Below are 57,671 nucleotides of genomic sequence, written 5' to 3'. Positions count from 1 at the left end.
AAAGTTATCAACTGGCTGACGGTCAGGACCAACTGGTTGTCGACCTGAAGTTCAGCAAGGACGGCGTCAATTACATCAAGCGCTTCACTTTGAAACGCGGCCTGTATGACGTGACCGTGACCTACCTTGTGGATAACCAGAGCGCTCAGCCTTGGTCGGGTTCGATGTTCGCCCAGCTGAAGCGCGATGCCAGTGCCGACCCTTCGTCGACCACTGCCACCGGCACCGCGACTTACCTGGGCGCTGCCCTGTGGACAAGTTCCGAGCCGTACAAGAAAGTGTCCATGAAAGACATGGACAAAGGTCAGCTCAAGGAAACCGTCACCGGTGGCTGGGTAGCCTGGCTGCAACACTACTTCGTGACTGCGTGGGTTGCGCCGAAAGGCGAAAACAACATCGTTCAGACGCGTAAAGACAGCAAAGGCAACTACATCATCGGTTACACCGGTCCTTCGCTGACCGCTGCACCGGGTGCGAAAGTTGAAACCAGCGCCATTCTGTACGCCGGTCCGAAAAGCCAGGCCGTGCTGAAACAGTTGTCCCCAGGTCTGGAACTGACGGTCGACTACGGCATTCTGTGGTTCATCGCTCAACCGATCTTCTGGCTGCTGCAACACATTCACGCGATTGTGGGTAACTGGGGCTGGTCGATTATCTTCCTGACCATGCTGATCAAAGGGATCTTCTTCCCATTGTCGGCCGCCAGCTACAAATCGATGGCGCGCATGCGTGCCGTTGCGCCGAAACTGGCTGCATTGAAAGAGCAACATGGCGATGACCGGCAGAAAATGTCGCAAGCCATGATGGAGCTGTACAAGAAAGAGAAGATCAATCCGCTGGGCGGCTGCTTGCCGATCCTCGTGCAGATGCCGGTTTTCCTTTCGCTGTACTGGGTTCTGCTGGAAAGCGTGGAAATGCGCCAGGCGCCATTCATGCTGTGGATCACTGACCTGTCGATCAAGGATCCGTTCTTCATCCTGCCGATCATCATGGGCGCGACCATGTTCATTCAGCAGCGTCTGAACCCGACTCCACCGGATCCGATGCAGGCGAAGGTGATGAAAATGATGCCAATCATCTTCACCTTCTTCTTCCTGTGGTTCCCGGCTGGTCTGGTGCTGTACTGGGTTGTGAACAACTGCCTGTCGATTGCCCAACAGTGGTACATCACGCGTAAGATCGAAGCGGCGACGAAAAAAGCCGAGGCGTAACTTACTCTGTGGATAACACCACTCAAAACGCCCCCTAGTGGGGCGTTTTGCTATCTGCCACTTTTGTCTGGATTCCGGTTTATGAGCGCACCTCGTGAAACCATCGCCGCTGTCGCCACCGCTCAAGGTCGCGGCGGTGTCGGCATCGTCCGTATTTCCGGGCCGTTGGCCAGCGTCGCAGCCAAAGCCATCAGCGGCCGTGAATTGAAACCGCGTTACGCGCATTACGGTCCGTTTTTCAGTGATGATCAGCAAGTGCTGGACGAAGGACTGGCCCTGTATTTCCCGGGGCCGAACTCGTTCACCGGCGAAGATGTGCTGGAACTGCAGGGCCACGGCGGCCCGATTGTTCTGGACATGTTGCTCAAGCGTTGCCTGGATCTGGGTTGCCGTCTGGCCCGCCCCGGTGAATTCAGCGAGCGCGCGTTCCTCAACGACAAACTCGACCTGGCGCAGGCCGAGGCGATTGCCGATCTGATCGAAGCCAGTTCTGCACAGGCTGCACGCAATGCCTTGCGCTCGCTGCAGGGAGCGTTTTCCCAGCGTGTGCATAACCTCACCGAACAACTGATCGGCCTGCGCATCTACGTGGAAGCTGCCATCGACTTTCCAGAAGAGGAAATCGACTTTCTTGCCGATGGCCATGTGTTAAGCATGCTCGACAAGGTACGCGAAGAGTTATCCACTGTGCTGCGAGAAGCCGGACAGGGTGCCTTGTTGCGCGACGGTATGACCGTGGTGATTGCCGGTCGTCCGAATGCCGGCAAGTCCAGCCTGTTGAATGCCCTGGCTGGCCGCGAAGCCGCGATCGTGACTGAGATCGCCGGTACCACGCGGGACATTCTGCGCGAACATATCCACATTGATGGCATGCCGTTGCACGTGGTGGACACCGCCGGTCTGCGCGATACCGATGATCAGGTGGAAAAGATTGGTGTTGAACGAGCGCTGAAGGCGATCACCGAAGCCGACCGGGTGCTGCTGGTGGTCGATGCCACTGCGCCGGAAGCGGCGGATCCGTTTGCCCTGTGGCCGGAATTCCTCGAAACCCGGCCAGATCCGGCCAAAGTCACCTTGATCCGCAACAAGGCTGACCTGACGGGTGAGACGATTGCCCTGGAAGTCAGTGACGATGGCCACGTGACCATCAGCCTCAGCGCCAAATCCGCCGGCGAAGGTCTGGAATTGCTGCGCGACCACCTCAAGGCCTGCATGGGCTATGAGCAAACCTCGGAAAGCAGCTTCAGTGCCCGTCGCCGCCATCTGGAGGCCCTGCGCCACGCCAGTGCAGCGCTGGAACATGGTCGTGCACAGCTGACGCTGGCAGGCGCCGGTGAACTGCTGGCCGAAGATTTGCGTCAGGCACAGCACTCACTGGGCGAAATCACCGGGGCATTCAGCTCCGATGACCTGCTCGGCCGGATCTTTTCCAGCTTCTGCATCGGTAAATAAGCTCTCTGCTGTAACCAGACAGGCCCATTCGCGGCCTGTCTGCACCCTCATTTCCAATTCCTTTCTCCAGTGCCGGGCAGATTCCCTCTCCCTCAGCGGATTTCCGTCGGCCGTCGTACAGTCGCTCAGCCGATTTCTGTGGATTAAGCCCTGTGAATAACTGCCACTGAGGGCAGTTGATAACAGGGCTCCAAAACTGGATATAACTGCCTCTGTGGATAAAAACCCCATTCATCCACAGGCTTAAACCGGTTATCCAAGGGCCTCATTGGCACCTGGTCACAGGGTTTTGAAACGCTGTACATACTGAAATATAAGGCTTGTAGCGATCTATCCACAGAAAGGATGGTCAGTAAGAATAAACATAAAAACAAAGGTTTTATAAATTTCTCTCTTTTTTATTCTTTTGATCTCGAGTTCTCCACAGCTGGTTAAATTTTGTGCAAAGGGTTCTTTAGGAAGGGCGAAGTCCCTATACTTGTCGACCAGGTTCAGAAACCTGATCTCAAACTATTCCTGAATGACCTACTTAAGCAGGCACGAGGTGCGTGGTGAATTTCCCTTCCCGTTTTGAAGTGATCGTCATCGGCGGCGGTCATGCCGGTACCGAGGCAGCACTGGCCTCAGCACGTATGGGGGCAAAAACCCTGTTGCTGACGCATAACGTGGAAACCCTCGGTGCCATGAGCTGCAACCCGGCCATCGGTGGCATTGGCAAAAGCCATCTGGTCAAGGAAATCGATGCCCTCGGCGGCGCGATGGCCGTGGCTACCGACCTGGGTGGCATCCAGTTTCGCGTGTTGAACAGCCGTAAAGGCCCGGCCGTGCGTGCGACCCGTGCCCAGGCGGACCGGATTCTGTATAAGGCCGCTGTCCGCGAAATCCTGGAAAACCAGCCTAACCTGTGGATATTTCAACAGGCTGCTGACGACTTGATCGTCGAGCAGGAACAAGTGCGTGGTGTGGTCACACAAATGGGTCTGCGCTTCTTCGCCGATTCCGTGGTACTGACCACCGGAACGTTCCTCGGTGGACTTATCCACATCGGTTTGCAGAACTTCTCCGGCGGTCGTGCCGGTGATCCGCCATCGATTGCCCTCGCACATCGTCTGCGTGAACTGCCGCTGCGTGTCGGTCGCCTGAAAACCGGTACGCCACCGCGCATCGATGGCAAGTCTGTGGATTTCTCGGTGATGACCGAGCAACCAGGCGATACGCCGATCCCGGTGATGTCGTTCATGGGCAACAAGGAACAGCATCCACGCCAGGTCAGTTGCTGGATTACTCACACCAACGCCCGCACCCACGAAATCATTGCGGCGAACCTCGACCGTTCGCCGATGTATTCCGCTGCCGGCGAGATCGAGGGCATCGGCCCGCGTTACTGCCCATCGATCGAAGACAAGATTCATCGCTTTGCCGACAAGGAAAGCCATCAGGTGTTCATCGAGCCGGAAGGCCTGACCACCCATGAGCTGTACCCGAACGGGATATCCACAAGCTTGCCGTTCGACGTGCAATTGCAGATCGTGCAATCGATTCGCGGCATGGAAAACGCGCACATCGTGCGTCCGGGTTATGCGATCGAGTACGACTACTTCGATCCGCGCGACCTGAAGTACAGCCTGGAAACCAAAGTCATCGGCGGTCTGTTCTTCGCCGGGCAAATCAACGGCACCACCGGTTACGAAGAAGCCGGTGCGCAAGGTTTGCTCGCCGGGGCCAACGCTGCGCTGCGCGCCAAGGGCAAAGAAGCCTGGTGCCCGCGCCGCGATGAGGCGTACATCGGCGTACTGGTCGACGACCTGATCACCCTCGGTACCCAAGAGCCGTACCGCATGTTCACTTCCCGTGCCGAGTACCGCCTGATCCTGCGTGAAGACAACGCCGACCTGCGTCTGACCGAAAAAGGCCGCGAACTGGGTCTGGTCGATGACGCGCGTTGGGCGGCGTTCTGCAAGAAGCGCGAAAACATCGAACTGGAAGAGCAGCGCCTGAAAAGCACCTGGGTTCGCCCGGGCACGCAGCAGGGCGATGCGATTGCGGAAAAATTCGGCACACCGCTGACTCACGAATACAACTTGCTCAACCTCTTGAGCCGTCCGGAAATCGACTACGCTGGTCTGGTCGAAGTGACCGGGCAGGGCGCCGAAGATCCACAGGTCGCCGAACAGGTTGAAATCAAGACCAAATACGCCGGTTACATCGACCGTCAACAGGACGAAATCGCCCGTCTGCGCGCCAGTGAAGACACGAAACTGCCTGTGGATATCGATTACACCAACATTTCCGGTCTCTCCAAGGAGATCCAGAGCAAGCTCGGTGCGACGCGTCCGGAGACGCTCGGCCAGGCTTCGCGGATTCCGGGCGTGACCCCGGCAGCGATTTCGCTGTTGATGATTCATTTGAAAAAACGCGGCGCGGGCCGTCAGTTGGAGCAAAGCGCTTGAGTTCTAAGGTCACTTCGCAACACGCCGAAGAGTTATCCACAGGAGCCCGCGCGCTCGGTGTCGATCTCAGCGCAGCCCAGCAAGAATTGCTGCTGGGTTACCTGGCCCTGTTGATCAAATGGAACCAGGCCTACAACCTGACTGCAGTGCGCGACCCGGACGAGATGGTCTCGCGGCATCTGCTCGACAGTCTGAGCGTGATGTCGTTTATCGAAGACGGTCGCTGGCTCGACGTCGGCAGCGGCGGCGGCATGCCGGGGATCCCGTTGGCGATCCTGTATCCGGACTCGCAAGTGACTTGTCTGGACAGTAACGGCAAGAAAACCCGCTTCCTGACTCAGGTCAAACTCGAACTCAAACTGGATAACCTGCAAGTTATCCACAGTCGTGTCGAAGCTTTCCAGCCTGCTCAGCCATTTAACGGGATCATCTCCCGGGCGTTCAGCAGCATGGAGAACTTCACCAACTGGACTCGCCATCTGGGCGATGCCGACACGCGCTGGCTGGCAATGAAGGGCGTTCATCCGGCCGATGAGCTGGTAGCATTGCCGGCAGACTTCAAACTCGATAGCGAACACGCCCTGGCCGTCCCCGGTTGCCAAGGCCAACGCCATCTGCTGATACTGCGCCGCACGGCATGATTGGGAACACAAGCAAGAATGGCTAAGGTATTCGCGATAGCGAACCAGAAGGGTGGTGTGGGCAAAACCACCACCTGCATCAACCTCGCAGCATCCCTGGTCGCGACCAAGCGCCGGGTGTTGTTGATCGATCTCGATCCACAGGGCAACGCCACCATGGGTAGCGGTGTGGATAAACATGGCCTGGAAAACTCGGTCTACGACCTGCTGATCGGCGAATGCGATCTGGCCCAGGCCATGCACTTCTCGGAACATGGCGGTTATCAACTGCTGCCGGCCAACCGGGATCTGACGGCGGCCGAAGTGGTGCTGCTGGAGATGCAGATGAAGGAAAGCCGTCTGCGCAGCGCGCTGGCGCCGATCCGTGAAAACTACGATTACATTTTGATCGACTGCCCGCCGTCGCTGTCGATGCTCACCCTGAACGCACTGGTCGCTGCTGACGGGGTGATTATCCCCATGCAGTGCGAATATTTTGCGCTCGAAGGCTTGAGCGACCTTGTGGATAACATCAAGCGCATCGCCGAACTGCTGAACCCCAACCTCAAGGTCGAAGGTTTGCTGCGCACCATGTACGACCCGCGGCTGAGTCTGATGAACGATGTTTCGGCGCAGCTCAAGGAACACTTTGGCGAACAGCTGTACGACACAGTGATCCCGCGCAACATCCGTCTGGCCGAAGCGCCGAGCTACGGTATGCCGGCACTGGCCTACGACAAGCAATCGCGCGGCGCGCTGGCCTATCTGGCCCTGGCGGGCGAAATGGTTCGCCGTCAGCGCAAAAATTCACGCATCGCCGCTGCCCAGCCAACTTAAGGAATCCCCATGGCCGTCAAGAAACGAGGTCTCGGACGTGGACTGGATGCACTGCTGAGTGGTCCGACCGTCAGCGCGCTGGAAGAACAGGCGGCGCAGGCCGATACCCGTGAACTGCAACACCTGCCTCTGGATCTGCTGCAGCGCGGCAAATACCAGCCACGCCGCGACATGGACCCGCAGGCACTGGAAGAGCTGGCGTCGTCGATCAAGGCGCAAGGCGTGATGCAGCCGATCGTGGTGCGCCCGATTGGCGGCGGCCGCTTCGAAATCATCGCCGGTGAACGCCGCTGGCGCGCCAGCCAGCAGGCCGGCCAGGAAACCATCCCGGCGATGGTCCGTGATGTGCCGGATGAAACCGCGATCGCCATTGCGCTGATCGAGAACATCCAGCGTGAAGACCTGAACCCGATCGAAGAAGCCGTCGCCTTGCAGCGTCTGCAGCAGGAATTCCAGCTCACACAACAACAGGTGGCCGAGGCTGTGGGTAAGTCCCGCGTGACTGTGGCTAACCTGTTGCGACTTATTGCACTGCCGGAAGTCATCAAGACCATGCTGTCCCACGGTGACCTGGAAATGGGTCATGCCCGTGCTTTGCTCGGTCTGCCGGACAATCAGCAGGTGGAAGGGGCGCGACATGTTGTCGCACGCGGCCTGACTGTGCGCCAAACTGAGGCACTGGTTCGCCAGTGGCTGAGTGGCAAACCGGAGCCTGTGGAAGCGGCCAAACCCGACCCGGATATCGCCCGGCTCGAACAGCGTCTGGCCGAGCGCCTAGGCTCTGCGGTGCAGATCCGCCACGGGAAGAAGGGAAAAGGTCAGTTGGTGATCGGTTACAACTCCCTCGATGAGCTTCAAGGTGTGCTCGCACACATCCGCTGAAACATTTCCTCATGTAGCGCGCAGTCGGAAATCACTACCTGACAGTTGAATAGGGGCAGAACCGCCCCTATACTCTGCGCGCATTTTGTCGGCACAAATTATGCCAAGTTATTGAATTTCGGCAGCCGGCCATTGGAGAGCAAACGTGATGGAAACCCGCAAGCCAAACCGCCTGCCGTTCCATCGCCTGGCGGTTTTTCCGGTGTTGATGGCTCAATTTGTCATTTTGCTCATTGCCGCTTTGGCGCTCTGGCAATGGCATGGAGTCGTTGCCGGATACTCGGGACTTTGCGGAGGCCTGATAGCCTTGCTGCCCAATGTTTATTTCGCTCACAAGGCATTTCGGTTTTCCGGCGCCCGAGCAGCCCAGTCCATCGTCCGGTCATTTTATGCCGGCGAGGCAGGCAAACTGATTTTGACGGCAGTGCTGTTTGCACTGGTGTTTGCAGGTGTGAAGCCATTGGCGCCGATCGCAGTATTCGGCGCTTTCGTGCTGACTCAGTCGGTCAGCTGGTTCGCTCCCCTGCTGATGAGAACAAGACTTTCGAGACCTTAGGGCGTTTGAGGCAACCATGGCAGAAACAACCGCTTCGGGCTATATCCAGCACCACTTGCAGAACCTGACCTTCGGTCAGCTACCTAACGGCGGCTGGGGCTTTGCCCATTCCGCAGCAGAAGCCAAGGAAATGGGCTTCTGGGCTTTCCACGTCGATACCCTCGGCTGGTCGGTCGCGCTGGGTCTGATCTTCGTTTTTCTTTTCCGCATGGCGGCAAAGAAAGCGACTTCGGGTCAGCCGGGTGCTTTGCAGAACTTCGTTGAAGTATTGGTCGAATTCGTCGATGGCAGCGTGAAAGACAGCTTCCATGGCCGGAGCCCGGTGATTGCACCGCTGGCACTGACCATCTTCGTCTGGGTGTTCCTGATGAACGCCGTCGACCTGGTACCGGTCGACTGGATTCCTCAGCTGGCCATCCTGATCTCCGGTGACCACCACATCCCGTTCCGCGCCGTGTCGACCACTGACCCGAACGCGACCCTGGGCATGGCGTTCTCGGTTTTCGCACTGATCATTTTCTACAGCATCAAGGTCAAGGGCATCGGCGGTTTCATCGGCGAACTCACCCTGCACCCGTTCGGCAGCAAGAACATCTTCGTTCAGGCCCTGCTGATCCCGGTGAACTTCCTGCTGGAATTCGTGACCCTGATCGCCAAGCCGATCTCTCTGGCCCTGCGTCTGTTCGGCAACATGTATGCCGGCGAGCTGGTGTTCATTCTGATCGCTGTGATGTTCGGCAGCGGCCTGCTCTGGCTGAGCGGCCTGGGCGTTGTTCTGCAGTGGGCGTGGGCTGTGTTCCACATCCTGATCATCACCCTGCAGGCGTTCATCTTCATGATGCTGACCATCGTCTACCTGTCGATGGCGCACGAAGAAAACCATTAAGAGCAGCCTCGGCTGATCTGATGTCCCTCCCGGTCAAACGGGAGGGGGCTCTTAACCGGGCCTCTGAAACGATTTGTTTTACCGCTTTAATCTAAAAAACCTAAACCATACGACGTAAAAGTCGGGAGGAAAGATGGAAACTGTAGTTGGTCTAACCGCTATCGCTGTTGCACTGTTGATCGGCCTGGGCGCACTGGGTACCGCAATTGGTTTCGGCCTGCTGGGCGGCAAGTTCCTGGAAGGCGCAGCGCGTCAGCCAGAAATGGTTCCAATGCTGCAAGTTAAAATGTTCATCGTTGCCGGTCTGCTCGACGCCGTAACCATGATCGGTGTTGGTATCGCTCTGTTCTTCACCTTTGCGAACCCGTTCGTTGGTCAGATCGCTGGCTAATTACCCGGATTCTTCCGAGTAATTTGATGTGATGGACAACGTAACTGCGAGGTGTTGGCGTGAACATTAATGCGACCCTGATTGGCCAGTCCGTTGCGTTCCTGATTTTTGTACTGTTCTGCATGAAGTTCGTATGGCCTCCGGTCATTGCGGCACTGCACGAACGTCAAAAGAAGATCGCTGATGGTCTGGACGCTGCCAGCCGAGCAGCTCGCGACCTGGAGTTGGCCCAAGAGAAAGCGGGTCAGCAACTGCGCGAAGCGAAAGCTCAGGCAGCTGAAATCATCGAGCAAGCCAAGAAACGCGGTAACCAGATCGTTGAAGAGGCTGTTGAAAAAGCCCGTATCGACGCTGACCGTGTGAAGGTTCAGGCTCAAGCCGAGATCGAACAGGAACTGAACAGTGTCAAAGACAAGCTGCGCGCCCAAGTGGGCTTGCTGGCTGTCGGCGGCGCCGAGAAGATCCTGGGTGCCACAATCGATCAAAACGCGCACGCAGAGCTGGTTAACCAACTGGCTGCTGAAATCTAAGCGAGGGCGATCATGGCAGAACTGACCACGTTGGCCCGACCTTACGCTAAGGCGGCCTTCGAGCACGCTCAGGCCCACCAGCAACTGGCCAATTGGTCAGCCATGCTCGGCCTGGCAGCAGCGGTGTCGCAAGACGACACCATGCAGCGCGTGCTCAAGGCCCCGCGACTGACGAGCGCAGAAAAGGCCGCCACGTTCATTGACGTGTGCGGCGACAAGTTCGATGCCAAGGCACAGAATTTCATCAATGTCGTTGCCGAAAACGACCGTCTCCCGCTTCTGCCGGAGATCGCCGCTCTTTTCGACCTGTACAAGGCCGAACAAGAGAAATCGGTAGACGTTGAAGTGACCAGTGCTTTTGCATTGAACCAAGAACAGCAAGACAAACTCGCCAAGGTTCTCAGTGCACGACTCAACCGGGAAGTGCGCCTGCAAGTTGCGGAGGATGCTGCCCTTATAGGTGGTGTCGTTATCCGCGCCGGCGACCTGGTTATCGATGGCTCGATTCGCGGCAAAATCGCGAAACTTGCCGAAGCATTGAAATCTTGAGTTTGAAGGGGCAGCAGAGCAATGCAGCAACTCAATCCTTCCGAAATAAGTGAAATTATCAAGGGCCGCATCGAAAAGCTCGATGTGACCTCCCAAGCCCGTAACGAAGGCACTGTCGTCAGCGTATCTGACGGCATCGTGCGGATTCACGGTCTGGCCGACGTCATGTACGGCGAGATGATCGAGTTTCCGGGCGGCGTCTACGGTATGGCTCTCAACCTGGAGCAAGACTCCGTAGGTGCCGTTGTACTGGGCGCATACACCAGTCTGGCTGAAGGCATGAGCGCCAAGTGCACCGGCCGCATCCTCGAAGTTCCGGTAGGTAAGGAACTGCTGGGTCGCGTAGTCGACGCACTGGGTAACCCTGTTGACGGCAAAGGTCCACTGGGCAACACCGAGACCGACGCGGTCGAGAAAGTTGCACCGGGCGTGATCTGGCGTAAGTCGGTAGACCAGCCTGTACAGACTGGCTACAAGGCTGTCGATGCCATGATCCCTGTCGGCCGTGGCCAGCGTGAGCTGATCATCGGTGACCGTCAGATCGGTAAAACCGCTCTGGCGATCGACGCGATCATCAACCAGAAAGACAGCGGCATTTTCTGCGTCTACGTGGCAATCGGTCAGAAGCAATCGACCATCGCCAACGTGGTTCGCAAGCTGGAAGAAAACGGTGCTCTGGCTAACACCATCATCGTTGCAGCGAGCGCTTCGGAATCTGCAGCACTGCAATTCCTGGCTCCGTACTCCGGTTGCACCATGGGTGAATTCTTCCGCGACCGCGGTGAAGACGCGCTGATCGTTTATGACGATCTGTCCAAGCAAGCAGTGGCTTACCGCCAGATTTCCCTGCTGCTGCGCCGTCCACCAGGCCGTGAAGCTTACCCAGGCGACGTGTTCTATCTCCACTCCCGTCTGCTGGAGCGCGCATCCCGCGTTTCGGAAGAGTACGTAGAGAAGTTCACCAACGGCGCAGTGACCGGCAAAACCGGTTCCCTGACCGCACTGCCGATCATCGAAACCCAGGCTGGCGACGTTTCCGCGTTCGTTCCGACCAACGTGATTTCCATCACCGACGGTCAGATCTTCCTGGAATCGGCCATGTTCAACTCGGGCATCCGCCCTGCAGTGAACGCCGGTGTTTCGGTATCCCGTGTGGGTGGTGCCGCTCAGACCAAGATCATCAAGAAGCTGTCCGGTGGTATCCGTACCGCTCTGGCTCAGTACCGTGAACTGGCGGCATTCGCCCAGTTCGCTTCTGACCTGGACGAAGCGACCCGCAAGCAACTTGAGCATGGTCAGCGCGTTACCGAGCTGATGAAGCAGAAGCAATACGCACCGATGTCGATCGCTGACATGGCGCTGTCGCTGTATGCCGCTGAGCGTGGGTTCCTGACTGACATTGAAATCGCCAAGATCGGCAGCTTCGAACAAGCGCTGATTGCTTTCTTCAACCGCGATCACGCCGATTTGATGGCCAAGATCAACGTTAAAGGTGACTTCAATGACGAAATCGACGCTGGCCTCAAAGCCGGTATCGAGAAGTTCAAGGCCACCCAAACCTGGTAAGCCGCAGCGGGAGCCGCAAGGCTCCCGCTTGCTAACCTGATAGGTGTTACATGGCAGGCGCAAAAGAGATTCGCAGTAAGATTGCGAGCATCAAAAGCACGCAAAAAATTACCAGCGCCATGGAAAAAGTGGCGGTCAGCAAAATGCGCAAGGCACAAATGCGCATGGCTGCTAGCCGTCCTTATGCGGAACGTATCCGCCAGGTAATTGGGCATCTGGCCAACGCCAACCCGGAATACCGCCACCCGTTCATGATCGACCGTGAAGTAAAGCGCGTCGGTTATGTCGTAGTGAGCAGTGACCGTGGTCTGTGCGGCGGCTTGAACACCAACCTGTTCAAGGCCCTGGTCAAGGACATGGCGGTAAACCGCGAAAACGGCGTCGAGATTGATCTGTGTGTTGTTGGTAGCAAGGGTGCGGCCTTTTTCCGCAACTTCGGCGGTAACGTCGTTGCAGCTATCAGCCACCTGGGTGAAGAGCCGTCGATCAATGATCTGATCGGCAGCGTCAAGGTGATGCTGGATGCCTACCTGGACGGCCGTATTGACCGCCTGTCCGTGGTATCCAACAAGTTCATCAACACCATGACGCAACAGCCTACCGTGGAGCAGTTGATTCCACTGGTGGCGACCCCGGATCAAGAACTCAAGCACCACTGGGACTACCTCTACGAACCAGACGCCAAAGAGCTGCTAGACGGCTTGATGGTGCGCTACGTGGAGTCGCAGGTGTACCAGGCGGTGGTCGAGAACAACGCGGCCGAACAAGCTGCGCGGATGATCGCGATGAAGAACGCTACCGACAACGCCGGTGATTTGATCAGCGATTTGCAGCTGATCTACAACAAGGCGCGTCAGGCTGCGATCACCCAAGAGATCTCGGAAATCGTCGGCGGCGCTGCCGCGGTTTAACGGTTCAAATATTCAGAGGATCCAGCTATGAGTAGCGGACGTATCGTTCAAATCATCGGCGCCGTTATCGACGTGGAATTCCCACGCGACAGCGTACCGAGCATCTACGACGCCTTGAAGGTTCAAGGCGCCGAAACCACTCTGGAAGTTCAGCAGCAGCTGGGCGACGGCGTGGTACGTACCATTGCGATGGGCTCGACCGAAGGCTTGAAGCGCGGTCTGGACGTCAACAACACTGGCGCAGCCATCTCCGTACCGGTCGGTAAAGCGACTCTGGGCCGGATCATGGACGTACTGGGCAACCCGATCGACGAAGCTGGCCCGATCGGCGAAGAAGAGCGCTGGGGTATCCACCGCGCCGCTCCTTCCTTCGCTGAACAAGCTGGCGGCAATGAGCTGCTGGAAACCGGCATCAAGGTTATCGACCTGGTTTGCCCGTTCGCCAAGGGCGGTAAAGTCGGTCTGTTCGGTGGTGCCGGTGTAGGCAAAACCGTAAACATGATGGAACTGATCCGTAACATCGCCATCGAGCACAGCGGTTATTCCGTGTTCGCTGGTGTGGGTGAGCGTACTCGTGAGGGTAACGACTTCTACCACGAGATGAAGGACTCCAACGTTCTGGACAAAGTGGCCCTGGTTTACGGTCAGATGAACGAGCCGCCGGGAAACCGTCTGCGCGTAGCACTGACCGGCCTGACCATGGCCGAGAAGTTCCGTGACGAAGGTAACGACGTTCTGCTGTTCGTCGACAACATCTATCGTTACACCCTGGCCGGTACTGAAGTATCCGCACTGCTGGGCCGTATGCCTTCGGCAGTAGGTTACCAGCCGACTCTGGCTGAAGAGATGGGCGTGCTGCAAGAGCGCATCACTTCGACCAAGCAAGGTTCGATTACTTCGATCCAGGCGGTATACGTACCTGCGGACGACTTGACTGACCCGTCGCCAGCGACCACCTTCGCCCACTTGGACGCCACCGTCGTTCTGTCCCGTGACATCGCTTCCCTGGGTATCTACCCAGCGGTAGACCCACTGGACTCGACTTCGCGTCAGCTGGATCCGAACGTGATCGGCAACGACCACTACGAAACCGCTCGCGGTGTTCAGTACGTGCTGCAGCGCTACAAAGAGCTGAAGGACATCATTGCGATCCTGGGTATGGACGAGCTGTCGGAAGCCGACAAGCAGTTGGTAAACCGTGCTCGTAAGATCCAGCGCTTCTTGTCGCAGCCGTTCTTCGTGGCTGAAGTCTTCACCGGTGCTTCGGGTAAATACGTTTCCCTGAAAGACACCATTGCTGGCTTCAAAGGCATCCTCAACGGTGACTACGACCACCTGCCAGAACAAGCGTTCTACATGGTTGGCGGCATCGAAGAAGCGATCGAGAAAGCCAAGAAACTGTAATCCCGGCGCCCGGCAACGGGCGCTAATTTAGGTTGAGGCAATCAGATGGCTATGACAGTCCATTGCGATATCGTCAGCGCGGAAGGGGAAATCTTTTCCGGCCTGGTCGAGATGGTGATTGCGCACGGTGCACTGGGTGATCTTGGTATCGCTCTGGGTCACGCGCCGCTGATCACTAATCTGAAGCCAGGTCCGATCCGCCTGATCAAGCAAGGCGGGGAAGCCGAGGTGTTCTACATCTCCGGTGGTTTCCTCGAGGTTCAGCCGAACATGGTCAAGGTGCTTGCCGATACCGTGCAACGTGCCGCCGACCTGGATGAAGCTCAGGCTCAAGCAGCCCTCAAGGCTGCCGAAGCTGCTCTGCACGAGAAGAGCGCAGATTTCGATTACGGAGCTGCGTCCGCACGTCTGGCCGAGGCTGCAGCTCAGCTGCGCACCGTCCAGCAGATCCGCAAGAAGTTTGGCGGTTAATCCGTCAGCCACTTGTTGTGCGATTGATAAAAAAGGGTAGCCTCGGCTACCCTTTTTTCTTTTCCGATTTTTACAACCCGGTCGCAGTTGCTGACCGCCCAGGATTGGTAGCCAGTATGTCTCTCGAAATCGTTATTCTCGCGGCCGGTCAAGGCACCCGTATGCGTTCGGCGTTGCCCAAAGTGCTGCACCCGGTTGCCGGCAACTCCATGCTTGGGCATGTTATCCACAGTGCACGGCAGCTCGATCCACAGCGTATTCATGTGGTGATCGGCCACGGTGCCGACGTGGTGCGCGAGCGTCTGGCGGCTGACGACCTGAATTTCGTCCTGCAGGACAAACAATTGGGCACTGGACATGCCACCGCTCAAGCGGTCCCGTTCATCAGTGCTGAAACCGTACTGATTCTTTACGGTGACGTGCCGTTGATCGAAGTCGAAACCCTGCAGCGTCTGCTCAAGCACGTCGTACCGGGGCAGATGGGCCTGCTGACCGTTGAGCTGGAAGACCCGACCGGTTACGGCCGCATCGTGCGCGGGGCTGACGGCAAGGTCGCTGCCATCGTCGAACACAAAGATGCCAGCGAAGCCCAGCGCGCGATCACTGAAGGCAACACCGGCATCCTCGCTGTCCCGGCCAATCGCCTGGCCGACTGGATGAGCCGCCTGTCAAACAACAACGCGCAAGGCGAGTACTACCTGACCGACGTGATCGAAATGGCGGTCAACGATGGTCTGGTGGTGGCCACCGAGCAGCCGCACGACCCGATGGAAGTGCAAGGCGCCAATGATCGCAAGCAACTGTCGGAACTGGAGCGGCATTACCAGTTGCGCGCCGGCCGCCGCCTGATGGCGCAAGGCGTGACCCTGCGAGATCCTGCGCGTTTCGATGTGCGGGGCGAAGTCACCGTCGGTCGCGATGTGCTGATCGACGTCAACGTGATTCTCGAAGGCAAGGTTGTCATCGAGGACGACGTGGTAATCGGCCCGAATTGCGTGATCAAGGACAGCACCCTGCGCAAAGGCGTGGTGATCAAAGCCAACAGCCACATCGAAGGTGCGGTGCTGGGTGAAGGCAGCGATGCCGGTCCGTTCGCCCGTCTGCGTCCAGGCACGGTTCTGGAAGCGCGCGCGCATGTGGGTAACTTCGTTGAACTGAAAAACGCGCGCATGGGCGAGGGCGCCAAGGCCGGGCACCTGACCTACCTGGGCGACGCGGAAATCGGTGCACGCACCAACATTGGCGCCGGCACCATCACCTGTAACTACGATGGCGCCAACAAATGGAAAACCGTGTTGGGCGAGGATGTATTCATCGGCTCCAACAACTCGTTGGTCGCGCCTGTGGATATCTCGTCCGGGGCAACCACTGCGGCAGGCTCGACCATTACCCAGAATGTGGATAGCGCGCAGTTGGCGGTGGGTCGGGCGCGGCAGAAGAATATCGATGGCTGGAAGCGGCCGGAGAAGATCAAGAAGAGCTGAGTTATCCACAGCTGCTTTTAGATCAAAAGATCGCAGCCTTCGGCAGCTCCTATAGAGGGTGCCGGGGGCTGCGATTTTTTTATGGCCTGAGCTTGACGATTGAAGGGCAATAGGTTTTTATTGCTTCCGTTATCTTTCGAATCGAAACTTTAGCCGCCATGTCGAAACGCAACACGCCCCAACGCCGCCACAACATTCTCGCCTTGCTCAACGAGCAGGGCGAGGTCAGTGTGGATGAACTGGCCAAGCGCTTCGAAACCTCGGAAGTTACGATCCGCAAGGATCTGGCTGCGCTGGAAAGCCATGGTCTGTTGCTGCGCCGTTACGGCGGGGCGATCACGATGCCGCAGGAGCTGGTGGCGGAACCCGGCCAAAGCGTTTCGAAGTACAAACAGGCGATTGCCCGCGCTGCCGTCAAACGCATTCGCGAGCACGCCCGCATCATCATCGACAGCGGCAGTACCACCGCCGCCATGATCCCCGAGCTGGGCCAGCAGCCGGGTCTGGTCGTCATGACCAACTCGCTGCATGTCGCCAACGCCTTGAGCGAACTCGAGCACGAGCCGGTGCTGCTGATGACCGGCGGTACCTGGGATCCGCATTCGGAGTCCTTCCAGGGCCAGGTGGCTGAGCAGGTACTACGCTCTTACGACTTCGACCAGCTGTTTATCGGCGCCGATGGCATCGATCTGGTGCGCGGTACCACCACATTCAACGAGTTGCTCGGTTTGAGCCGGGTGATGGCGGAAGTGGCGCGGGAAGTGATCGTGATGGTCGAGGCCGACAAGATCGGCCGCAAGATCCCCAACCTGGAGCTGCCGTGGAGCAGCGTCCATACCCTCATTACCGATGATCGCCTGCCACAAGAGGCCCGCGATCAGATTCAGGCCCGCGGTATCACCGTGATTTGCGCGGCTGTCAGTCAGGAGAAATAAGCATGTGTGGAATTGTCGGCGCAGTTGCTGAACGTAATATCACCGCCATCCTGCTCGAAGGCCTCAAGCGCCTTGAATACCGCGGCTATGACAGCGCCGGTGTAGCGGTTTTCACCAACGACGCAAAGCTCGAGCGCATGCGTCGTCCGGGCAAGGTCAGCGAACTGGAAACCGCGCTGGCCGAACAGCCGCTGGCCGGCCGTCTCGGTATCGCCCACACCCGTTGGGCCACCCACGGTGCCCCTTGCGAACGTAACGCGCACCCGCATTTCTCCGGTGACATCGCCGTGGTGCACAACGGCATCATCGAAAACCACGAAGCCCTGCGTGAGCAACTGAAAGCGCTGGGTTACGTGTTCACTTCGGACACCGATACCGAAGTCATCGCGCACCTGCTGAGCCACAAACTCAAGGATCAGCCTGACCTGACCGTTGCGTTGAAAGCCACCGTCAAAGAGCTGCACGGCGCCTACGGTCTGGCCGTGATCAACGCACAGCAGCCGGATCGTCTGGTCGCCGCGCGCAGTGGCAGCCCGTTGGTGATTGGTCTGGGCCTGGGTGAGAACTTCCTCGCGTCCGACCAGTTGGCCTTGCGCCAGGTCACTGACCGCTTCATGTACCTGGAAGAAGGCGATATCGCCGAAATTCGCCGCGATACCGTGCAGATCTGGGACGTCAACGGCAACGCCGTCGAGCGCCAGACCGTGCAGTACAGCGATGGCGCCGAAGCCGCCGACAAGGGCGAATTCCGTCATTACATGCTCAAGGAAATCCACGAGCAACCGTCCGTAGTTCAGCGCACCCTCGAAGGTCGCCTGAGCAACAATCAGGTGCTGGTGCAGGCCTTCGGTCCACAGGCTGCCGAATTGTTCGCCAAAGTGCGCAATGTGCAGATCGTCGCCTGCGGTACCAGTTACCACGCCGGCATGGTCGCGCGTTACTGGCTCGAAGAACTGGCGGGTATCCCGTGCCAGGTCGAAGTCGCCAGCGAATTCCGCTACCGCAAGGTGGTGGTGCAGCCGGATACCCTGTTCGTCACCATCTCGCAGTCCGGCGAAACTGCCGACACCCTGGCCGCGCTGCGTAATGCCAAAGAGCTGGGCTTCCTGGCCAGCCTGGCAATCTGCAATGTGGGCATCAGTTCGCTGGTGCGTGAGTCCGACCTGACTTTGCTGACCCAGGCCGGTCGCGAAATCGGTGTGGCTTCGACCAAGGCGTTCACCACGCAACTGGTCGGCCTGTTGCTGCTGACCCTTTCGCTGGGTCAGGTACGCGGCACGCTGGGTAAAGACATCGAGGCCACGCTGGTGGAAGAGTTGCGTCGCCTGCCAACCCGTCTGGGCGAAGCGCTGGCCATGGACAGCTCGGTGGAAAAAATCGCCGAACTGTTTGCCGAGAAGAACCACACCCTGTTCCTCGGCCGTGGTGCGCAGTTCCCGGTGGCGATGGAAGGTGCCTTGAAGCTCAAGGAAATCTCCTACATCCACGCCGAAGCCTACCCGGCCGGTGAACTGAAGCACGGCCCGCTGGCGCTTGTGGATAACGACATGCCGGTGGTCACCGTGGCGCCGAATAACGAACTGCTGGAGAAGCTCAAGTCCAACCTGCAGGAAGTCCGTGCCCGTGGCGGTGAACTGATCGTATTCGCTGACGAGAAGGCCGGGATGACCAACGGCGAAGGCACCCATGTGGTGCAGATGCCGCATATTCACGACATCCTCTCGCCGATCCTCTACACCGTCCCGCTGCAGTTGCTGTCGTACTACGTCGCCGTGCTCAAGGGCACCGACGTCGATCAGCCGCGCAACCTGGCGAAGTCGGTGACGGTGGAATAAGTTATCCACAGCTGACATTGACCCGTGGCTTTGAACAATAAAGATTGACACAAAACAATAAAGTTTGACACTCATGAACATAGATTGACACAAGGCTCAAACCCCCGTATCTACGGGGGTTTTTCCTTTCCAGGCTTTCCCTTTGGTCTGGATTCATCGCTTCAACTCTCTGCGGGTGTAGTCTAGAAAATGCTTTGAATATGGCCGCTACGGCGGTCGTGTTCTTCTACGACTTTTCTCGGCGTGAGGTGAAGCGGTCCGCATCGACTGAGGAGGCGTGGGTTGCGAGGTCGTAAGTTTGCATCACAGCAGGACATTGAACGGCACATTGCAAATGGATTTGGCGAAGGCGCCGGGGCAAGCTACGTGCCTTGGCTGCGGGTACAAGATGTCCCGTCGATAGGTCGTTCGCACAAAATCCAAGGTGTGAAGATCGAGAGGATTCATCACCTACTGTCAGATCTCGAGCGTTCGTACTTCCTTGTGTGTGAATTTTCTGAAGACGTCGTGGATATCCGTGAGCAATATCCGTTACTACCCACAGAGCGCGCGCAAGCGATAGCGTCGGCAATAGATGTACGTTATCCCAGATACCCTAGAACGACACTGCCCTATGTAATGACAACAGATTTCCTGCTAACCGTTAAGGACTTGAGCGGAAACTTTAAGTCGGTAGCTAGAACGGTGAAGTATCGATCCGACCTAGTTGGCAAAGGAAGTAACCGCACGCTTGAAAAACTTGAGATTGAAAAGCGCTTTTGGCAAAGCCAAGGTGTTGATTGGAAAATCGTCACAGATGAATTTTTTACACGAGATTTGATAAAAAATCTTGGACTAATCAGAAAATACTCGAAGCTCCCTCGCGATTTAATGAAAGTCCCTTTGCATTCGAGTTTTATCGAGTGCCTAGCAAACAGCCGGGAATATTCGTGGACTTTGGCCACCTGTCTAAGAAAAATAGCGTCCCTTCTGTCCATCTCTTATCTAGACGCTCAGGCAATTTTCTTCCATCTGGTTTGGAACAAGGTACTGAAAATAGATTTGATTAACACTCCTCTCCACCTTACTAGTCTAGTTCCTGAATTCGAAGTTTTCCAGATCCCTGTCCAAGGATCGTTGAAGGAGAAAATGTCATGACTGTCCTCGTTAATGAGGTTTTTGAGCCTGTTACCGATCTGTCGGTCATCGCTACGATAGCTAGGCTCATTTACCAAGATGAAACGCATGACTTGGCTGTGGTGATAGATCTAGCAGACCCACCCCGGCAGCCCTACGCCATTGGTCTCGAAGAGTTGCGTCGTTCGTTAGCGTCTGGTCACACGAAACCAGCAGCCATTACCACACCCGAGTTTATGCTTGTGCTTGAGGACCAGCTGGATGAGAGAGCCAAGCAAGGCCGGGACGAAAAGTGGGCGGTCATAGCCCCGCTGCTAGATCCTGAATATCCAGGACAAATATTTGTACGGGGAGAGTTAGGCCGGCTTGTTACCAAACGGGCGTCAGAGCTCGGAATTCAGCGAAAAACGATCTATCGGCTTCTTTACCGATATTGGTTTTATGGTCAAGTTCGAAACTCATTACTTAATAATTACTCGGCGGTAGGAGTTGCCGATAGAAAATATGATCCGAGTAGGCCTCCAGGGCGAAAACCTACGTTTCAAGGCGTTCTCACTGCGCCTTCCAAGATGCTCAGTGCGGTTGATAAACGATGCATACGAGTTGGATATGCCCTTTATGTAAAAGATAAGAAATCTTCTATTTCGAGCGCATATGACGAAATGTTGAGAAGATTCTACTCGGTTCGAGACATCTCTAAAAACAGTGAAGAAGAGCTTCGTTTGCTACCTAGCTTAGAGCTGCCCAGCCTGAGGCAATTCAGATATTGGGGACAGATTTTTTTCGACGAAATTGAAACCGAGCGTGGCCGTAAAGGGTTGAGGAAGTGGTTAAAGGACTGCCGTCCGCTTTCAGGTACCGTTCGCGATTGGCTGCGTGGACCGTGTCATCAGTTTGAAATCGACGCAACTATTGCCGATATTTATTTGGTCAATAGCTACTCTAGACGGATGCTTATTGGCCGGCCCGTAGTTTATATCGTTGTGGATAGTTTCTCCGGAATGATTGTTGGCCTCTATGTAGGATTGGAAGGTCCCAGTTGGAACGGGGCGAGGCAAGCGCTGTTCAACGCGTTTACCCCCAAAGTCGAGTTCTGCGCTCAGAACGGCGTTGAAATCAATTCAGATGATTGGAATTGTCACCACCTGCCCCACCAGATTTACGCCGACAGGGGAGAGATGTTGTCACTGGCAGCAGAGGGGCTATCGTCAGGCTTGGGAATTGAGATGGGCACGGCTCCGCCTTATCGGCCTGATTGGAAGCCTATGGTAGAAAGTCGGTTTGGCATTTTGAATGATTTGACGGGTATCAGATGGCTACCTGGCGGGGTAGCTGCGCGAGACAAAGAGCGAGGCGAGCGAGATTACCGGCTCGATGCCACGCTAAACCTCAAAGAGTTCACCCAGATCCTCATCAATTGCGTGCTCCACTATAACCGGCACCATCGACAGCCTGACCGACTGACTCAGGCGATGATGAATGACGGTGTTGAACCTACGCCCAACGGGATATGGAATTGGGCCTGCGAAAACGACCTGATCGAATCCAACAAACGTCCCGACGAGCTGGTTTACCTCCATCTCTTGCCGCGCGAGCGCGCGACCGTTCAAAAGGGCGGCGTGATGTTTCGCGGCATGCACTACGTTTGTGATATGGCCATAGAGAAAGATTGGTTTGCCAAGGCTCGCAAAGGGGGCGTTTGGTCAATAGAGTGTTGGTTCGATCCGAACTCTGCGGCGCACATCTGGATCCAGGGAGAGGCCAAGCAGTTTATCCGCTGTGATCTTCGACGATCGGATGCCGGTTACGCGAATTACCGCTCGGACGAGATTTTTGATCTGCTCGAAGCCTATCGCCAAAAACCGCCTACTCACCGGCGAGCCGAGCTGGAAAGCCGTGTGCAGCTTAGCGATCAGGTCCACCAGATCATCAGCCATGCGCTCGCAGAACGAAAATTGGAACCTGCTCCGCCCACCAAGGCGGAGGCCACTGGAAACATCCGCGAGAACCGCGCAGAAGAACGTCTCCGTGAGCGTGAAAATGCGGCTGTTCCTGAAGGCGTCAGGGCGGAGCCAGCTTCACTTCAATCTGAATCGACACCGAAAGCGCATGACTCATATGCCGGCGAGCGCACTGCGCAAGTTATCGATTTGCTCAAAAGAATTCGGCCAGGACAGGCAAAATGAAAGGTGCGCAGACGTTTGCCAATTACGTCAAACAGGACATAAGTGAGTATGCGGGCAATCCGCTTATCGAAGCTTTGCCTCCTATATTGTCGGAGGCGGCGGCTATTGAGCTGATCTCGAATTTTCCTCAGCCGGTGGATCCGAAAGAGCTGACCCTCGAAGGATCCACTCGAATTCACTGTATCGACCGATTAAGAACCGTGGTACAGCCGTTTTTGTTACACCTGGAACTGGAGGCCCTGTTTTCACTGCTCATCCGTCGAGGGTATGTTGGGCGTAACCCGATGTCGCCCGCTACCGTCCGGCATTTGCATTCTTTATCGGGGGCTCAGCGTTACCACGATGCGTTCAAGTCCACTGCTGAAACGTTTACCGTCGTCGGCCTGAGCGGTATTGGCAAGTCGACGGCACTCCACGCCATTTTGAGCCTTTATCCACAGACAATCCGTCATGAGCGCTATGAGGGAAAGCAGTTTGTTCATACCCAAATCACTTGGCTGAAGCTTGACTGCCCTCGGGATGGATCGCTGGCTGGATTTTGCCAGCAGTTTTTTTATGCGGTTGGTGACGCTCTAGGAGACAAGGACTATCACAAGCGCTACAGGCATCGAAATATCAATGATGCGCTGCAACAGATGGAGCAGGTGGCCAGCACGTTTTTCATCGGCGCCTTGTTAATCGACGAGCTGCAAAACCTCCACCTGGCGAAAACCGGTGGTAAGGAGAGCATGCTGAATTTCTTTCTGCACTTGGTTAACAACATTGGTATCCCGGTCGTTTTCAGTGGCACGAACTCTACGATTAGCCTGTTCTCAGAAGCCATGCGGACTGCCCGCCGAGTCTGTGGTGCCGGTACGCTGGAATTCAAACGATTCGAAAAAGAGGATGAGGAGTGGCGGTTGTTAGTCGAAAATCTCTGGAGCTATCAGTGGTGCAAGCAGACTGCTGAGCTGACTGACGAGATTTTCGACACGCTGTATGAGCACACTCAAGGCGTCACAGATTTCCTGGTCAAGCTGCTGGTATTGAGTCAGCGTTATGCGGTCCAGAGTGGCTCGGAGTGTTTGACTGCCGAGGTCCTGGTGAAGGTAAGCAACTCAAAAATGCAGATTCTAAAGCCAGCCCTTTCAGCTCTGCGTAGCCGAGATCCGAAGCGGATGCGGCAGTTCGACGATTTGCTGCCGATTGAGGATCAACTGAGCGAAATGATGGTCTTCGACGGTTTGGCACGAGAGGATCGCCTCGCCTTGCTTCGAAGCGTTGTGTCCCGTGAGAAGCCGGCAGACCAATCTCCAACCATTCTTGCGAAGGATCACCCATCGCCTATTGCAACTGGTGTGGAAAACTCAGAGGCTAAAGCCCTAAGCGAACAGGACGCTCCCCTCGATGCTCTGCGAGCTGCGGGCTGGCTCAACGAGGACTTGTTTGAGTTCTCACCGATGTATCACAAAGCGTGAGTCGGGGGGTGGCGAAGTGCACCTTAAACTCCATTTCTTCCCCACCGCGTTCCCCGATGAGACGCTGCACAGCGTGATATCTCGCTATGCCCGTCTTTGCGGTGTTCGTAATTGCCAAGCAGCATTTGCCGGCCTGAAATCGGCGGCAGCATTTTCGCAAAATGTGGCATTCCCAAGTCATTTAGGGGAGTTTGTCGACGCGCTACCCAGCGGTACCGAGCTATCGATAGCCGAGGTCCTTATGCGTCACACGCTATTACCCTACTATGCGCCGTTTTTGACTATGAGCCAGGTAGAACACGCTCGGACGCTGATGACTGCCGATGGGAAGGGTTTGATGTTGAAGCTGGGCGTCAACGCGAGCCGTATTGGATTCGCCTCCCGAGTGCGGTTATGCCCAGAATGTATCGCCCAAGATCAGGCCCAACGGGGAGTTGCTTACTGGCACAGGGTTCACATGCTTCCAGGCGTGCTGGTATGTCCGCATCACGGGACGTCACTTAGTATCCTTGATCCTCGCTGGTCCAGCCGCAGCTCTCGACAACTCAATCTGCCGAGTGATGAGAATGTGCAAGCTCACACGTTACGTCTCGATACCCCGTCGCTGAGCATGCCGCCGCTTCACGAAATAGCGTTGCGCTCACTTCAGGTCATCGAGTCTGAAGTCAGTGCTTTGTCAGCGGAGGCGGTGCGCTACACGTTTTTACAAAGGGCAACGCAGCTTAACCTTGCCTCTGATAACCATCGCTTGCACATGCACATGCTGGCGCAGCACATGGCCGATTTTTTTGCCGCACTCCCGCAAGAATGGGAATTTTCCATACTCGGAGAAGTTCGTGCAGGTACACCCGCCTCGTGGGTCACGAAGCTGCTTCGTACGCCAATAACCTCCCACCACCCGCTCAAATACATTTTATTGGCCGGTGCTCTGGGCATTGACATGGTGAACTTGCTGCATGGTCAACGCCCGGTGAAACAGGCGGTGGCGTGTGGTCCGATAGCTCACATTCAACTTCACACGCGCCTTTCTCCGGTGATGCCCGGTGAAGGCATGGACTGTTCGTCAGCCGCTGTGTGGAAACATGCTCTTGAGGGCGCTGATGCCAAAAAGATCGCTGCCGTTCTAGGCGTTTCATTGGCGTATGTCTATCGTCACATCCGAAATGTAGCCGGCGGGCAAGGTGCTTGGAGTGAGGCAAGATTTCACATTGAGCTATGCGCAAGACGCACGGCTTTCGAGGCTGATTATCGTTTTTACAAAGCACATGCATGCAGGGGGTATGCGTGGCTGTATCGCCACGATAGGCGGTGGCTTTCGGAGTCAACTGTAAACCCAAGCCCCCATCGTACGCCCCGTCTAAATAGCGCCGAAATGTTCGCTGCCCTCGATGCGAGACTGGCCGGCGAAGTCCGTCAGTGTGCTGAAGCGCTTTATGCTCTTGCGGGTAAGCCTGTCCGCATCTCGCGTACCAGAATTGGCCGGGAGCTTCATGTTCTGTCTCGCTTCGAAAAGCAGCTCTGCAAGCTTCCTCTCTGTGCAGCAATGCTCGACAAAGTATGTGAATCAATCGAAGGCTTCCACGATAGGCGTCTGCGATGGGCTAGAAGCAAATTGCTCTCGGAGGGCAAGCCTATATCACGTTCTTCGCTTTACAGGGTCGCGAGCATTCGGCCCACGCTGTAATCCAGCCAGCCATTCCCTCGATCTAAAAAAGTTCTGAATTTAATTCAACGTAAACACATTATTTTTCTGTTAATGAATATTTGCACCTTCCAGAATAGCTACGGCATACGCTGGATGACCACGATCAGCAAGTAAAACGTACTAACCCGCGATCAACAGAAATAGTTTTGCAATTGCCATGGGCTGACCTGCGCAGGTTATCGATACGTGTTTTGTATTCAAGAGTACGATCGCGGCAGGGCTTAGATGAATTCACTACGGTTAAAAGTTGAGCGGCTGGGTATCATTTCCAAATCGATACCGGATACAGAATTTGACGGGTTGCATATATACTGCCCCCGGATGCATATTCTCTTCGAGCCCTACCTTTAATCGGTAAATGATGTCTGATCTATTGTTTTTCCCCGTGTCGATGCCGGATGAAATGCTGCACTCTCGTGTCACCCGATATCACTATCTGTCAGGCAACAGAACCGCGACAGAAACCTACCGCGATTTGTTCGCATCGAAACCCTTTTGCATTGGTGGCATCGTACCCAATCAGATCGAGAGGCTCGCCCACAGACTGCCGGGGCAATCGGAGAGCAATCTCGCAGAGCTGATCAGTAGCAATACCACTTTTCCTGCTTACCGGCCTTTTCTTGGGGTTAAGCAGGGTCCGGAGAACAACGTAGGTCCGCTGGGTTATGACGGGGTGGTACGGGTGCCCCGCAGAGAGGAGTCCACCCATGGCAAGGCTAAGCTTTGTCCTACCTGCGTTCAGGAGGATTTGATTGATCGGGGTTCTGCCTACTGGCATCGATCTCACCAAATACCCGGTGTTGCCGTCTGTTGGCGTCATGGCGACACATTGATCCATGCCTGCCCCGAGTGCTCTCGCCCGTTCTACCGAAAATTGAAGCTACTTCCCAATCTGACTGAGCCATGCGCATGCGGTTGGAGCCCCTTAAACAGCGCAGCGACTCACAAGGGCTCAAAACTGGAACAGAAAGTCGCCCTGTTCGCACACGATATCTTGCAACGCAATATTCCTCCGATAGGCAGTACGGTATTAAGTTCTTGCTACGTCCGCCAATGCAAGAAACGCGGATATATTTTCGGAAAAAATGCAGGTATCGCAAAACTATTCGACAGCATCCAAAGCGCTTACGGTGATGAGCTTTTGTCGCAGATTGATCCAGCCTATAACACCGGGAAACATGAGCAATGGATCCGGCTCAAATCAGACAAAGGTCAGCTAAATATGCCGCTCGCGAGGCATTTGATCATTGCTCTTCATTTGTTTTCCAGTGCAGATGACTTTGAAGAGGCTCTGAAGAATGAGTCTATTCTGCTGAGTGCCTCTGTTTCTCCGCGAGCGTCCAAAGTTGAAGAATCGCATCCTAGCCAAAAAACTAGGTATCGCCAAAAAATTGAGTTGCTTTTAGCGCTACGTAACGACGCCGATGTCGAGTACCTCTGGAAGAAGGCGTACAAACCTACGCAATGGATTCTAGAACATGATAACGCATGGTTAATGGCAAAACTCCGTGCACCTAAAAAAATTGCAGTTACGGTCGAAAAGTCTGTCGACTCAAGAGACGGCGCGTATGCGGCCCTTATCGAAGCGGGCGTAGATGAGCTATATAAAGTTACGAAAGATCCGAAGAGAGTGAATATTCGGAATTTGCAATCGCTACTCCCAGGTTCGTTACCTCATGAGCTGGATCTACGCAAGCAGAGGTTTCCCCTTACTTATCAACAGATAAAGATTCATCAAGAGTCAGTATGGCATTTCCGTCTAAGAACTTTGATATGGACTGTCTCTGAACTCATCCGGATGAAGCTCCCGGTGAATTACTCGACGGTAAGATTGACTTCAGCGGTAGCAAGCAAGGTTTTCCTGGTATTTTCCAGTTTCTTCGAGTGGGATCTGACAAGCCTGGAAAAAACCGGAGTCGACGCGGAGGCCTTGCTCAGATCTACCGGCGTATCGAGGAATTGGGAGGGGCCACCGGTTCCAATAAGCTTTTGAGGTCATCTGTGTTCCGTCAGCGTCTGCCAACCTTTGGTGATAACAAAAATGCCATCTGGCTTGAAAGCGTAAACGCGGAGTAGGGTTCACCTTTCACATTAGTAACCTTCGCGGCAGCTTTCTGAAAGCTTTCACTTGTTACTCTTTAACTCAGAAAATTGAGCTTAGGAGAAAATCATGAAAGCAATGACAGCAGTGAAAGCGTTTTGCGCCGCTTCGGTTTTGACCTTATCTTCATTAGCCATGGCTGAAGGAGGCGGTGACCGCGTGTATGGTCGGATGATGCAAGAAAACCAACAGGCGATGGAGCAATATGCCTTAAGAAATGGTAAGGCCGTCCCTGAAGTTGTTCATTATGAATATGGTATGAACCTCGATATTCAGAAGGTGATCAGTGTCACACAGGCCAACAAAAACTGTAGTGTTGCGCCTTCGCGCATGACCTATGAAGATTCGGCGGGCAAGCTTAATACCGTGGAATACAAGATTATGGGTACCGACTGCCCACATGGGAGTTAGCCCCTTAAGGTCATGTCTACATCAAATCATTCATTTACGCTTTTTAAGCATGCTTGCTGGTCGCTGACATAGAAGTAATTTTCAGGTCACGCTGAAGTTATCTTTTGTATGAAATTATGTCTGTCGGCACGTAGAGGGAATCCCTATGTGCCGGTGGCTTTTTATAATGATAAAAATATTTCATAAAGAAACTCTGCCAAGCAAAAGCCTGGAGTGTTAAATGAACAATAAAAGCTTTTATGGTCTTTCTCTCATTGCCCTTGGCATGAGCATGGGGCAAGTTGCAGTGGCCGTTGAGCAAAAACCTGAGGGGTTCATTGAAGGGAGCTCCCTTAGTCTTCTCAATCGTAATCTCTACTTCAATCGTGACAATCGAAAGGGCCAGTCAAGTCCCACAGGCAATGGTTACGCTGAAGAATGGGCTCATGGGATTATCGGGCGATTTGAGTCTGGCTTCACCCAAGGCACCGTCGGGTTCGGCATAGATGCATTTGCAATGGTAGGACTCAAGCTTGATTCGGGTGATGGGCGCTCGGGGGCTCGAAGCTCAGTGGATGTCATGCCCTACAACAGCAAAGGCCAACCTGAAGACTCTTACTCAAAAGTAGGCGGAGCCGCGAAGGCTCGCTTTATGGATACGGTGGTCAAAGTAGGAGATGTCTTTCCATCCACGCCTGTCGTGGCATATGGCGATTCTCGACTGCTGCCAGAGAGCTTTAAGGGGGCAACGTTCACCAACACCACCATTAAAGACCTGACCATTCAGGGGGGGCGGCTGCATGCGATGAGCCAACCCAACTCCAGCAGCATGCGTGACGGCTTTTCGACTTTCTATGCCGGTGCTGTTGATGCTCCATGGATTGCTTACCTTGGGGGCGATTACACCGTTAATGAGCATGTTGGTGTGAGTCTTTACGCCAGCCAATTTAAGGATGTTTGGAATCAGTATTACGCAGGCACTTCCCTGAGCTACCCGCTCTCAGAGAGCGTCGCGTTGATCGGTGGATTTAATTACTACCGCGCGGTCGACGAGGGTAAAAAACTCCTGGACAGCTTTGATAACAATATCTGGAGTGGCAAAGCCGGGGTTAAATTCGGCGTCCACACGGTGACCGTTGGCTATCAGCGCAGCAACGGCAATGACGACTTTGATTACCTGCGCCAATCGGACTCGATTTTTCTGGATAACTCCATCCAGTACAGCGACTTCAACTCACCGAAAGAGCAATCCTTGCAGCTTCGCTACGACCTGGATATGCAAGCGTTCGGCATCCCAGGCCTTAGCTTCATGACCCGCTACGCGAAGGGGTGGGACGCTGATTATTCCAACGCGAACAGCGTGTATATGCGTCGCGGAGCAGATGGAGCGCCATTGCAAGACCAAAAGCGTTGGGAGCGAGACATTGAGGCTAAGTACATCATCCAGTCAGGCTCTCTGAAGGACATGTCGCTGCGTGTTCGCCAAGCAACCACGCGTGCTACCGATTTCGAATCTGATTTGGATGAGGTCCGACTGATTGTCGAGTACCCACTGCAACTGCTTTAACGAGCGCTAACCTGCGGCACCAATTGTTCGACTACCAGGTACACCCCGTCTCCTTGTTTCTCCTTTGGTTTGGGAGGCGGCTTAGGCGCCCTAGTGGCGCCTTTTTTTGTGTGGATTGACATAAGTGCGGGACGTCCTGTTGTCAGTACCTGTGTTCGCCCCGCTTGGCAAACCTGCTGTCTAGGAGCTTTTGATCCGTTGACAGGCAATCTCCATTCATAACTGAGACTGAAGGTGCAGAGTCATCGTCGATATTCACTTCGACTGCGTGCGCATCGTTTAGCTGAGGGCGTTATAGAGTGGGGCTGGGGGGAACAGCAGGAGAGACGGCCAACAGTAGCTCATTGTCTTTGCGTGTTACTTGAGCGCGGAATGGACAGTATGTGTCCCGCTGCATGGCTATGTCGCTAACCACGCAGGGACAGGATTGAGGGGCCAGATTAGTTTCCGGGGTATTCAGCAATGACCTGGTCTGCGCCTGCTTTGGACAAACCGATTACCTGGTAAGCATCATGTTTTCCGTTGACTTCCATGCCCGGGGATCCAGCCGGCATGCCAGGAACGGCGATCCCGAGAAGGTCGTCACGTTTGCTCATCGCAATGATTTGCTCGGCGGGCACGTGACCTTCAACAAACTTTCCATTGATCATTGCTGTGTGGCAGGACGAGAGTCGTGGAGCAACACCGAGATCCTGCTTGACCGCGCTCATGTTGGTTTCTACATGATCAACGACGGTGAAGCCGTTAGCTTCAAGGTGCTGGATCCACTTCTTGCAGCATCCACAGTTAGCGTCACGATGGACGTCGATCGTCAGCGACTCTGCTGCATGACCAGCTGAACTGATAAACAGAGCCGCAAATGCAGCGAGGCGAAGTGCCCGACCGGGACGAAGAAAGTTATTTCGCATGGGTATGTTCCTTCCCATCAGCGTGGGTATGAGTTTTTGGCTGAGTGGCCGGAGTTGCAGGGGCGTCATGTGAAGCCTCCACAACCTGAGGATGGGCGTGTTCGGTACTTTCATCCTGAGAAGGCGCTTCGGCCGCCTCATGGGCATGAGCGCTGTTTCTCTCGCCATGATGGTCGCCTGCTTCGGCTATTTCTTCGCCTGTACCCGCATCATGATGCCCCGCGACAGCGCCTTTTTGGCCCTCATGCTGGCCTTCATGGTTATGCATTTTGCTCTCGCCGCCACCGTGTTGATGACCACCGCTGCTGGTTGCGAGAGCTTTGTATTGCTCTGCATCCATTGAAGGCAGCTGCTGGAGAAATGCGACCATTCCCCATATGTAGGGATCGGCCATGCTTTTACCCCAAGCGGGCATGCCTGTGGATTTGATTCCATGCTTGATGATCCAGAAAGCTGCGGCAGGGTTTCCATCAACGCCCAGTTTTGAAAGATTCGGAGGTGCGGGGTAAAGGCTATTACTTAACTCGGTTCCTTCAATACCCGGAGCGAGATGGCAACCGATGCACATAGAGTTGTAGTTGCCAGCACCTGCGCGGATTAGAGCTTCTTCGCTCAGGTCGGGGACTTTAATGTCGCGTGAGCGCACTTCGATCGAGCGATCCCGAGCGGTGGAAAGTAGCGCGTAAACGGGATCGGAGTGTGGTTCATCCGCCCCAACATTGATCACACCAAAATAAACCACGCCGGCACCTGTTATTGCGGCAACCACCCCGGCAGCAGTCAATGTTTTCAACGTTCTTTTCATGTCAGGCTCTTAAAACCACATCCGAATACCGGCGACAAATCGCGCCTCGTTCGCATGCTCTCCTTCATCGCTGGCCAGGTCTGCCGTATTGCCGTAGGAGCGGCTCCAGCTAACCCCAATGTAAGGGGCAAATTGGCGAACAATCTCATAACGCAATCGGAGCCCTACTTCGGTGTTTGCCAATCCAGACCCAATGCCGCGTTGAGGATCATTTTTTCCGTAAAAATTGGCTTCGGCCGTTGGCTGCAAGATCAGGCGATTGGTCAGCAGAATGTCGTAGTCGCCTTCCAATCTAGCAGCGGTTTGACCGTTCTCACCGATATAGGCAGTCGCTTCGGCTTCAAAGTTATAGAGGGCCATGCCCTGAATACCGAGCGCTCCCCAAGTTTGTGGTGATCCGGGCTTGAAGTCTTGTCGTACGCCGGTGACGACATCCCACCATGGACCGATGGAGTGCCCCCAAAGGGCTGAGAGTTCAGCGTTTTCCGTTACGCCATTGGTACGTTCGCCTTCCGAACGCAACCACAGTCGGTCAACGTCACCGCCGATCCATCCTTTTGCATCCCAGGCCAACGCACTACCGTTGTCAGCATCCTGGTACTCAAACTTATCCAGCAGCATGAAGGAGTTGACCTTCTTGTCGTGAACGCCATGACCAGCCACATCAGGGAACGCGGCTGCACGGTCAGCGTCGGTCAGTACAGGGATTGGAGTTCGGCTGGTGGTGGTAGCCCCTCCATCCATACTTTCCATACCGTCCATTGCTCCATTGTCCATGCTCATCTTGCTGTGATCCATTGCCCCCATCTTGCTATGGTCCATAGCTCCCATCGAGCCGCGATCCATCTTGGAGTGATCCATCTCTTCTGCCGCCTGGGCCATGAAAGAGAAAGCAGGACTGGTAGAGACTGCCAGTGCCATCAACGTTGGACGTAAAAACTTACTGGTCATGATCTCAATCTGCCTTTTTGGTTTTTTGGTCATGACCCATCGACTCATGGCTCATCTTGCTGTGATCCATTGATCCGTGATCGGGCTTTGATTCTTTTGTCGCAGTTGCAGGCTTGCTCGTTGGCTCCGCAGGAGTAGCAGGTGAATGAACACTACTATCCTCGACTGCCAGCGCCACGGACGAGAGTCCACCCATCAAGCCGACGGCAAAGAGGCAACCGACCAGCGATTTACGATTTAGGTATGTGCTCACAGATCGTCTCCTTTACTCATCAACCCGTACTTCACGGAACATGCCCATTTCCATATGGAAAAGCAGGTGGCAGTGATAGGCCCAGCGACCTAAGGCATCGGCGGTGACTCGATAGCTGCGCTTGGTACCTGGTGGCATGTCGATTGTGTGCTTGCGCACCATGAACTTGCCGTTTTCATCTTCAAGGTCGCTCCACATTCCGTGAAGGTGAATGGGGTGCGTCATCATGGTGTCGTTTACCAAGGTGATGCGAAGACGCTCCCCATACTTGAGACGAAGGGGCTCAGCGTCAGAAAATTTGATGCCGTTGAAGGACCAGGAAAACTTTTCCATGTGACCGGTCAGATGTAGCTCAATGGTGCGATTGGGCTCGCGGCCATCAGGGTCCTCGAAAGTGCTTTTCAGGTCTGAATAGGTGAGGACTCGACGACCATTGTTCCGCAAACCGATGCCTGGATCGTTTAGCTTTGGCGTCGGGGTCATGGCTTGCATATCAACCAAGGGGTTGTTGGTTTCGGAGGCTGGGTGAGTCTGCATTTCTCCACCCATACCGCCCATGCCAGCCATCTTGCTGTGGTCCATACCGGCCATGTTGGACATATCGCCTTTGTCCATGCCCGCCATCTTGCTATGGTCCATGCCAGCCATGTTGGCCATGTCGCCTTTGTCCATACCAGCCATCTTGCTGTGATCCATACCAGCCATGCTAGTCATATCACCGCCGTCCATGCCGGTCATCCCGGTCATGTCACTTTGGTCCATGCCCGCCATCTTGCTGTGATCCATGCCAGCCATGCCGGACATGTCGCCGCTGCCCATACCAGCCATGCTGCCATGGTCCATACCAGCCATACCGCCCATTCCCATGTCATCCATGGACAAAAGAGGCCTAGGGTCGATCGCAGGCACTTGTGCCTTTAATCCTTCGCGAACTGCGAGGGTTCCGCGTGCATACCCGGTTCTGTCCATAGACTGGGCGAAGATGGTGTAAGCCTCTTCACTGGCGGGCTCAACTATCACGTCATACGTTTCAGCTACGGCGATGCGGAATTCGTCGACGCTGACCGGTTTGACGTGTTGGCCGTCGGCGGCCACAACGGTCATTTTCAAGCCAGGAATTCGAACGTCGAAATAGCTCATCGCCGAGCCGTTAATAAAACGAAGGCGCAGCTTCTCACCTGGTTTGAAAATACCGGTCCAGTTACCGTTGGGCGCCTGGCCATTCATGAGGTAGGTGTAAGTATCTCCACTGACGTCTGCGAGGTCAGTGGGGTTCATTTTCATTTCTGCCCACATCTTTCGGTCGGCTACGGTAGATGACCAGCCTTGCTTGCTGACATCGTCGATGAAATCGCCAACGGTACGTTTGTGGTGGTTGTAGTAGTCAGATTGCTTCTTAAGCTTCGCCATGACGCGACTAGGATCTTCATCGGTCCAGTCAGTCAACATCACCACGTAGTCGCGGTTGTATTGAAAAGGTTCAGGTTCTTTCGAGTCGATAACGATTGGCCCGTAAACGCCTGCCTGCTCCTGTAAGCCCGAGTGGCTGTGATACCAATACGTACCGTTCTGATGGATCTTGAATTTGTACTCGTACATACCGTCGGGTGCGATGCCATGGAAGCTTAATCCGGGTACGCCGTCCATATTGGCCGGCAGGATGATCCCGTGCCAATGGATGGAAGTGTCCTGGTCCAAACGATTTTTCACACGCAGTGTGACTGTCTCTCCTTCGCGCCAACGCAGCAAGGGTCCTGGCAATGATCCATTGATGGTCATGGCCGTGCGCGGCGAGCCGGTGATGTTTACAGGGGTTTCACCAATAAACAGATCAAATTCGTTGCCGGTGAGGACGCTCGGCAAGCCTGGACTGGTCACTGCCCATACAGGAGTGCGCCACAGACCAAGGCCGCCAAGGATGCCACCGGCGGCCAGGCCTTTAACGAATGTCCGTCTAGAGGTTTTGGAATGCATGCCGTTTATTTCCAATCAGTCAAAAGGGAGCCGTTCAAAACAACCCGTGAGTTGGCAAGATGAGCTTCGCTTACCGTTAAAAAGACGAATTTTTACAGCAAGCGAGCTCAGAAATTGCCACATCTAAACCACCTTAGTGATTACATTTCTGTCAGGTTGGCCGCGTGCCTAATCGTTCAGCAGTTTTTATGATCCATCGCTTTCGCTTTGCTCTCAGCGACAGGCGGTTGAGAGCTCTGCGTTTGAGCTACCTGGTACGATTCCATCGAATTATTTTTGGCCAATTCCATACGTGCGAAAGTCCGATCACCACCGCCCTCAGCCATAGCCAAAGATGAAATGCTCAGAGCAGCGATGACGAACAAGGATTTGATAGTGTTCATTTGGGGTTTCCTCAGATCAGTACTGGCCGCCCCTGAATCCAATCGTGCATTGATTCGTAGCGGGTGAGCATTAGGCTCAATAGGACTATAAGGGTCATCCGCTGTCGGGAAGCTTAGGCCAATATTACAGTTGCGTCAGGTTGTGATATTTCTCTTGAAGAACATCGTATTTAGTCCTTAAGGTCTCGGTCTTCCAGCGCGCATCGATATTACTCACCAATAATATCAACGGGCGAACCTTTGTAGGTTTTCGTTACTCAAGGTGACTATGTCTTTGAACCTCTATTGGTCGGAGATGTGAATCCGGAGGTATCGCGTAGTAAATAAGTGAGCTTGTTGAGGATTATTGCTTGAGTATTAGTTTCGAAAAAGCGGTCGGCGTAGCGGAAAGAGCTTTGAATCTTCGTAGCCAAAGAGCCGAAATCCTGAGTAACAACATCGCAAATGCTGATACGCCGAACTACAAGGCTCGAGATTTAGATTTTTCTACTGTGCTCGCCCGCGAAATAGAAAAAACACCTGCCACTCTATTTTCTTTGGAAACAACAAATGTAAAACACATTGCCGGAATAGAATCCGTAAGCGATATTTATGGAATTAGTTTGCTTTACAGTACACCGGCTCAACCTGCCATTGACCAAAATACTGTCGATCAGCAGGTTGAGGTCGCAAAGTACACAGAAAATGGAATACGTTTCGACGCCGCTTTTACTCGGTTGAATGGAGCATTCAAAGGTTTGCTCAAAGCTCTGCGAGGTGATTAGTAGCGCAGGGGCTTGCGAGCGGTAATTGTGGTCGACGCTGCTATGGTATCCCTGAATGTTCACCAAGTGGATCCCCCCTGCAACGGGCGTCTGACCAGGGGCAGCTGTCAGCGCTTCAAGCGCTGATCTGGCAAGGAAAACCTACCGCCTCGACAGCTTTACGAATCTGCTCTGGGCTTTCGCTGCTTTCAACTCTCACCTTACCGGCTGACCGATCCACGGAAACCGTAGCTTCGTTATCCATTGACTGAATCGCCTTGGTGATTTTGCTGACGCAACTGCCGCAACCAATGCCGGAAACATTTAAAACGAACATGGTTTTTTACCTCTCAAGCTGAGCGGTTTCTTTTCGCCGCACCAACAGCATCGACGTTGACACGATGGCAAGGTCAACAGTTATCTGTTTCGGGTTGTGACCGTCATTGTGATGGGTAGTTGGGCAGACTTGACCACTCGTTTGCATTTGACCTGACCAACCATTTGCAGCGTATTCGACTTTGGCCATCGCCGGCAGAGAACGGTTAGAGGCGGACATTACAGCTCCTCTCGCTCCTCGCTCGCACTTGAGGCCTCTTTTCTGCCAGGGACTGTAGATGCTCTCTCCGCTCTATGATCTTGCATAGGCATAGGGGGTATGCCTATCATGCGCAATACATAGGTAGGGGGGGTATCCCATGGGCCATATTGCAGCAAACAAAGAAAATCTTCTCAAACGCGTAAAACGCATAGCCGGACAAATCCAAGCCGTTGAACGAGCATTGGAATCGGATCTCGATTGCGCAAAAACATTACACCTTGTTGCTGCCACTCGCGGAGCAATCAACGGCTTAATGGAGGAAATCATCGAGGACCACGCGCGGGAGCATGTCGCGAACCCTGCGCTCAGCGAAGAAGAGCGTAACAGGGGCGTCGAAGAGCTTCTTGAAGCCATTCGCCGTTACGCTAAGTGAACGCATCTAGGTACACACTCATGAGCAACACCAACATCAATTACACACACGACCACGTGTTCCTTGGCTCAGCGCACGACGAAAATGCCAAGCGTACGCTTTGGGTTGTGGCACTGACGGTGCTGATGATGGTCGGCGAGATCACCGCCGGCTATATTACGGGTTCGATGGCGTTACTGGCCGATGGCTTCCACATGGCAACCCATGCCGGCGCATTAGGCATCGCGGCGGCCGCTTACGGATATGCAAAACGCCATGCTTCCAGCGAGCGCTACAGTTTCGGTACCGGAAAGGTTGGAGACTTGGGCGGATTCGCCTCGGCACTGGTTCTCGGTATGGTCTCCCTGGGAATTGGCATTGAGTCTGTCATGCGCCTCTTGCAGCCAACGGAAGTTCAGTTCGGCACCGCTACGCTCATCGCGATTACCGGTTTGATTGTCAACATTGTCAGTGCGTTGTTGCTGGGCCACGGGCACAGTCATGAGCACGACCATGATGATCATGCCCATGCCCATGCCCATGCCCGTCACGGGAACGACAACAACCTGAAATCTGCGTACGTCCACGTTATCGCGGACGCGCTCACTTCAGTTCTGGCCATTGCGGCACTGCTCGCCGGGCGTTATCTCGGTTGGGTTTGGCTGGATCCGGTCATGGGTATCATCGGCGCCATTGTTATCGCGCGTTGGGCCTGGACCTTGATGGGGGGCACCGCAGGTGTGCTGCTGGATCAGACAGATGCGCACGTTGCCGAGGAAATCCGCGAACTGGTTGAGAAGCCGGGGGATGCCATCATCACTGACTTGCATGTCTGGCGGATTGGGCCGCAAGCCCATGCGGCCATCGTCAGCGTCGTTGGTAAGGCCACTGCGAACGCCGACAGCATTCGTGAACGTCTCAAGCCGGTTCACGAAGTCAGCCATCTGACGGTCGAGTTTCGACCGGCCTGATTCAGAGCCTGCCCTCCATTGTCTCCAAAGGAACCCGCAATGCCACCAGGGAAACGCGAACTGGCGCGGATAGAACGCCGGTTGATTACCAGGCTCACCGAAGCGTGTGAAACAGCAAAAGGTGAAATCAAAGGCTTTATCTGGCTCACCCATACCGCTGACCTCAACGCGCTGGCTGAAACCCTGAAGGTCATCTGGGTATTCGAAACCTTGGCGGATAGAAAGCTCGCCTTGTTTGACGCGAAGGCGCGCATCTTTGAGCTGACGGCTATCGCGTTGAAGGAGGCCGACATCGTCCTGACCCCTTCAGACCACAGCGTCCACTTCGACTCTGAGGAGGAGTGTCAGCGAACTCACGGAGGTTACTGGAACACCCGCCTGACTCAATACGTGTGTCCAAAGGTGGCTGACAATGGCTAAAGAAATCGAGAATCCCTGCATCTCAGTTTGTCAACTCAGTGGTGATCTGTGTATGAGCTGTGGGCGAAGCAAGGAAGACATCAGAAAATGGAAACGCATGAAGCGGCCTGAAAAAATGGCCGCTGTGCAAAGGGCGAGTGTGCGCTTGAAGGACTGAAGAAAACACATGGGTAGTCCCTTGCCCAGATTTACCGCTTTGGGTCGTTATGAGCCCCTCAGCTTTGATGTCTGGTTGGTCAAATTCTCAATCACAGATCAGTCAAATGCGAATGACTGGTCAGGTTCTATGCAAACGCATGGCAAGTGCGCTGCAATTTTGAAGTTCAGTCAATTCGGGTATTCCTCAGTCTCAATGCATTGAAAACTACAGATGCAGAACTGACGCTCATGGCTATGGCAGCGATCATTGGCGACAAGAGGTGTCCCGTCAGTGGATAGAGCAAGCCTGCGGCAAGGGGGATACCCATCGAGTTGTAAAGAAAGGCGAAACCCAAGTTTTGCCGCATGTTTTTTACTGTTGCGACCGAAAGAGCCCTTGCTCGCAAAATCCCCATCAGGTCGCCTTTTACTAGCGTGAGTTGCGCGCTATTCATCGCAACGTCAGTCCCTGTCCCCATGGCAATGCCCACATCTGCTCGCGCCAGGGCTGGTGCATCGTTGATACCGTCACCGGCCATGGCGACCTTCCGGCCGTTTTGCTGAAGGTCTGCGACCAGACGCTCCTTGTCCTGAGGTTTCACTTCACCGTGGACTTCTTCAATCCCCATCTCCCTGGCGACAGCCCGAGCGGTGGTGAGCCCGTCGCCAGTAGCCATGATGATTTTGATGTCATCAGCCTTGAGCTTGGTGACTGCTTCTTTGGAGGTCGGCTTAATCGGATCTGATACTGCCAACAACCCTGCCAATACCCCGTCGACTGCGAGGTAGATGATGCTGATGCCGTCAAGTCGCAACAACTCTGCACGCTTTTGTAGGGGCTTGGTGCTGACACCTGCGGCTTCCATCAACGCGGTGTTCCCCAGTTGGATCTTCTTGCCATCAACGATGCCACTGACCCCGATACCTGAACCAGACTCAAAGGATCCTGGCTTGGTGAGCTTAATGTTCTCGGTTCGGGCGTGATCGACGATTGCATGAGCCAAGGGATGTTCGCTGCCCTGATCAAGGCTGGCAGCAAGCTGAAGAACATCGTGGGGATTGAAACTGGGTGTGGCCTCCACACTGTGAAACACTGGCCGTCCCTCTGTCAGGGTGCCTGTCTTATCGACAATCAGTGTGTCGATCTTGCATAGGTTTTCGATGGCACTGGCATCCCTGAACAGCACGCCCATGCTGGCTGCTTTACCTGTCGAAACCATGATCGACATGGGCGTAGCAAGACCCAACGCACAGGGGCAAGCGATGATCAGCACGGCGACAGCGTTGATCAGACCAAACACCCAGCTGGGCTCAGGGCCAAAAAGCCCCCAACCAACAAATGTCAGTATCGCAATCGCGATAACACCCATCACAAAGTAGCCGGCAATCGAGTCGGCCATTCGTTGCATTGGTGCTTTGGATCGCTGAGCCCGAGCGACCATCTGTACGATCTGTGACAGCATGGTCTCGGCGCCGACCTTCTGCGCCTCCATTACTAAGCTCCCATGTGTATTGAGCGTGGCACCGATCAGACTATCTCCAGCTCTCTTCATTACCGGCACTGGTTCGCCAGTAAGCATGGACTCATCCACCGCACTTTCACCTTCCAGTACTGAGCCATCAACTGGAACCTTTTCACCGGGTCTGACCCGTAGATGGTCTCCAAGGTGGACATGGGTGAGAGGAATGTCTTCTTCCTGTCCATCGGTATTGATCCGGCGTGCTGTCTTGGGCGACAGGCCGAGAAGGGACTTGATGGCGGCGGAGGTTTGCGATCGTGCTTTGAGCTCAAGAATCTGCCCAAGCAAGGTGAGTGAGATGATGACCGCTGCGGCTTCGAAGTAGACGCCGATGCGTCCATCTTGCATGAAGGTGGCCGGAAAGCTTTGAGGTAAGAGCGTTGCCATGACGCTGTAAAGGTATGCTGCGGCGGTACCCAACCCAATCAGTGTCCACATATTTGGGCTGCGATTTCTAATAGATGCTATGCCTCTGACAAAAAAAGGCCAACCTGCCCACAAGGTCACCGGTGTCGCCAGAGCCAGCTCGATCCAGTTTTGGATCGGGCCATGGAAAAGTTGTAACGTGTGTCCCGCCATGGCGAGCAAGGTCACTATCACGGTTAATGGCAGCGACCACCAAAAGCGGCGGGCGAAATCCCGGAGTTCAGGATTTTCTTCTTCATCGAGCGCGGGTATGACCGGCTCTAATGTCATGCCACATTTAGGGCAGTTGCCGGGTCCGGGCTGGCGTATTTCCGGGTGCATCGGACAGGTAAACTCAGTGCCTGTTTGTACCGCAGGCTCTGGAGTGGTGACGCGGGACTCGGCGCTCGAAACATTACTGCTGAAGCGTTCAGGATCAGCTCGAAACTTCTCCTGGCATTTCAGGCTACAGAATTGATACTTCTGTCCCTGATAAGACTCACCAAATTTACTTGATGAAGTGACTGCCATTCCGCACACCGGGTCACGTAGATCATCGTCATTTAGCGGAGCAGCATGGGCGTGACTGTGGTCGTGGTGGCTCGATATGTTAGGCATGTCTATTTCCCTTCTTTGTCCTTGTGGGTTGCTGCCTGATCGCCATGGCTATGTCCGCCATGGCTATGTCCAAAAAAATGCATTAATGGACAGATCAACAGAATCAGATAAGGCCAAAATGGATAAACGTGGCTGAAATGCTCCCGCAACACGTAGAAGGCACCAATCGCAATGAGCATGATTAGGACAACGCCTGTTTTGCGCCTCCAATATGGTGCGGTGGTGTTTCCATCCAGGCGCTGATGGTTACTCATGATCTAAGCCTCACTGTGTACTCTGCAACAGAGCGTAGCCAACTCCTGTGTCGAAGCGGTGGGAGAAGCCGGCTTAGGCTTATTTCAGGTCAAACTGACCGACCATTCCCGATTGGTAATGTCCGGGCACATTGCAGGCAAACTGAAGGCCTGTGCTGTTGTTGAAGGTCCAGATCAGCTCTTGGGTTGCGCCAGGCTCAATCAGGACGCTGTTCGGGTCGTTGTGCTCCATTCCGACCATCTTCATTCCACCCATGCTGTGGCTCATACCGCTCATCGTTTTTCCGGTACCGGTGGGGTTAAGCGTCCCGTTCTGGAACATGCTTGCCATTTCTTTTTGGTGTGCTGCATGAGCAGAGGCTTTGCCGATGTTGAACTCGTGCAGCAGCGAACCATCATTGCGAAGGACAAATCGAATGGTTTCACCAGGCTTAACGTCGATGCTTTCAGGTTTGAAGAAAATATCGCCCATCTCGACCTCCACCGTACGAGTAACCTGAGAGGCGACTCCAGGCTGGCCGATGTCCTCTTTCCCATGCCCTGCGCTGGCCATAGCCGTAGCACCGAAGAGGAGAGTGATTGCTGCGATGACAGGGGTAACGAGCTTAGCTTTCATAGTGACCTCGAGAGTAAGAGGAGTGGGAGCACTGGCTATGCTAAAGACATGGAGCTGCCAGTTAACTGACCTGAACACTACATTTCTGTCAGTTTTCAAAAAAGCACGGCGTCCAAATGACGCCGTATTTAACGTTACTGTTCAAAAAGCCCATTGGAAGCCGGTTTTCACTGATGATTCTCTGAAAGCATCAATTTGTGCTCGCGCTGCATTTGGTTCAAAACGTCATCGACGATTTTGTCGTGCTTTTCCATCCAGGCGAGGTGCTGCTGAGGAGACATTGAGGCGTCTGGATGATCTTTATGGAGTTGGCTCATGAGCTCTCCCAGCATCTTCATATGCTCAGTCATGTGGACATGACGCTGACCTTCAGGAGCGTTTTCAGCTTGTATCAGGACAGCTTCTGCCTTGTTGCGCAGACCCTCCATACGCTCTATAACCCGGTCTCCGCCACTTTCAGCCCATACAGAAGCTGAGACGAGTATTGAGCTCACAAAAAACAGAATTTTCAGGCGATTCATGGGGCAACTCCTTATGGAATTGTTTTCCGGCTCCTAAACGTTTCATGCTGAAGAGTCGGTCGAGCACTAGGAAGTACTCATGCTTGAACCCTAGACAGCGCTCGCTGACATCTACCTGAAGCCAATATTACTTTTCTGTCAGTTGCTGGTTGGCTGCCGGTTTTCGTTGCAGACTCCGCTTCATCACTATCAGAGAACGACCTCATGAGACTTCTTGTCGCTGAAGACGAACCAAAAATAGGTATCTATTTGCAGCAAGGACTCACCGAGGCGGGGTTCAATGTTGATCGTTTTACTAATGGAAAAGAGGCGCTTCAGCACGCTTTGAGCGAAGCGTATGACCTGTTGATTCTCGACGTCATGATGCCTGGATTGGATGGCTGGGAAGTTCTGCAGAAGGTTCGCGCTTCCGGGAAAGACGTCCCCGTACTCTTTCTCACAGCGAGAGACCGCGTTGAAGATCGAGTTAAAGGACTTGAACTCGGCGCAGATGACTACCTGATCAAACCCTTCGCATTTTCTGAATTGCTTGCTCGAGTCAGAACGTTGCTGCGTCGCGGTAACAGCGCGCCTTCGCAAACCTACATGAAATTGGCTGATCTGGAGGTGGACCTACTCAAGCGTCGGGCCATTCGTGCAGGTAAGCGCATCGACCTTACGGCCAAAGAGTTTGCGTTGCTTGAGCTGTTGCTGCGACGTCGTGGGGAGGTGCTGCCAAAGTCACTTATCGCTTCCCAGGTTTGGGATATGAACTTCGATAGCGACACCAACGTTATCGAGGTTGCGGTTAGACGGTTGAGGGCCAAGATAGATGACGACTTTGAGGTCAAGTTGATTCATACCTCGAGGGGAATGGGTTACATGCTAGACGCGCCTGATTCGGAGTCGGAATGAATCGGATGTCCCTGACAACTCGCATGAGTCTGATGTTCATGCTCGCGGTAACGGCCGTGCTTACGGTCGCCGGACTTAGTTTCAACAACCTCAGTCGGCATCACTTTAAGATGCTGGATCAGCAGGCATTGAACGAAAAGCTCCACTCGACCCAGAGAATTTTGTCCGGGTTGAACACCATCGATCAATTCAGCGAATTTAAGCCTGAGCTGGAAGCGCTGCTGGGTGCTCACCGGGATTTGACGGCCCTAATAATCGATGGTGAAGGCAAGCTGCTGTTCGCAGATCCCGGTCCGGTAGATATTCCGAAGGAGTTCCGCACAACCACAAACAACAACGTCTGGGAGTGGCGGGAGCAAGAGCAGATGTTCCGTGGCGTGACAGCACAAGCCGTTGTGACGGGGCAAGACAAGCCGTTGACAGTCATTTTGATCTTTGACGTTACTCAGCATATGTCCTTTTTCGAGACGCTTGAGCGCTGGTTTTGGATAGGGCTGGTAATTAGCGCGCTGGTCAGTGCGGCGCTTGGCTGGATGGTAGCAAGCAGTGGCATGCGGCCTATTCGCCAGGTCACGCGGGTCGCCGCCTCTATGTCAGCAAAATCACTAAAAGAGCGCATCCCTTTAGCGCCTGTTCCTAAAGAACTTCAGCAAATGGTGCTGTCCTTTAACGCAATGCTGTCCAGACTCGACGATGCATTTGTCCGGTTATCGAATTTTTCCGCAGACATTGCCCACGAACTACGGACTCCTGTAAGCAACTTGATGACCCACACCGAAGTCGTGCTTTCAAGAAAAAGGAATATAGAAGACTACGAAGACAACCTGTACTCAAATCTTGATGACTTGAAGCGTATGAGTCGGATGATTGATGACATGCTATTTCTGGCGAAGTCAGACAATGGTCTGATCACCCACGAGAACAAACCAATAGATTTGGTGGAAGTCGTGGAGAAACTGCTTGAATACTACCGTCTTTTGGCAGATGAGCGAGGGATAGAACTGAAGGTTTCAGGAAGGGGCAGCGTCCGAGGCGATGTCCTTATGCTCCACAGAGCTATATCTAACCTGCTCTCTAATGCGCTTCGCTACACCTCGGAAGGGAAGATGATCAGTGTCGAAATCCTCCAGAAGGAGATGTCGGTATTGGTCGTCGTGGAGAACCAGGGTGAACCCATTGCCCCCGAACATCTTGAAAAGCTCTTCGATCGTTTTTATCGCGTGGACCCAGCGCGCAGGGAAGGAAGCCCAAGCAACGCAGGGCTAGGTTTGTCGATTACCCGATCAATTATTGAGGCGCATGATGGCAAAATCTGGTGTACGTCATGTGACGGTAAAACGGCCTTTCATCTCGAGTTTCCTAGTGTTGACTTGCAGGTCAGCTGAGCAATGCCGCATTTGTGATCAACGGCGTTAGCGCGACTTGGGCCTGCATCCAGTTTCGTAATTTTTTGAATGAGTGAATACCCCAGTATTTGCGGCGTGCGGTCTCGTTTCTAAGACTTGCGACCTTCGCCAATTCGATCCCAAACAGCGTGTCAAGCTGACTGAAATGTAATCGAACAGTTTGCGTTCGTGTGGCATCGTGTTCTTGCACTGTGACGTTGGGGCTTAGCGAGATTTTCGTGTTCAACCTGCACTAGAGATGGAAGCTCCGAGTTAACCATCAGTGGTTTTAAATTGAAAATTACAAACTAGTTCTTCCCAAACAAACCTCAAATCAACAGCTCTTGCTGTGAGGAGTCTTGCATGTCATTCCTTAAAACTACGACCGTAGCTGTTGCACTTACTGCTGGTTTGCTTCTGAGTGCCGTAGCTCAAGCACATCCAAAGCTCCTTTCTTCCACTCCGGCGGAAGGCTCGGATGCGGCGGCCCCTTCGAAAATTGAACTGCACTTTTCCGAGAATCTCACCACTCAGTTTTCCGGTGCAAAACTGATCATGACTGATATGCCTGGCATGCCGAACTCTCCAATGGGTGTAAAGGCCGCCGTCGCTGCTGGCGGTGATCCGAAAACGATGGTGATTACGCCGGCTGCACCTCTGACGACCGGTACCTACAAAGTTGAATGGCGTGCAGTCTCCTCGGACACCCACCCGATCACCGGCAACTTTTCCTTCAAAGTGAAATGATCCATGAGCGACTCAATAAATATTGTGGTTCGCTTTGCTCTCTATTTTGACCTGATGTTGTTATTTGGATTGGCCATATTTGGCTTGTACAGTCTCAGGGGAAAAGAAAGGGTATCGGGCACGGTCTTGAATTTTGAGTCGCTTCTTTACGGTACTTCTGTTGCAGGTGTAGCTCTGTCCCTTGCCTCGATGTTGTTGCTTGCGAAAGCAATGAGCGGTGTATCGGAGCTTATGGAGCTACATCACCACATTTTTGAAATGGTCATCATGGGCACCGACGTTGGGTTGACCTGGATGGTCCGAATAGCCGCCTTGGTTGGGGCAATTATGGGCGTCGCGTTGAACAAACGATTTCCGACACCCAGCCTCTGGATCGTCACCGTGTGTGGAGCAATCGCGTTGGCCACGCTAGCCTGGACAGGGCACGGTGCCATGGACGAAGGCAGCCGCCGCTACTGGCATTTTCTGAGCGATATTTTCCATTTATTAGCGGCAGGTGGCTGGTTGGGTGCTCTAGCGGCCTTCGCTCTACTGCTGCGGTTGAAATCGCTGAAGGGCGAGGAGGAAGCACGAATTCTTGCCCGCGTGCTGACTGGCTTTGAGTCGGCCGGCGGTGTGATTGTTGCGATCATAAGCGTAACGGGAGTCGTGAATTACCTTTTCATCGTCGGTCCAAACCTTGATGAGGTCATGCTGAGTACCTATGGTCAGCTGCTGTTTTTGAAGATCCTGCTCTTTGCCGGGATGATCGTTTTAGCCACACTGAACCGCTTTCACTTAAGCCCGCAGTTGGAGCGCTCAGTTCGCAATGGTCAATACTCTGTAGCGGTTAATGCCTTGCGCCGCAGCATGAAATTCGAATTCCTGATGGCAATCCTCATCATCTGTCTGGTCGCATGGTTAGGCACGCTAAGTCCTGAAATGGAAATGAGCGCGCAATAGAGGTTTCTGGCAGCTAACCAAGAAGCCGGGAACGGGATTGTTAGCACCATTTCTACTGGCTACACTTCAGTCCATGACACGCTATGTACGGTTTTGCCTGATATTCCTGATTAGCTTGGCGCTTCCCCTCAGTGGGATGGCGGGTGTTCAGGCGCCGACAGAGCCGTGTCCCATGCAAACCATGGGCATGGCGATGATGGACGGCATGGGCCAAGACTGCTGCCATGACATGAAAAGTCCCACCGAGCATGGTAAACCCTGCAAGCCGGGCCAGGAGTGTAAGACCGGCGGCATGCTGCAAGTCTCTATCATCAAGCCTCTGGTCCCCCTATCTAGCCCCCTCGAAGCGTCCATCTCCATAGACTCCCATCCTGTCCAAACCCCTTCAGGGGTATGGCGACCGCCCCGCATTTGATTCCTGTACCACACTGAGCCTCATTCCGCGTTAGCGGGATGGCATATCTGCGTGCATGTCTGATGAAGCGCGCAGTGGATCATCACAGGAATCGTGAACATGAACTCCAAGTGCTATTGCACAGGGTGGTCCCTCGTGGCCGGCCTGGCGGCAAGCGTACTGGCATTGCCGAGTCTCGCTGCCGCATTGACACTCGATGAAGCTTTGCAGCTGGCTGAAAACAATGCGCCGTCGCTGACTGCACAAGACGCGAAAATTCAGGCTGCCAGTAGTGCGGCCATCCCCGCTGGTGAACTACCCGATCCCAAGTTGCTGCTAGGCGTACAGAACTACCCCATTGGGGGGCCGGATCGCTGGAGCATCGACCAAGACTTCATGACTATGCGAATGGTCGGAGTCAGTCAGGAGATGCCCAGCAGCGCTAAGCGCAAAGCCCGAATCGAGGTCGCTGATGCGGCCATTGAACGCGCCGCCGCTGAGCGCCGGGTCGAACGTCTAAAGGTTCGTCAGGCCACGGCGTTGGCCTGGATCAACAGCTACTCGGTTGAGCGTAAAGACACTCTGTTTCAGGACCTCTACAAAGAAAACCGTCTGCTGGCCGATACCGTCCGGGCACAAATTGCCGGTGGCCGCGCTCAACCTGCTGATGCAGTAACGCCCAAACAGGAAGCGGCACAACTGGAAGAGCAGCAGGACGATCTGATTCGTCAGAGAGCGCAGGCCCGAGCTGCCCTGAAGCGCTGGATTGGACCAGCCGCCAATGACAAACCTGTGGGCAGCTTGCCTGAATGGCCTGTCGAAGCCTCTGACTACTCTCATAAGCTGCAACATCACCCAGAATTGGCAGCTTTTGCGCCAATGACCCGCGAAGCGCAAGCCAAGGTCCGTGAAGCCGAAGCGGAAAAACAGTCGGATTGGAGCTGGGAAGTCGACTATCAGAATCGCGGCCGACAGTTCGGCGACATGGTCAGCGTGCAATTTTCCTGGGATCTACCACTGTTTCCTGACTCTCGGCAAAACCCCAAAATTGCGGCCAAGCACGCTGAACTCAACCAGCTAGAGGCCGAGCGGGAAGCCCTGTCACGCAAGCATACCCAGCAACTGGAGGACGATCTGGCCGATTATGAACGCTTGAATCGTGCCGTTCGCCGAACCCTGGACAGTCTGCTGCCTCTGGCCAAGGAGAAGGTCGAGCTCAGCATGGCCAGCTACCGCGCCGGCAAAGGCGATTTGAACTCCGTCGTGGCTGCTCGGCGCGAGCTTATCGAAGCCCGTCTCAAGCAGATTGATGTTGAAGAGCAGCGTGCTCTCACCAGCGCTCGCCTGTATTTCGCCTATGGGGAGTCCGCTCAATGATCTCTAGAACACGGAAAGGGGTATTTGTTGTCAGCATCTCAGTTGCTTTGGGGGTTGCCGGTGGTTACTGGTTGGCCCAACCGAGGGTGAGCTCGGTACCGGATGCAGCACCGGAGCAGAAGCCTGAGTCATCAGTCGATCGCAAAGTTCTGTATTGGTACGACCCCATGTACCCACAACAGAAATTCGATAAGCCGGGTAAGTCGCCCTTCATGGACATGCAAATGGTCCCTCAGTACGCGGATAGCAAGGGGGACAGTGACACTGTTCGCATTGATCCAAGCCTGACCCAGAACCTCGGTGTGCGACTGGCTACCGTCAGTCGAGGTGTGTTTGCTTCGAGTCTGGACGTTGTCGGAGTGTTGGCTTTCAACGAACGGGACGTCGCCGTCATTCAAGCCCGTACGGCGGGTTTCGTCGAGCGCGTGTATGCCCATGCTCCTGGCGACGTGATCAAAGCCAATGCCGCCATGGCGGATATCCTTGTACCTGAGTGGGCTGCGGCTCAGGAGGAATTTCTCGCACTCAAGCGCAGTGGCGATACAGGCTTGCTGGCAGTGGCTCGCCAGCGCTTGCGGCTCACCGGGATGCCGGCGGCATCAATTGCTCAAGTAGAGCGCAGTGGCAAAGTCCAACCAAACCTGACCCTCACCAGCCCTATTAGTGGTGTGCTGCAAGAGCTCAATGTGCGCGAGGGTATGACGGTGGCCGCCGGCGAGACACTGGCACGCGTTAATGGTTTGAGTAGCGTCTGGCTGGCCTTGGCCGTTCCGGAGACTGAATCTGGATCGATCCTCATGGGGCAAACGGCAGAGGCGCATTTGCCCGCGTTCCCTGGGGTTGTGCTCAAGGGCGTCGTCAGCGCGATTCTTCCGGAAACCAATCCGGATAGCCGCACCCTTCGCGTACGCGTCGAGTTACCCAACCCAGAAGGCCGTCTCAGGCCGGGTATGACCGCACGAGTGAGCCTCAATCGTTCAACGGAGCAAAGTGTGTTGTGGGTGCCGAACGAGGCCGTCATTCGCACCGGTCGACGTGCTCTGGTGATGCTTGCTGAAGACGCTGGCCGCTATCGTCCTGTTGAAGTGTTGATCGGGCAGGAAAACGATGACAAGACGGCGATCTTGAAAGGTCTGGAAGAGGGCCAGAAGGTGGTTACCTCTGGCCAGTTCCTGCTCGACTCGGAGGCCAGTCTCAAGGGCATCGTTGCAAGCTCGGAGGAAGAGTCACCACCCAGCGCAGCAGTCTCCAGTTTTCATGAGGCGGATGGGCAGATCGTTGAGATCAACGACAAAGAAGTCACACTCGCCCATGGTCCCTTCAAAACGTTGGGCATGCCTGGCATGACGATGACGTTCCCACTCGCTACTCCGGCGCTGATGCTGGGCCTCAAAACGGGCGATAAGGTTCGGGTTGCGGTGAGTCAGACCGACGATGGCCTGCGTGTTGAGCGTCTAGACAAATCGGGGAGCCAGCCATGATCGCCGCCCTGATTCGCTGGTCAGTGGCCAACCGATTCCTGGTGCTACTGGCGACACTTTTTGTCACGGCTTGGGGCATCTGGTCGGTGCAGAGCACGCCCATTGATGCGCTGCCGGATCTCTCCGATGTTCAGGTGATCATCCGCACCCCGTATCCGGGACAGGCACCGCAGATTGTCGAGAACCAGGTGACCTATCCGTTGGCCACCACCATGCTTTCGGTGCCTGGCGCCAAGACCGTGCGCGGCTACTCCTTCTTTGGTGACAGCTTTGTCTATGTGCTGTTCGAAGACGGTACTGACTTGTATTGGGCCCGCTCGCGGGTGTTGGAGTACCTGAGCCAAATACAAAGTCGCTTGCCGGCCAGCGCCAAACCGGCGTTGGGGCCAGATGCGACAGGCGTTGGCTGGATTTTCCAGTACGCGCTGGTAGATCGCAGTGGCGGACACGATCTGGCGCAACTTCGTGCACTTCAGGACTGGTTCCTCAAGTTCGAACTCAAGACTCTGCCCAATGTTGCCGAGGTGGCCACCGTGGGTGGGATGGTCAAGCAGTACCAGGTGCAGCTTGATCCACTCAAATTGGCCAGCCTCGGTATCACGCAGGCCGAGGTGACCGAAACGATCGGCAAGGCCAATCAGGAAACCGGCGGCGCCGTCCTAGAGATGGCAGAGACCGAGTTCATTGTGCGGGCTTCCGGCTACTTGAAAACGCTCAATGATTTTCGGGCGATCCCACTCAAGCTGGGATCGGGCGGTGTGCCGGTGACCCTTAGCGATGTCGCCACGATCCAGTTGGGTCCGGAAATGCGGCGTGGCATCACCGAACTCGACGGCGAAGGCGAGACGGTTGGCGGTGTGGTAATTCTGCGCAGCGGCAAGAATGCTCGCGAAACCATTGCGGCGGTCAAGACCAAACTCGACGAGTTGAAAAGCAGCTTGCCGGCGGGGGTGGAAATCGTCACCACCTACGACCGCAGCAAGCTGATCGACCGCGCCGTGGAAAATCTCAGCCACAAGCTAATCGAAGAGTTCATCGTCGTCGCGTTGGTCTGCGGGATCTTTCTCTGGCACCTGCGTTCATCTCTGGTGGCAATCATCTCCCTGCCGGTGGGGGTACTGATTGCCTTCATCGTGATGCGCTATCAAGGGATCAACGCCAACATCATGTCCCTGGGCGGGATTGCCATCGCCGTCGGCGCCATGGTCGACGCTGCCGTGGTGATGATTGAAAACGCGCACAAGAAGGTTGAGGCCTGGCACGCGGCCAATCCTGGGGAGGAACTGAAAGGTGAACGTCATTGGCACGTGATGACTGAAGCGGCGGCGGAGGTAGGACCAGCACTGTTCTTCTGTTTGTTGATCATCACGCTGTCGTTCATTCCGGTGTTCACCCTGCAAGCGCAAGAGGGGCGGCTATTCGGCCCGCTGGCTTTCACCAAGACCTACGCCATGGCCGCGGCGGCGGGATTGTCAGTGACCTTGGTGCCGGTGTTGATGGGCTACTGGATTCGGGGACGAATTCCCAGTGAACAACAGAACCCGTTGAACCGCTGGCTCATCCGGATCTACCAGCCGGCTCTGGATGCAGTCTTGCGACGACCGAAGATCACGCTGCTGGTCGCGTTGCTGGTTTTTATCAGCGCATTATGGCCAATGTCGCGCTTGGGTGGCGAGTTTCTTCCACCGTTGGACGAGGGCGACCTGCTCTATATGCCTTCGGCTCTGCCGGGATTGTCGGCGCAGAAAGCGTCGCAACTGCTGCAACAGACCGACCGCCTGATCAAGACCGTGCCGGAGGTCGAACATGTCTTTGGTAAAGCCGGTCGTGCTGAAACTGCCACCGACCCGGCGCCGTTGGAGATGTTCGAAACCACCATCCAGTTCAAGCCGCAGGAGCATTGGCGTCCAGGCATGACTCAGGAAAAGCTAGTGGAAGAGCTGGATCGAGTGGTGCGAGTTCCTGGGCTGACCAATATCTGGATACCGCCGATTCGCAACCGTATCGACATGCTGGCTACGGGGATCAAGAGTCCTGTTGGGGTGAAAGTTGCCGGCACCAATCTGACGGAGATTGATGCCGCGACTCAGGCGGTCGAGCGAGTGGCTAAGGGCGTACCCGGTGTCAGTTCGGCTTTGGCCGAGCGATTAACCGGTGGGCGTTACATCGACGTGGATATCGACCGAAAAGCCGCCGCCCGCTACGGACTGAATATCGCCGATGTGCAGTCGATCGTGGCCGGCGCTATCGGCGGTGAAAATGTCGGCGAGACCATTGAAGGGCTTGCACGCTTCCCAATCAACGTCCGCTACCCTCGGGAGTGGCGGGATTCGCTCGGTGCTTTGGAGCAGTTACCGATCTACACCCCACTAGGCAGCCAGATCACCCTTGGCACCGTGGCGAAGATCAAGGTCAACGACGGGCCGCCAATGCTCAAGAGTGAGAACGCACGGCCTTCAGGCTGGGTGTACATCGACGTGCATGGCCGGGACATTGCCTCCGTGGTGGCCGATCTACGCCGGGTCGTCAGTGAGCAGGTAAAGTTGCAGCCCGGCATGAGCTTAAGCTACTCAGGTCAGTTCGAGTTTCTTGAAAGGGCCAACGCACGACTCAAACTGGTGGTGCCTGCCACGCTGTTGATCATCTTCGTGTTGCTCTACCTGACATTTGCACGCCTTGATGAGGCTTTGCTGATTATGGCCACGCTGCCATTCGCTCTCACGGGCGGGGCATGGTTTCTCTATCTGTTGGGATTCAACCTGTCGGTCGCCACCGGGGTCGGCTTTATCGCCTTGGCCGGTGTTTCTGCAGAATTTGGCGTGATCATGCTGCTCTACCTGAAAAATGCCTGGGCCGAGCGTCAAGACCTCGGTGACAACACAGAACACGGGTTAATGGCCGCGATTCGTGAAGGCGCTGTGCAGCGCGTTCGACCCAAGGCCATGACCGTTGCGGTGGTTATCGCTGGTTTGTTGCCAATACTTTTGGGAAGCGGTACCGGCAGCGAGGTGATGAGCCGCATTGCCGCCCCGATGATTGGAGGTATGGTTACGGCGCCCTTGCTATCGCTGTTTGTGATCCCGGCGGCCTATCACCTCATGCGTCGTCGACACTTGTCCGTTGAGCCTGGCAAGCACTGACGCGTAAAAATGCATACAAAAGGGGCTGCGCTTGCAGCCTCGTTTGAACTGCACAGCCCGTTTTCATCAGTCCTACGCGCGGTATGTATCGAAATTAGCAAGTTTATGTCTTTTGCATAAACTCGCTAATTTCGATACATACGCTGTGGTCAGTGCCGTTACCCACCAGCACTTGCCAGAAAAACGAACGCTGCCCTACTGTGTTTCGATGAGCCACAAACAGCATCCTGCTCAAAGCCGACTCAGCATTCGTCACCCTCAGATCACTCTTGAAATCGAGGCGAATGACCTTAATATGATCTTATCTTGCCATCATCGTTTTCAATCATGGATGTTTCTCTGGGGTAGGTCGGAATGGCAGAACAAGAAGACGCTAAACCCGCAAGCGGGCGCTTCAACACAAATGATGAGACGAAGCGGATCGTATGGACACAGACCGCTGGTCATTGTGAACTGTGCGGCACGGATCTGACGTTCGATTATCGTGCCGGCAAGCCAATGAAATGGGGCGAAGTGGCGCATATCCTGCCCGCCAGTCCCAAAGGCCCTCGGGGACGCGCGGATCATGATGCTGAGGCGCACACAAACAATACCGCTAATCTGATGCTCCTGTGCCCAGGTTGTCATGACAAAATTGATCGTGACGCAGATGGGTATCCTGAAAATGATTTGAGTGGTTTACACCAAGCGTACCTGGAACGCATCCGGCTCGCGGCAACGACCCCCGATGGTGGCAGAGCCATTCCGCTCATCGTCCAGAGTCAGCATTTTCAGACGATCAACGATATCCCCGTTCGCGATCTGTTGACTGCGATGTCCGCCGAGGGATTAACCGCCTTCGATCAAGGCATCAAAATCACCTTCGCTGCGCCCGGACCACGTGGCAGGGACACTACCTATTGGCAGAACGTCAAAGACAGCGTCCAGTATGAGCTGGAGCAGCAACTCAAGCGTCGCGGCGGCACCTATGGCGACTCGCCTGCGCTAGCAGTAGTCGGCTTGGCCGACATTCCGGCTTTGATGATGTTGGGCCAGAGTATCGGCGACCGTTCCAAGCGCTTGATCTTCTCCTTTCACCGCGAGCATCTTTTGCGCTGGCCAGATCAGTCCGCTGAGCCGCCCGCTTTTTTGTTTACACCTCCCCCCGACGGCGACGGGCCACTGGCGCTTGTGCTCTCCATTTCTGCGCAAGTTCCAGTTCGCGACGTGGCCGAAGCTCTGCCCGGTGCACGTATTGCAGAGCTGTCGATCCCAGAGCCAAGCTATGCGATGGTACAAAACCGTCGGGTGATTCATGCCTTTCGTGACGCACTTCAAATACGACTGAGCCAGCTTGAGGCTCTGACTCCTGACCCTATCCACGTCTTCGCCGCCATTCCTGCGGCATTGGCCATCGAGTTTGGCGCGTTGCTCACAACACAGCATCAACATACATACCTGATCTTCGATCGGGACAAAGAAAACCAAGATCGGTTTACGCAAACACTGCAATTGGGCTTGGTGGCCCAGGAGGCTAGGTAAATGCTTTTGAGCAACGAACAGACCAAGCGCAGCAGTTGGGAATATTTTCTGCTTCGCGCTGCGCGGGAAATCTCGCTGTCGGAAGCGCAGTACGAAAAAATTAATGACCGCTACTCCCAACTGGAAAAAATCCTCTCGGCTTCCGACAACCCGCTGCTCGCTGAGGCCCATATCTTTGTGCAAGGCTCGATGCGGCTGAAAACGACCATCAAGCCAATCCCCGGCGCGCCTGCGGATCTGGACACCATTGATGCGGACGCGATTATCTGGCTCCCTCACGCTCAAGGCGCTAGTGCGAAGGAAGTTCTAGAAGCGATTGAGCAGCGTTTTAGGGAAGGCTCCCGCGTCCAAGAAGAAGTTAAGCAATTACGTCGTGGCATCCGGATCGTTTATGCCGACGAAAATCCAGGTTTCCACATCGATGTCACGCCTGCCCGCGCGATCAACGGAAATGGCGAAGCAAACGGCGAAGGTAAGCTGGAGGTTCCGGATCGGGTCACAGGGTGGAAAGCAAGCAGCCCTATCCCTTACTCGAATTGGTTGCAGGTTGCTTCTGCCCAAGAGATCTCTCTGGAAAGCTTGGTAGTTGCCAAAAGCCAGCGGATGCTTGATGCCGCGACACAAGATCCTTTGCCGCATTATCAGGATTACATCGATCAAGATCCCCTGCGTGCAACCATTAAGCTGCTCAAGCGGCATCGCGATGAATGGGCCATTAAGACAAGGAGCGCTGATACTCGCCCAATATCTGCGGTCATCACCACCCTGGCCACGCACGCATACCTGGATGTCGTAAAGGAGTCGCAGGCGAAGCCTCTGGCACCGCTCGATGCAATTTTGGAAATCGTTCGCAGGATGCCGCAGCACATCGGGCAGAGAGGTAGCGACTGCTATGTCTGCAACCCTGCCGATAACGGCGAAAACTTTGCAGAGAAGTGGAATCGACCGGGCGAGGGGCAAGGCTATCGCCAAGCATTTGCCAAATGGCATGCGGACGCCAGTGCATCTGTTTCATTGGGTTTGGAAAGTTTTGAATCCAACGATTCCTTTGCCGAGGCAGTGAAAAAGAATTTCGGTATTGCACCGGCATTCATTACGGCAGTGAACAATGAGATCCCTGCGAATTGGACTATGCCCGGCCGACCGGATGGCACTACTCGAAACTCTGCTTCGATGGGTTCGCTCTTCGGAGGGGCCAGCGGTGGCGGAACCTCTCAGTCGAGCGTAAAGCCAGTTGGACGCCTTGGCTGATCCTCTTAAGACGCCATTGCAGCGCGGAATCGCCGCGCTGCGAAATACCCTAGGTCAGGATGCAGCCGATGCATTGCTCCAGCTCGCACCCATGCGGGCTGACGAAGCGGCGTGCTTTCACTTCCCCTTGCCCATCGATTACACGGGGCAGGAGCGGCGTCTGCGTATTGGTTTCCCCTCCAACTTTCCCCGTGGACTCTTGCGGCTGAACGTCGAACCCTCTCCATGGCTGGTTTGGCCGCATGCCACCAAGTCGGGGCTTTGCCTTCATGGCTTTCAGGAACGCCCCATCATGGGCTCCCCAGAGGTCGTGGTAGAGGACAGCCTTGCTCGCTTGGCCCAGATTGTTTCGTTGTCCAAGATGGGATCAAGCCAGGCAACGCGCGATATCGAATTTCAGAATGAGATCACTACCTACTGGTCGTTTCAGCACGGTCAGTCATTCCAGAACCTCTTACTGTTGGATCGACCTCAGACTGCCTCGCAGTTGTTTGCGCTCAGCGATCCGCGCCGGGCTGTGCCATCCGGTCAGGAAACGGTTTGGTTAGCATCGAATGTAGCAGCACTCAAAGGGCATTACCGGCGGGTTGTCGGGCGCTCCGCTGTCATTCGCGCGGCCGAAACTCCCGGTTTTTACGTCAAGCTTCAGACTTATCCGGATATCCGCACCCCGGATCCAGAAGATTTATTGCTGTGGCTAAAGCCACACCTTCAACCTGACGATGCCGAGCAATTGCTGGCATGGTTTGAGCTGCATGGAACGTTGGCGAGTCGATGGATTGTTCTGGAGCTTCCAGGAGGGGCAGGTGCTCCAACATATTGTCTCAATGTGCGCTCGCTCGGCGTACAGCAGGAGCGGGGGGCAAAATTCGGCTTGCGTACAGCGCGCCGGCGGCCAGCTATCGCAAATGCACATCCTCCGGCACTTGTCCGCGCAACTGCCCTGGACGTGCTTGATCGAGCGTCCATTCTGTCCCGCGATATAAGTGGCACTGCACAGCACCTTGAAAATGCTCGAGTCGTTTGTGTTGGCGTTGGCTCATTAGGCAGTGCGGTGGCAATACAATTGGCACGATCCGGTGTCGGCCACCTTACCCTCATCGATCCTGACACTTTGGTGTCAGCCAATCTGGGGCGGCACGTTCTGGGAGCGGATAGCCTAGGGAGACTGAAAGCCTCAGCGTTGAGGGACAAGATTCTGTTAGATCTTCCGACTACAGAATGCACCGCTTATTCGACTTTCGCCGAAGTAGTTATGAGCAGCAAACCAGAAGTGTTCGATAACGCAGATCTTGTGGTGATTACGACAGCGGACTGGCAGTCGGAGGTCACTGTATGGCGAGCCAAATCCAGCGGCGTTTCTTGGGGACTTTTACAAGCCTGGAGCGAACCGTATACCCAGGTAGGCCACGCGCTATTCGCACCAGCCGGTACCTTTGATGGCCGTCATTTATTCACGGACATCGGCGATTTTCTTCATAAGTTTACCGAGTGGCCGGGAGGAGGTGTGGTTCCACTGCCCGCTTGTGGGGAGAGCTTTATTCCAGGCGGATCGCTGGGGATGACCAATATCGCCTCTATGGTGTCGCACACGGCTTTACGTGCATTGACCTGCAACATCACCACTGCATCTTGGGTCAGCAGTATCTACAGGCCTGAAGATGTGCCGAGCCTAGGAGGCCAATACCATGGGCCCAAACTTCCAGAGGGGGCGCAGCAACTCCTACTCGAGCGCGGATGGCCGGAACATAAGGATGAAATGGTATGACGGATATCGCTTGGCGCTGGAGATGGGCGGAGGTGGATTCCGAGCTATTGGTGTCGCAAGCTGTCGCGGACATCTTGGATAGTCATCGGCAGGGCCTCTTTGGCGTGGAGCGAGGGGGACAGTTATTCGTCAACCCGGTTAATCCGAAAGGGTTGCTGCTGGCCTTGGCCACGTTGCCTCATCGCGCCGATCGGTCAGGCTGGTCTTGGCTAGAGTTGGATGCGGAGCGGTGCCGTCAGGAGATCCAAGCTGCCAACGAACAAGGGTTACGTCTGGTGGGCTATTGGCATACGCATCCCCAATCTGTTCCGGTGATTTCTCCGGCAGACATAGGAAGTTTCTCCAGATTTGCTGCGCGTTACACGCAGGATCTACCGCACCCAATAGCCGTTATCGTTGGCAAGTCCGAAAAACCAGAAGGCATCAAGGCTTGGTCGTTCAGGGGCGGCAGATATGTTGAAGCAACTTGGCTTAGATAAGCTTCAAGTCAGTGCCATGGGAGGCGTCAGCGGTTACCCTTACCCGCCAGCATTAGCGCGAAGAGCTCTGCCTGAAAGCGAGCATCATCCAATGCGTTATGGTTCGGTTCGCTGAGTGGCTTCAGCGCAGCGGTCATCTTGGATGATTTTGTTTCCTGCCAGCTGCAACCTACAGCTCCCATGAAGTAGGCCTTCATGTCGATAGCGGTAAAACCAAAGGGGTTGGTTTCCAAGTATTTGTGGAAGTAGTAGTTGACGAATGACCAGTCAAACGGTGCATTGAGTCCTACGAAAATGACCTTCTGCCCCGTTTGGCAGGATGATTTCAGCCATTCACCAAATGTCAGCATCGCCTGTTGCGGAGTGAGTC

The 57,671-nt window shown here is 54.9% G+C and carries 55 protein-coding genes (2 of these 55 cut by a window edge); 42 read left to right on the top strand and 13 right to left on the bottom strand.

Going from position 1 to position 57,671, the window contains the following annotated elements; all coding sequences use genetic code 11:
* The 25 genes from yidC to GTQ41_RS28450 all read left to right on the top strand — a co-directional run.
* A protein-coding gene (gene yidC / locus GTQ41_RS28570) for a membrane protein insertase YidC (protein ID WP_027610285.1) crosses the window boundary here: on the top strand, nt 1-1,211 show its 3' portion. It extends 472 nt beyond the left edge of the window; 1,211 of the gene's 1,683 nt are visible here — the last part of the coding sequence; its start codon lies beyond the left edge, outside the window; the stop codon is at nt 1,209-1,211.
* An 81-nt stretch (nt 1,212-1,292) separates the two neighbouring features.
* Nucleotides 1,293-2,663 carry a tRNA uridine-5-carboxymethylaminomethyl(34) synthesis GTPase MnmE gene (gene mnmE / locus GTQ41_RS28565; protein WP_047297392.1) on the top strand — a complete coding sequence of 457 codons (1,371 nt, stop codon included), beginning with the start codon at nt 1,293-1,295 and terminating at the stop codon, nt 2,661-2,663.
* Between the two features lie 551 nt (nt 2,664-3,214).
* Nucleotides 3,215-5,113: a tRNA uridine-5-carboxymethylaminomethyl(34) synthesis enzyme MnmG gene (gene mnmG / locus GTQ41_RS28560; RefSeq protein ID WP_047297391.1), complete on the top strand. Its 1,899-nt coding sequence runs from the start codon at nt 3,215-3,217 to the stop codon at nt 5,111-5,113.
* Nucleotides 5,110-5,754: a 16S rRNA (guanine(527)-N(7))-methyltransferase RsmG gene (gene rsmG, locus GTQ41_RS28555; protein WP_047297390.1), complete on the top strand. Its 645-nt coding sequence runs from the start codon at nt 5,110-5,112 to the stop codon at nt 5,752-5,754. Before mnmG ends, rsmG begins: the two co-directional genes overlap by 4 nt.
* A gap of 18 nt (nt 5,755-5,772) precedes the next feature.
* Nucleotides 5,773-6,570: a ParA family protein gene (locus GTQ41_RS28550; protein WP_041073588.1), complete on the top strand. Its 798-nt coding sequence runs from the start codon at nt 5,773-5,775 to the stop codon at nt 6,568-6,570.
* A gap of 9 nt (nt 6,571-6,579) precedes the next feature.
* On the top strand, nt 6,580-7,452 hold the full coding sequence (locus GTQ41_RS28545; RefSeq protein WP_041073587.1) for a ParB/RepB/Spo0J family partition protein: 873 nt from the start codon (nt 6,580-6,582) through the stop codon (nt 7,450-7,452).
* A gap of 148 nt (nt 7,453-7,600) precedes the next feature.
* On the top strand, nt 7,601-8,008 hold the full coding sequence (locus GTQ41_RS28540) for a F0F1 ATP synthase subunit I (RefSeq protein WP_003229783.1): 408 nt from the start codon (nt 7,601-7,603) through the stop codon (nt 8,006-8,008).
* A gap of 16 nt (nt 8,009-8,024) precedes the next feature.
* Nucleotides 8,025-8,894, top strand: coding sequence for a F0F1 ATP synthase subunit A (gene atpB, locus GTQ41_RS28535; protein WP_047297389.1), 870 nt, complete (start codon nt 8,025-8,027; stop codon nt 8,892-8,894).
* Between the two features lie 133 nt (nt 8,895-9,027).
* Nucleotides 9,028-9,285, top strand: a complete 258-nt coding sequence (gene atpE / locus GTQ41_RS28530) for a F0F1 ATP synthase subunit C (RefSeq protein ID WP_003097235.1) — start codon at nt 9,028-9,030, stop codon at nt 9,283-9,285.
* Nucleotides 9,286-9,344: 59 nt separating this feature from the next.
* Nucleotides 9,345-9,815 (top strand): F0F1 ATP synthase subunit B, encoded by a 471-nt coding sequence (locus GTQ41_RS28525; protein ID WP_011336718.1) that lies wholly within the window; start codon nt 9,345-9,347, stop codon nt 9,813-9,815.
* 12 nt (nt 9,816-9,827) lie between these two features.
* The gene (locus tag GTQ41_RS28520) at nt 9,828-10,364 is read left to right on the top strand and encodes a F0F1 ATP synthase subunit delta (protein WP_007911956.1); all 537 of its coding nucleotides are present in this window, start codon (nt 9,828-9,830) and stop codon (nt 10,362-10,364) included.
* A gap of 21 nt (nt 10,365-10,385) precedes the next feature.
* Nucleotides 10,386-11,930 carry a F0F1 ATP synthase subunit alpha gene (gene atpA, locus GTQ41_RS28515; RefSeq protein ID WP_041073579.1) on the top strand — a complete coding sequence of 515 codons (1,545 nt, stop codon included), beginning with the start codon at nt 10,386-10,388 and terminating at the stop codon, nt 11,928-11,930.
* 50 nt (nt 11,931-11,980) lie between these two features.
* Nucleotides 11,981-12,841, top strand: a complete 861-nt coding sequence (gene atpG / locus GTQ41_RS28510; protein WP_007954161.1) for a F0F1 ATP synthase subunit gamma — start codon at nt 11,981-11,983, stop codon at nt 12,839-12,841.
* A 27-nt stretch (nt 12,842-12,868) separates the two neighbouring features.
* On the top strand, nt 12,869-14,245 hold the full coding sequence (atpD, locus tag GTQ41_RS28505; protein ID WP_007954162.1) for a F0F1 ATP synthase subunit beta: 1,377 nt from the start codon (nt 12,869-12,871) through the stop codon (nt 14,243-14,245).
* 45 nt (nt 14,246-14,290) lie between these two features.
* On the top strand, nt 14,291-14,716 hold the full coding sequence (locus GTQ41_RS28500; RefSeq protein ID WP_007954164.1) for a F0F1 ATP synthase subunit epsilon: 426 nt from the start codon (nt 14,291-14,293) through the stop codon (nt 14,714-14,716).
* Nucleotides 14,717-14,832: 116 nt separating this feature from the next.
* Entirely contained in the window at nt 14,833-16,200 is a 1,368-nt protein-coding gene (gene glmU / locus GTQ41_RS28495; protein ID WP_047297388.1) for a bifunctional UDP-N-acetylglucosamine diphosphorylase/glucosamine-1-phosphate N-acetyltransferase GlmU, read from the top strand.
* A gap of 158 nt (nt 16,201-16,358) precedes the next feature.
* Nucleotides 16,359-17,135, top strand: a complete 777-nt coding sequence (locus GTQ41_RS28490; RefSeq protein ID WP_047297387.1) for a DeoR/GlpR family DNA-binding transcription regulator — start codon at nt 16,359-16,361, stop codon at nt 17,133-17,135.
* A 2-nt stretch (nt 17,136-17,137) separates the two neighbouring features.
* Nucleotides 17,138-18,970, top strand: a complete 1,833-nt coding sequence (gene glmS / locus GTQ41_RS28485) for a glutamine--fructose-6-phosphate transaminase (isomerizing) (protein WP_047297386.1) — start codon at nt 17,138-17,140, stop codon at nt 18,968-18,970.
* Nucleotides 18,971-19,252: 282 nt separating this feature from the next.
* Nucleotides 19,253-20,107, top strand: coding sequence for a TnsA endonuclease N-terminal domain-containing protein (locus tag GTQ41_RS28480; RefSeq protein WP_042556885.1), 855 nt, complete (start codon nt 19,253-19,255; stop codon nt 20,105-20,107).
* Nucleotides 20,104-22,272 (top strand): Mu transposase C-terminal domain-containing protein, encoded by a 2,169-nt coding sequence (locus GTQ41_RS28475; RefSeq protein ID WP_042556884.1) that lies wholly within the window; start codon nt 20,104-20,106, stop codon nt 22,270-22,272. The genes GTQ41_RS28480 and GTQ41_RS28475 overlap by 4 nt, the downstream gene beginning before the upstream one ends.
* Nucleotides 22,269-23,729 (top strand): ATP-binding protein, encoded by a 1,461-nt coding sequence (locus tag GTQ41_RS28470; protein ID WP_042556883.1) that lies wholly within the window; start codon nt 22,269-22,271, stop codon nt 23,727-23,729. Before GTQ41_RS28475 ends, GTQ41_RS28470 begins: the two co-directional genes overlap by 4 nt.
* Before the next feature lie 16 nt (nt 23,730-23,745).
* Nucleotides 23,746-25,413, top strand: a complete 1,668-nt coding sequence (locus GTQ41_RS28465; RefSeq protein WP_042556882.1) for a TnsD family Tn7-like transposition protein — start codon at nt 23,746-23,748, stop codon at nt 25,411-25,413.
* A gap of 379 nt (nt 25,414-25,792) precedes the next feature.
* Nucleotides 25,793-27,427, top strand: a complete 1,635-nt coding sequence (locus GTQ41_RS28460) for a TnsD family Tn7-like transposition protein (RefSeq protein ID WP_080895981.1) — start codon at nt 25,793-25,795, stop codon at nt 27,425-27,427.
* Nucleotides 27,428-27,613: 186 nt separating this feature from the next.
* On the top strand, nt 27,614-27,946 hold the full coding sequence (locus GTQ41_RS28455) for a DUF2790 domain-containing protein (protein ID WP_042561925.1): 333 nt from the start codon (nt 27,614-27,616) through the stop codon (nt 27,944-27,946).
* 220 nt (nt 27,947-28,166) lie between these two features.
* Entirely contained in the window at nt 28,167-29,492 is a 1,326-nt protein-coding gene (locus tag GTQ41_RS28450; protein ID WP_042556881.1) for an OprD family porin, read from the top strand.
* A 440-nt stretch (nt 29,493-29,932) separates the two neighbouring features.
* Here GTQ41_RS28450 and GTQ41_RS28445 read toward each other — a convergent pair whose 3' ends face one another.
* The 6 genes from GTQ41_RS28445 to GTQ41_RS28420 all read right to left on the bottom strand — a co-directional run bounded on the left by GTQ41_RS28445 (nt 29,933) and on the right by GTQ41_RS28420 (nt 34,766).
* The gene (locus tag GTQ41_RS28445; protein WP_042561924.1) at nt 29,933-30,400 is read right to left on the bottom strand and encodes a DUF411 domain-containing protein; all 468 of its coding nucleotides are present in this window, start codon (nt 30,398-30,400) and stop codon (nt 29,933-29,935) included.
* Nucleotides 30,390-31,205 (bottom strand): cytochrome c, encoded by an 816-nt coding sequence (locus GTQ41_RS28440; protein ID WP_080963326.1) that lies wholly within the window; start codon nt 31,203-31,205, stop codon nt 30,390-30,392. The genes GTQ41_RS28445 and GTQ41_RS28440 overlap by 11 nt, the downstream gene beginning before the upstream one ends.
* A gap of 9 nt (nt 31,206-31,214) precedes the next feature.
* Entirely contained in the window at nt 31,215-32,189 is a 975-nt protein-coding gene (locus GTQ41_RS28435; RefSeq protein ID WP_042556880.1) for a copper resistance protein B, read from the bottom strand.
* Nucleotides 32,161-32,409, bottom strand: a complete 249-nt coding sequence (locus tag GTQ41_RS28430) for a hypothetical protein (protein ID WP_176393382.1) — start codon at nt 32,407-32,409, stop codon at nt 32,161-32,163. Before GTQ41_RS28430 ends, GTQ41_RS28435 begins: the two co-directional genes overlap by 29 nt.
* A gap of 12 nt (nt 32,410-32,421) precedes the next feature.
* The gene (locus GTQ41_RS28425; protein WP_042556879.1) at nt 32,422-34,383 is read right to left on the bottom strand and encodes a copper resistance system multicopper oxidase; all 1,962 of its coding nucleotides are present in this window, start codon (nt 34,381-34,383) and stop codon (nt 32,422-32,424) included.
* 176 nt (nt 34,384-34,559) lie between these two features.
* A complete protein-coding gene (locus GTQ41_RS28420) occupies nt 34,560-34,766 on the bottom strand; it encodes a co-regulatory protein PtrA N-terminal domain-containing protein (protein WP_042556878.1) in 207 nt (68 codons plus the stop codon).
* 350 nt (nt 34,767-35,116) lie between these two features.
* On the opposite strand from GTQ41_RS28420, the gene flgB reads away from it, so the two are divergent.
* Nucleotides 35,117-35,530, top strand: coding sequence for a flagellar basal body rod protein FlgB (gene flgB / locus GTQ41_RS28415; protein ID WP_042556877.1), 414 nt, complete (start codon nt 35,117-35,119; stop codon nt 35,528-35,530).
* A 115-nt stretch (nt 35,531-35,645) separates the two neighbouring features.
* Here the strand turns inward: flgB and GTQ41_RS28410 are convergent, their stop codons facing one another.
* Together GTQ41_RS28410 and GTQ41_RS28405 are read right to left on the bottom strand one after the other, a co-directional pair.
* Complete coding sequence (locus GTQ41_RS28410) at nt 35,646-35,846, bottom strand: heavy-metal-associated domain-containing protein (protein ID WP_080895979.1); 201 nt, start codon at nt 35,844-35,846, stop codon at nt 35,646-35,648.
* Nucleotides 35,847-35,852: 6 nt separating this feature from the next.
* A complete protein-coding gene (locus GTQ41_RS28405; protein WP_140396035.1) occupies nt 35,853-36,065 on the bottom strand; it encodes a hypothetical protein in 213 nt (70 codons plus the stop codon).
* Nucleotides 36,066-36,204: 139 nt separating this feature from the next.
* Here GTQ41_RS28405 and GTQ41_RS28400 point away from each other — a divergent pair, with 139 nt between their 5' ends.
* Genes GTQ41_RS28400 through GTQ41_RS28385 form a run of 4 tightly spaced genes read left to right on the top strand, consistent with a single transcriptional unit; the run spans nt 36,205 to nt 38,007 of the window.
* A complete protein-coding gene (locus GTQ41_RS28400) occupies nt 36,205-36,480 on the top strand; it encodes a metal/formaldehyde-sensitive transcriptional repressor (RefSeq protein ID WP_042556876.1) in 276 nt (91 codons plus the stop codon).
* Between the two features lie 20 nt (nt 36,481-36,500).
* Nucleotides 36,501-37,430, top strand: a complete 930-nt coding sequence (gene dmeF, locus GTQ41_RS28395; RefSeq protein WP_047297385.1) for a CDF family Co(II)/Ni(II) efflux transporter DmeF — start codon at nt 36,501-36,503, stop codon at nt 37,428-37,430.
* A 39-nt stretch (nt 37,431-37,469) separates the two neighbouring features.
* Nucleotides 37,470-37,850 (top strand): hypothetical protein, encoded by a 381-nt coding sequence (locus GTQ41_RS28390; RefSeq protein WP_042556874.1) that lies wholly within the window; start codon nt 37,470-37,472, stop codon nt 37,848-37,850.
* Nucleotides 37,843-38,007 (top strand): DUF1289 domain-containing protein, encoded by a 165-nt coding sequence (locus tag GTQ41_RS28385; RefSeq protein ID WP_080895978.1) that lies wholly within the window; start codon nt 37,843-37,845, stop codon nt 38,005-38,007. Before GTQ41_RS28390 ends, GTQ41_RS28385 begins: the two co-directional genes overlap by 8 nt.
* 166 nt (nt 38,008-38,173) lie before the next feature.
* On the opposite strand, the gene GTQ41_RS28380 is transcribed toward GTQ41_RS28385, so the two are convergent.
* The 4 genes from GTQ41_RS28380 to GTQ41_RS28365 all read right to left on the bottom strand — a co-directional run bounded on the left by GTQ41_RS28380 (nt 38,174) and on the right by GTQ41_RS28365 (nt 41,922).
* Complete coding sequence (locus tag GTQ41_RS28380) at nt 38,174-40,531, bottom strand: heavy metal translocating P-type ATPase (RefSeq protein ID WP_080895977.1); 2,358 nt, start codon at nt 40,529-40,531, stop codon at nt 38,174-38,176.
* 2 nt (nt 40,532-40,533) lie between these two features.
* Entirely contained in the window at nt 40,534-40,785 is a 252-nt protein-coding gene (locus tag GTQ41_RS28375) for a DUF2933 domain-containing protein (protein ID WP_080895976.1), read from the bottom strand.
* A 79-nt stretch (nt 40,786-40,864) separates the two neighbouring features.
* Entirely contained in the window at nt 40,865-41,401 is a 537-nt protein-coding gene (locus GTQ41_RS28370) for a plastocyanin/azurin family copper-binding protein (protein ID WP_042556872.1), read from the bottom strand.
* A 167-nt stretch (nt 41,402-41,568) separates the two neighbouring features.
* A complete protein-coding gene (locus GTQ41_RS28365; RefSeq protein ID WP_042556871.1) occupies nt 41,569-41,922 on the bottom strand; it encodes a co-regulatory protein PtrA N-terminal domain-containing protein in 354 nt (117 codons plus the stop codon).
* Nucleotides 41,923-42,126: 204 nt separating this feature from the next.
* Here GTQ41_RS28365 and GTQ41_RS28360 point away from each other — a divergent pair, with 204 nt between their 5' ends.
* The 12 genes from GTQ41_RS28360 (at nt 42,127) to GTQ41_RS28310 (ending at nt 57,301) form a co-directional block, all read left to right on the top strand.
* Complete coding sequence (locus tag GTQ41_RS28360; protein ID WP_042556870.1) at nt 42,127-42,816, top strand: heavy metal response regulator transcription factor; 690 nt, start codon at nt 42,127-42,129, stop codon at nt 42,814-42,816.
* A complete protein-coding gene (locus GTQ41_RS28355) occupies nt 42,813-44,201 on the top strand; it encodes a heavy metal sensor histidine kinase (RefSeq protein ID WP_042556869.1) in 1,389 nt (462 codons plus the stop codon). The genes GTQ41_RS28360 and GTQ41_RS28355 overlap by 4 nt, the downstream gene beginning before the upstream one ends.
* A 363-nt stretch (nt 44,202-44,564) precedes the next feature.
* Nucleotides 44,565-44,948, top strand: a complete 384-nt coding sequence (copC, locus tag GTQ41_RS28350; protein ID WP_042556868.1) for a copper homeostasis periplasmic binding protein CopC — start codon at nt 44,565-44,567, stop codon at nt 44,946-44,948.
* A 3-nt stretch (nt 44,949-44,951) separates the two neighbouring features.
* Nucleotides 44,952-45,890 (top strand): copper homeostasis membrane protein CopD, encoded by a 939-nt coding sequence (copD, locus tag GTQ41_RS28345; RefSeq protein WP_042556867.1) that lies wholly within the window; start codon nt 44,952-44,954, stop codon nt 45,888-45,890.
* A 73-nt stretch (nt 45,891-45,963) separates the two neighbouring features.
* The gene (locus tag GTQ41_RS28750) at nt 45,964-46,305 is read left to right on the top strand and encodes a hypothetical protein (RefSeq protein WP_080896087.1); all 342 of its coding nucleotides are present in this window, start codon (nt 45,964-45,966) and stop codon (nt 46,303-46,305) included.
* Nucleotides 46,306-46,404: 99 nt separating this feature from the next.
* Nucleotides 46,405-47,661, top strand: a complete 1,257-nt coding sequence (locus GTQ41_RS28340) for a TolC family protein (protein ID WP_042556865.1) — start codon at nt 46,405-46,407, stop codon at nt 47,659-47,661.
* Nucleotides 47,658-49,142, top strand: a complete 1,485-nt coding sequence (locus GTQ41_RS28335; RefSeq protein ID WP_217325399.1) for an efflux RND transporter periplasmic adaptor subunit — start codon at nt 47,658-47,660, stop codon at nt 49,140-49,142. Before GTQ41_RS28340 ends, GTQ41_RS28335 begins: the two co-directional genes overlap by 4 nt.
* The gene (locus GTQ41_RS28330; RefSeq protein WP_042556863.1) at nt 49,139-52,282 is read left to right on the top strand and encodes an efflux RND transporter permease subunit; all 3,144 of its coding nucleotides are present in this window, start codon (nt 49,139-49,141) and stop codon (nt 52,280-52,282) included. Before GTQ41_RS28335 ends, GTQ41_RS28330 begins: the two co-directional genes overlap by 4 nt.
* A gap of 354 nt (nt 52,283-52,636) precedes the next feature.
* The gene (locus tag GTQ41_RS28325) at nt 52,637-53,803 is read left to right on the top strand and encodes an SAVED domain-containing protein (RefSeq protein WP_042556862.1); all 1,167 of its coding nucleotides are present in this window, start codon (nt 52,637-52,639) and stop codon (nt 53,801-53,803) included.
* On the top strand, nt 53,804-55,054 hold the full coding sequence (locus tag GTQ41_RS28320; protein ID WP_047297384.1) for a nucleotidyltransferase: 1,251 nt from the start codon (nt 53,804-53,806) through the stop codon (nt 55,052-55,054).
* Complete coding sequence (locus GTQ41_RS28315) at nt 55,038-56,822, top strand: ThiF family adenylyltransferase (protein WP_047297383.1); 1,785 nt, start codon at nt 55,038-55,040, stop codon at nt 56,820-56,822. Before GTQ41_RS28320 ends, GTQ41_RS28315 begins: the two co-directional genes overlap by 17 nt.
* Nucleotides 56,819-57,301: a Mov34/MPN/PAD-1 family protein gene (locus GTQ41_RS28310; protein ID WP_042556859.1), complete on the top strand. Its 483-nt coding sequence runs from the start codon at nt 56,819-56,821 to the stop codon at nt 57,299-57,301. The genes GTQ41_RS28315 and GTQ41_RS28310 overlap by 4 nt, the downstream gene beginning before the upstream one ends.
* Nucleotides 57,302-57,327: 26 nt before the next feature.
* On the opposite strand, the gene GTQ41_RS28305 is transcribed toward GTQ41_RS28310, so the two are convergent.
* Nucleotides 57,328-57,671: the 3' portion of a 3'-5' exonuclease gene (locus tag GTQ41_RS28305; RefSeq protein WP_010565120.1), read on the bottom strand. 205 nt of this gene lie beyond the right edge of the window; only the last 344 of its 549 coding nucleotides appear in the window; its start codon lies off the right edge, out of view; it ends in the stop codon at nt 57,328-57,330.

The organism is Pseudomonas sp. AN-B15 (assembly GCF_019056475.1).
GTDB classification, from domain to species: Bacteria; Pseudomonadota; Gammaproteobacteria; order Pseudomonadales; family Pseudomonadaceae; genus Aquipseudomonas; species Aquipseudomonas parakoreensis.
The sequence above is the reverse complement of the archived record's forward strand: the minus strand, read 5'-3'. Positions and strand labels throughout refer to the sequence as shown.

Bases quoted from the DNA above. Each gene is read 5' to 3' on its own strand.
- GTQ41_RS28440 (WP_080963326.1), bottom strand. From the start codon at position 31,205: ATGAAAAGAACGTTGAAAACATTGACTGCTGCCGGGGTGGTTGCCGCA.
- GTQ41_RS28410 (WP_080895979.1), bottom strand. From the start codon at position 35,846: ATGTTCGTTTTAAATGTTTCCGGCATTGGTTGCGGCAGTTGCGTCAGC.
- GTQ41_RS28420 (WP_042556878.1), bottom strand. From the start codon at position 34,766: ATGAACACTATCAAATCCTTGTTCGTCATCGCTGCTCTGAGCATTTCA.
- GTQ41_RS28435 (WP_042556880.1), bottom strand. From the start codon at position 32,189: ATGACCAAAAAACCAAAAAGGCAGATTGAGATCATGACCAGTAAGTTT.
- GTQ41_RS28475 (WP_042556884.1), top strand. From the start codon at position 20,104: ATGACTGTCCTCGTTAATGAGGTTTTTGAGCCTGTTACCGATCTGTCG.
- GTQ41_RS28390 (WP_042556874.1), top strand. From the start codon at position 37,470: ATGCCACCAGGGAAACGCGAACTGGCGCGGATAGAACGCCGGTTGATT.
- GTQ41_RS28365 (WP_042556871.1), bottom strand. From the start codon at position 41,922: ATGAATCGCCTGAAAATTCTGTTTTTTGTGAGCTCAATACTCGTCTCA.
- glmU (WP_047297388.1), top strand. From the start codon at position 14,833: ATGTCTCTCGAAATCGTTATTCTCGCGGCCGGTCAAGGCACCCGTATG.
- GTQ41_RS28405 (WP_140396035.1), bottom strand. From the start codon at position 36,065: ATGTCCGCCTCTAACCGTTCTCTGCCGGCGATGGCCAAAGTCGAATAC.
- dmeF (WP_047297385.1), top strand. From the start codon at position 36,501: ATGAGCAACACCAACATCAATTACACACACGACCACGTGTTCCTTGGC.
- GTQ41_RS28500 (WP_007954164.1), top strand. From the start codon at position 14,291: ATGGCTATGACAGTCCATTGCGATATCGTCAGCGCGGAAGGGGAAATC.
- GTQ41_RS28490 (WP_047297387.1), top strand. From the start codon at position 16,359: ATGTCGAAACGCAACACGCCCCAACGCCGCCACAACATTCTCGCCTTG.
- atpE (WP_003097235.1), top strand. From the start codon at position 9,028: ATGGAAACTGTAGTTGGTCTAACCGCTATCGCTGTTGCACTGTTGATC.
- GTQ41_RS28310 (WP_042556859.1), top strand. From the start codon at position 56,819: ATGACGGATATCGCTTGGCGCTGGAGATGGGCGGAGGTGGATTCCGAG.
- GTQ41_RS28370 (WP_042556872.1), bottom strand. From the start codon at position 41,401: ATGAAAGCTAAGCTCGTTACCCCTGTCATCGCAGCAATCACTCTCCTC.
- GTQ41_RS28550 (WP_041073588.1), top strand. From the start codon at position 5,773: ATGGCTAAGGTATTCGCGATAGCGAACCAGAAGGGTGGTGTGGGCAAA.
- atpG (WP_007954161.1), top strand. From the start codon at position 11,981: ATGGCAGGCGCAAAAGAGATTCGCAGTAAGATTGCGAGCATCAAAAGC.
- GTQ41_RS28750 (WP_080896087.1), top strand. From the start codon at position 45,964: ATGACACGCTATGTACGGTTTTGCCTGATATTCCTGATTAGCTTGGCG.
- GTQ41_RS28330 (WP_042556863.1), top strand. From the start codon at position 49,139: ATGATCGCCGCCCTGATTCGCTGGTCAGTGGCCAACCGATTCCTGGTG.
- GTQ41_RS28380 (WP_080895977.1), bottom strand. From the start codon at position 40,531: ATGCCTAACATATCGAGCCACCACGACCACAGTCACGCCCATGCTGCT.
- GTQ41_RS28400 (WP_042556876.1), top strand. From the start codon at position 36,205: ATGGGCCATATTGCAGCAAACAAAGAAAATCTTCTCAAACGCGTAAAA.
- GTQ41_RS28425 (WP_042556879.1), bottom strand. From the start codon at position 34,383: ATGCATTCCAAAACCTCTAGACGGACATTCGTTAAAGGCCTGGCCGCC.
- GTQ41_RS28385 (WP_080895978.1), top strand. From the start codon at position 37,843: ATGGCTAAAGAAATCGAGAATCCCTGCATCTCAGTTTGTCAACTCAGT.
- GTQ41_RS28470 (WP_042556883.1), top strand. From the start codon at position 22,269: ATGAAAGGTGCGCAGACGTTTGCCAATTACGTCAAACAGGACATAAGT.
- GTQ41_RS28445 (WP_042561924.1), bottom strand. From the start codon at position 30,400: ATGCGAAATAACTTTCTTCGTCCCGGTCGGGCACTTCGCCTCGCTGCA.
- GTQ41_RS28540 (WP_003229783.1), top strand. From the start codon at position 7,601: ATGGAAACCCGCAAGCCAAACCGCCTGCCGTTCCATCGCCTGGCGGTT.
- mnmE (WP_047297392.1), top strand. From the start codon at position 1,293: ATGAGCGCACCTCGTGAAACCATCGCCGCTGTCGCCACCGCTCAAGGT.
- GTQ41_RS28360 (WP_042556870.1), top strand. From the start codon at position 42,127: ATGAGACTTCTTGTCGCTGAAGACGAACCAAAAATAGGTATCTATTTG.
- GTQ41_RS28545 (WP_041073587.1), top strand. From the start codon at position 6,580: ATGGCCGTCAAGAAACGAGGTCTCGGACGTGGACTGGATGCACTGCTG.
- atpA (WP_041073579.1), top strand. From the start codon at position 10,386: ATGCAGCAACTCAATCCTTCCGAAATAAGTGAAATTATCAAGGGCCGC.
- GTQ41_RS28375 (WP_080895976.1), bottom strand. From the start codon at position 40,785: ATGAGTAACCATCAGCGCCTGGATGGAAACACCACCGCACCATATTGG.
- GTQ41_RS28520 (WP_007911956.1), top strand. From the start codon at position 9,828: ATGGCAGAACTGACCACGTTGGCCCGACCTTACGCTAAGGCGGCCTTC.
- GTQ41_RS28455 (WP_042561925.1), top strand. From the start codon at position 27,614: ATGACAGCAGTGAAAGCGTTTTGCGCCGCTTCGGTTTTGACCTTATCT.
- GTQ41_RS28340 (WP_042556865.1), top strand. From the start codon at position 46,405: ATGAACTCCAAGTGCTATTGCACAGGGTGGTCCCTCGTGGCCGGCCTG.
- copD (WP_042556867.1), top strand. From the start codon at position 44,952: ATGAGCGACTCAATAAATATTGTGGTTCGCTTTGCTCTCTATTTTGAC.
- atpB (WP_047297389.1), top strand. From the start codon at position 8,025: ATGGCAGAAACAACCGCTTCGGGCTATATCCAGCACCACTTGCAGAAC.
- glmS (WP_047297386.1), top strand. From the start codon at position 17,138: ATGTGTGGAATTGTCGGCGCAGTTGCTGAACGTAATATCACCGCCATC.
- GTQ41_RS28355 (WP_042556869.1), top strand. From the start codon at position 42,813: ATGAATCGGATGTCCCTGACAACTCGCATGAGTCTGATGTTCATGCTC.
- GTQ41_RS28320 (WP_047297384.1), top strand. From the start codon at position 53,804: ATGCTTTTGAGCAACGAACAGACCAAGCGCAGCAGTTGGGAATATTTT.
- GTQ41_RS28450 (WP_042556881.1), top strand. From the start codon at position 28,167: ATGAACAATAAAAGCTTTTATGGTCTTTCTCTCATTGCCCTTGGCATG.
- GTQ41_RS28460 (WP_080895981.1), top strand. From the start codon at position 25,793: ATGATGTCTGATCTATTGTTTTTCCCCGTGTCGATGCCGGATGAAATG.
- GTQ41_RS28325 (WP_042556862.1), top strand. From the start codon at position 52,637: ATGGCAGAACAAGAAGACGCTAAACCCGCAAGCGGGCGCTTCAACACA.
- atpD (WP_007954162.1), top strand. From the start codon at position 12,869: ATGAGTAGCGGACGTATCGTTCAAATCATCGGCGCCGTTATCGACGTG.
- GTQ41_RS28335 (WP_217325399.1), top strand. From the start codon at position 47,658: ATGATCTCTAGAACACGGAAAGGGGTATTTGTTGTCAGCATCTCAGTT.
- copC (WP_042556868.1), top strand. From the start codon at position 44,565: ATGTCATTCCTTAAAACTACGACCGTAGCTGTTGCACTTACTGCTGGT.